This window comes from Acidiferrobacter sp. (assembly GCF_054609335.1).
The window spans coordinates 1-57,671 of record NZ_JBTRWP010000010.1 but is presented as its reverse complement, the minus strand read 5'-3'; the positions used below and the strand labels follow the sequence as shown (position 1 = coordinate 57,671).

Below are 57,671 nucleotides of genomic sequence, written 5' to 3'. Positions count from 1 at the left end.
ATGCATCGCGCGGCCCCGTCCCCATCCTCCGGCGGACTCGTCATGTGATAGGCGTCGCCGCTCATACCGAAACCTAGGAGTTCAGCATAGATGCGCGCGCCACGCGCCTTGGCATGCTCGAGCTCCTCGAGCACCACAATTGCCCCGCCCTCGCTTAAAACGAAGCCGTCACGGTCGCGATCCCAAGGCCGGCTCGCCCGGGCCGGGTCCTCATTGCGCGAACTAAGCGCGCGGGCGTTACCGAACCCCGCCATCGATGTCGGAGTCACCGCAGCCTCGGCGCCTCCCGCGACCATGATGTCGGCGTCCCCATATTCCACTATACGTCCGGCTTCGCCGATCGCATGAGTGGACGTGGTGCAGGCCGTCACAACAGACAGATTGGGACCCTTGAAACCACACAGTATCGATAGATTCCCGGAGATCATGTTAATGATGCTCATGGGAATATAGAACGGTGATATCCGCCGCGCGCCCTTTTCCAGGTATTGCCGCGTCGTCTCCTCGATCGTGTGCACGCCGCCGATCCCGGACCCGATGTAGCATCCTATGCGTTCGGCATTCGCCTCGGTCACGGTTATGCCCGCGTCCTTGATTGCCTCCACCCCGGCTGCCATGCCGAGCTGGATGAAGCGGTCCATCTTGCGAGCCTCTTTCTCCGTCACGACCGAGGTGGGATCGAAGCCCCGAACCTCGCCTGCGATAGTCGAAGGAAAGCCCGTCGCATCGAATTGCGTGATAGAACCGATCCCGCTCTCGCCGGCTTTAATGCGCCGCCAATTTTCAGCGACATTGAGACCAAGAGGCGTGACGGCCCCAAGCCCGGTGATGACGACGCGCCTCTTCTTCAACTGTACCTCCCCGGATATGGCGTGCTACGACGTACGGAGGCCGCCCGGATCAATTCGCGGCGTGCGAGGTGATGTAGTCGACCGCCTGCTTCACGGTCGTAATCTTCTCCGCCTCGTCATCCGAGATCTCGCAATCAAACTCCTCCTCGAGGGCCATGACAAGCTCCACGGTATCGAGCGAATCTGCACCGAGATCGTCCACGAAGGACGCATCGGTCGAGACTTCGCTTTCATTGACACCGAGTTGCTCGACCACGATCTTCTTTACCCGTTCTTCGATGCTGCTCATCTCTCGTTCCTCCAAAAAATCGTTATAAAGCCGTGCGGCCGCATAGTTACCACATCCCCGCCGTCGAAGTCTACCTTAGGCGCCGATCGGCTAATTCATATACATTCCACCGTTTATGTGCAAGGTCGTTCCAGTAATATAGGAGGCCTCCGGGGACGCCAGGAACGCCACAGCATGGGCGATATCTTCCGGTGCGCCCAATCGGCCGAGGGGAATCTGCGCAAGCAGAGCGTCCTTTTGGCCCTGGGTAAGCGCCCGCGTCATGTCCGTATCGATAAATCCCGGCGCGATGGCGTTGACCGTGATGTTGCGACTACCCACCTCGCGCGCCAACGCCCGCCCCAGGCCGATCAGGCCGGCCTTCGCCGCGGCATAATTCGTTTGCCCGGCATTGCCGGTCACGCCGACTACGGAACTGATATTGATGATCCGCCCTTTACGCGCCTTGCTCATGACCCTGAGACAGCCCCGTGTCAACCGAAAAACACCGCTCAAGTTGGTGGCGAGGACCATATCCCAGTCCTCGTCACGCATCCGCATCGCCAGATTGTCGCGCGTGATTGCGCCATTGTTGACGATGATGCTAGGCCATTGCGCGCGCTTATCGAACTCCGCCAGAAGACCATCAATCGATGGCGGACTGGAAAGATCGAGCGCGAACGACCACCCTTGAATGCCGTGGGCGGCAAAATATTCCTCGATACCCGCCAGGCCTTTCTCCGACGCCGCAGTCGCGATGATCCGCGCTCCTTGCGCTGCAAGCCGCAGGGCGCACGCCTTACCTATTCCACGACTCGCCCCCGTCACCAAGGCGATTTCGCCATCGAGTGTCATAATCGCCTGCCCCCCCCTTTTTTTTGCGCGTAGCTAGTTTCCGCCGGTCCCCATGGCCGCGCCGAAATCAGCGGGCTCGCCAATGGCGATGCAGGGGAGATCAACGATGCGCTTGTTCAGACCCGTAAGCACCTTGCCCGGCCCGCACTCGACGACCCGCATGGCCCCCCCCTCCGCCATGCGGCGTATTGTCTCAACCCAGCGCACCGGAGAGAATAGTTGATTCACCAGGGCCTCGCGAATGCGCTCAGGATCCGACCGCAGGGCCGCGTCCACATTGTGGACCACGGGTACGGCAGGGCTCTTGAAAGGAGTGGCCGCGAGCGCCTCGGCGAACTGAGCCGCGGCTTCGCGCATAAGCCCGCAATGCGAGGGAGCGCTAACGGCGAGCACTATGGCTCGCTTGGCTCCCGCGGCTCGCGCCGCCCCGATCGCGCGGTCGACTGCGGCCTTGGTCCCGGCAATGACGATTTGACCCGGAGCATTATAGTTGGCGGCGGCAAGCACCTCCCCCTCCGCGCTGTCGCGGCACAAGCCCTCCACCGCCTCGTCCGCCAGACCCAAAATCGCCGCCATGGCCCCCTCACCTTCTGGCACCGCTGCCTGCATAAGTGCGCCGCGACGTGCCACAAGTCGCACTGCCTCTTTGTAATCCAAGGCCCCGGCGCATACCAAGGCCGCGAATTCTCCCAAACTATGACCCGCCATCCATGCCGGCTGCGCCCCGCCGTTTGCACGCCACGCCTCGTAACAGCCGACATCCGCCGCGAGCAAGGCCGGCTGCGTCACCGCCGTGCGATTCAGCGCCTCCTCAGGTCCTGCTTGACTAAGCGCCCAAAGGTCATAGCCGAGCACTTCCGACGCCTCGCCGAAGGTCTTCTCGATCGACGCGTGATGTGCCGCCAATGCCTTTAACATGCCCACCGACTGCGACCCCTGTCCGGGGAAGACGAAGGCGGTGCCGTTGCTTGCGTCGTTCATGATCTCGTCGATCCTTTCATTAATACCGCAGAAGCACGGAGCCCCATGTAAAGCCGCCGCCGAATGCCTCCATGAGCACTACATCGCCCCGCTGGATACGGCCGTCCCGGACCCCGGTATCGAACGCAAGCGGGATCGATGCCGCAGATGTGTTGCCGTGTCGATCAACGGTCACTATGACTTGATCCATGGACAGCCCTAACCGTTTGGCGGTAGCGGCGATAATACGAATATTGGCTTGGTGAGGAACGAGCCAACGGATATCCGATTGCTTCAGATTGTTGGCGGCCAGGGTCTCGCTGACCAAAGCGTCGAGTGTTGTGACTGCCACGCGGAACACTTCATTGCCGCGCATCGTGATGTGACCGTCCCCGGCGTGCAGTCCCGTCCCGCGGCTCGAGACGCCCCCTGTCGCCGTCAAGAGTTCTTTGTAGGCGCCGTCTGCGTGCAGGTGCGACGAGAGGATGCCCGGTTCGTCGCTTACCCCCACTACGACCGCGCCGGCGCCATCGCCAAAAAGGACGCAGGTCGACCGGTCCTTCCAGTCGACGATGCGCGACATCGTTTCTGCCCCAACCACGAGCGCGCGCTTCGCGCTCCCTGTGTGGATGAACTTTTCCGCGATCCCCAGGGCATACACAAAACCCGTGCAGACGGCCTGGATATCGAAGGCCGCGGGACCATGGATCCCGAGCCGCTCTTGGAGCAAGCACGCCGTTCCCGGAAATATGCGGTCTGGGGTTGTCGTCGCCACGATGACAAGATCGATGTCGGATGCGAGACAACCGGCGGCGTCGAGCGCCTGCCGGGCGGCTTGCTCGGCTAAATCGCAGGTGGTCTCGTGCGCGGCGGCGATACGTCGTTCGCGTATACCTGTGCGCGATACGATCCACTCATCAGACGTATCGACCGTCAGGGCGAGCTCGGCATTGCTCACCACGCGCTCAGGCAGAAAACTGCCGGTACCGAGGATGCGGGCGCTGGTCACGCGAGTCCTCTCTGGGGCGGTGGCTCCATTTCACGGCGGATGCGGTCGGGGATGTTGTGGCGCACCTCGCGCAAGGCCACCTCGAGAGCGTTGCGCAGCGCCACCGCATCAGCGCTTCCGTGACTTTTCACGACAACGCCGTTTAGGCCGACCAGGGTCGCGCCATTGTATCGCTTGGGATCGACACGGCGGGCGAAGGCCTTCAAGACTGGGCGCGCGATAAGCCCCGCCACGCGCGTCAAGGCGTCGCGCCCGAACTCTTCCTTCAGGAAGGCGCGAATCATGCGCGCCAACCCCTCGCTGGTTTTCAAGGCGATATTACCAACAAAACCGTCGCAGACGATGACATCCGCACTCCCGGCATAGATGCCGTCCCCCTCTACATATCCGATATAGTTCAATCCGCTGCGCGCAAGAAGTTGGGCTGCGGCTTTTACCACTTCGTTGCCCTTGATGTCTTCCACGCCGACGTTCAGGAGACCTACGCTCGGTCGCTCCTTGCCATCCACGGCGGTAGCGACGATGGTCCCCATGACCGCGAACTGCCGCAGATGCTCGGCGGTGCACTCGACGTTCGCGCCGAGGTCGAGAAGGTGGACATGTCCTTTCAAGGTCGGGAGCGCGGTTACGATCGCCGGACGGTCGATCCCAGGCAGGGTCTTCAACACGAAGTGCGCAACCGCCATGAGCGCACCGGTATTGCCGGCACTGACACAGGCATCTGCCCGTCCATCGCGCAACAACGTGAGCGCGACCCGCATAGAGGAGTCGCGCTTCGTGCGGAGGGCTTGGGCCGGGGGCTCGTCCATACGCACGACCTCGGTCGCAGGCTCGACATGTAGCCGCTTGTCCGCCACAACCCCCAATCGCCGCAGCTCGTCTTCGATAACGTCGGGCTGCCCCACGAGCGCAATGTGCGCCTCTTCCCGCGCCTTCAGAAAGCTGAGCGCCGCGGAAACCGTCGCGCGCGGGCCATGATCACCCCCCATGGCATCGAGGGCGATAGTGATAGTCACTTATGGCTCCGGGACAGACCTAATCGGGCTTGGTATCGAGGACCTTGCGGCCACGATAATAACCGTCTGCGCTCACATGGTGGCGGCGGTGCGTCTCGCCGCTCGTCGAGTCAACGGACAAGGTGGGGCGGGACAGGGCGTCATGGGAGCGGCGCATGCCGCGCTTGGAGGGGGTTTTGCGACTCTTCTGTACCGCCATTTGTACTTTCCTCAGTTCCTAATTATCGCGCGTTTCGCGCTTCAATAATCCCGCCAGCCCGGCGAAGGGGTGGATTCCGCCTGCAGGCCTCGCGACGGACTCACATCCTTCGGGGTGTCTCGGCGCCATCGGTAGGGCCAATATAAGCTCCTCCTCGATGAGTTCCGCGACATCAAGTGGGCCGCTATGATAGCAGACATCCAGCCCTTTTTCCGCAAGCTCCTGCTCATCAGCCTCTGACCGCGCGAATACGCGCCGCCACTCAGCCCGTGCCTCGAACAAGAACAGGTCTGCGCAGCGCTGGCATATTAAAGGAAGCGACGCCTCGGCGGAACCCACCATCACCGCTCGCCCCTCTTCGTCCCGCCGAAACCCGAAATGGCCGCTGATGGGGCCGGCATGGGCCGCCAAGAACTCCCCCAGGCGCACCAATGGCGCCGGGTCGAGGTCGCCGGCAAACTCCAGACCCTGATCCGCGGACCGCTCCGGGTCCACGGATTTTGGTAAATAAGGCAATTCCATGCGCCATGATATAGAAGGGGGGCTTGGACTGTCAAAATCGCGTGATGAATACTGGCGACCAAAGCTTTACAATACCGCCCCGCCTTAACGCGCACGCTTTCGGGAGTATGGGGTGATCAAGAAGCTATTGGTGGCAAACCGCGGGGAGATCGCGGTACGGATAGTTCGGGCCTGCGCCGAGATGGGCATAGAATCCGTCGCGGTATACACCGATGCCGACCGACACGCCTTACATGTCAAGAAGGCGAGCGAGGCCTATAACCTGGGTCCGGACCCGGTCGGCGGGTATTTGAACGCCCACCGCATCGCAAGCGTCGCTCTGGGGGCGGGTTGCGACGCCGTGCACCCGGGGTACGGATTTTTGTCAGAAAACCCGGAACTGGCCGAGATATGTATACGGCGTGGGCTCATTTTCGTAGGCCCGTCTCCGAATGTCATCCGCCAAATGGGAGACAAGACGCTCGCGCGCGCCGCAGCGATCGCAGCCGGCCTCCCGGTCGTCCCCGGCAGTGATGGCAATGTCGCAAGCCTCGACGAGGCCGTCGAGGCCGCCAAGACCATAGGCTACCCGGTCATGCTCAAGGCGACCTCAGGCGGAGGCGGCCGCGGTATTCGGCGCTGTGACTCCGAAGGCGAACTCCGTCGCCAATACGACCGGGTGGTCTCGGAAACAACCAAGGCCTTCGGCGCAGCGGAGGTCTTCCTGGAGAAGTGCGTCGTCAATCCGCGCCACATCGAGGTCCAAATCCTCGGCGACCGCTTCGGGAATGTCGTGCACCTCTTCGAGCGCGACTGCTCCATACAAAGGCGCCATCAGAAATTGCTTGAGGTCGCGCCCTCGCCACAACTCACCGAGGAAGAGCGCGTCGAGGTCTGCGGTTTGGCCGTGAGGGCTGCCAAGGCGGTCGGCTACGAAAACGCGGGGACGGTCGAATTCCTGTTTGATCAGCAGAAGCGGTTTTATTTCATGGAGATGAACACGCGCCTGCAGGTCGAGCACACAGTGACTGAGCAGATTACGGGCGTGGATATCGTCCAGGAACAGATTCTGATTGCGGCCGGGAACCCGCTATCCTTTGCGCAGAATGAGATCCAAAGACGCGGCTACGCAATGCAGTTCCGCATTAATGCCGAGGATCCAAAAAACGATTTCCTGCCAAATTTCGGCCGCATCACCCGCTACTATTCACCCGGAGGCCCGGGCGTGCGGACCGACGCCGCCATCTACACGGGCTACGAGTTTCCGCCGTACTATGACTCGATGTGCGCGAAGCTGACCATATGGGCGCTGACTTGGGACAAGGCCCTGGCCCGCGCGCGGCGCGCGCTCCTGGACATGGGCGTCTCCGGTGTGAAGACGACCATACCCTATCATCTCGAGATCCTGCAGACCGCGGAATTTCGCAGTGGACGTTTTAATACCGCCTTCGTCGAGGAGCACCCCGAACTTAGTAATTATTCGGTCCGCCGCCCGACATCGCACCTAGCGGCGGCCATCGCCGCCGCGATCGCCGCGCATCATGGTTTATGAGCGCGGGCCTGGCCGCGCCCACAGCGGTCGAGACGCCACAGCAGGCGCCGGGTATAATCCAGCACTCATGAAGACAGGTAGATAATCGTGCCAAAGACACGCGTACAAATCACGGATGTGATCCTGCGGGACGCCCATCAATCCCTGATCGCCACCCGCTTGCGCACGGAGGACATGTTGCCGGCTTGTCCGGACCTCGATGCCATCGGCTATTGGTCGCTCGAGGCCTGGGGGGGCGCCACTTTTGACGCCTGTCTGCGTTACCTGAAAGAAGACCCCTGGGAACGCCTGCGACTGCTGAAGGCCGCCCTGCCCCGCACCCGCATCCAGATGCTGCTGCGCGGTCAGAACCTGCTCGGCTATAGGCATTATTCGGATGACGTGGTCCGTGCGTTCGTGGCCAAAGCGGCGCAAAACGGTGTTGATGTCTTTCGTGTATTCGACGCAATGAATGATGCCCGCAACTTGCGCGTGGCCATCGAAGCGGTACTTGAAGTCGGCAAGCATGCCGAAGGCACTCTTTGCTATACCACGAGCCCGGTCCACAACGTACCGACCTTCGTGGCCATGGCGCGTGAACTGGAGGCCATGGGCTGCCAGACGATCGCCATCAAGGACATGGCCGGACTTTTGACGCCCACCAAGACCACAGCACTCGTCAAGGCCTTGGTGAAGGCCGTCAAGGTTCCTTTGCATTTGCACTCCCATTCGACCTCGGGCCTTGCGGCGATCTGTCAGTGGAAGGCGATTGAAAGCGGTTGTTATCTGATCGATACGGCACTGTCGTCTTTCGGCGACGGGACGAGTCATCCCCCGACCGAAAGTCTGGTCGCCGCGCTGCGCGGTACCCCCTACGACACAGGCCTGGATCTCGAGCGTCTCGAACGGATCAACGCGTATTTCCGCGATGTCCGCAAGCGCTACCACCAATTCGAAAGCGATCATACGGGTGTGGATAGCCGCGTCCATGTCAACCAGGTACCGGGCGGGATGATCTCGAATCTCGCCAACCAATTAAAGGAGCAAGGTGCCCTGGACCGCATGGATGAGGTCCTGCTCGAAATCCCACGCGTGCGTGCCGACCTCGGTTATCCGCCGCTTGTCACACCGACGTCCCAGATCGTGGGCACACAGGCTGTGTTGAACGTCATCACCGGGCAGCGATACAAGAGCATCACAAACGAGGTAAAGCTTTACCTCCAGGGGCGCTATGGCGCACCCCCCGGAACCGTGGACAGTCGGGTTCGGAGAATGGCCATCGGCGGTCAGCCTGTGATCACCCACCGACCTGCCGACGACATCCCGTCCGAGATGGAGAAGTTGCGCGCCGAGATCGGTGGTCTCGCCAAGAGCGAAGAGGATGTCCTGACCTATGCGATGTTCCCAGAGGTCGGCCGCCAGTTCCTCGAGGAACGCGCTGCCGGGACCCTGCAGCCCGAGGAACTTTTGCCGCCGCCTGAGGCGCAGTCGGCCCCCTGCTACCTTGCGCCCACCGATTTCAATGTCACCATGCATGGCGAGACCTACAACATCAAGATCCGTGGCGCGGGCCACAAGAGCGAGGACCGCAGGCCCTTCTACGTCTATGTCGACGGAATGCCGGAGGAGATCATGGTCGAGACCATGGGCATCGTGCCGACCGAGGGGGGGAGTAGCGATTTTCGTGAGCCGATGACGGCGACCGAGACGGCCGCCAGGGTATCGCACGCGCGCCCGAAGGCGCATAAGGCGGGAGATGTCACGAGCGCCATGCCAGGCACCGTCGTCGATGTCTTGGTCACCGTAGGCCAGGTCTTGAAGGCCGGAGACCCCGTGCTCGTCATCGAGGCCATGAAAATGGAAAACGAGGTACCGGCGCCAGTACAGGGCACGGTCAAGGCGATCCATGTCAAGAAAGGTGATAGCGTAAATCCCAACGAAGCGCTCGTCGAGATCGGCTAGACCGTGGCTGTCCCGCAGCGTCTGATCCTGGCCTCCGGTTCGCGCTACCGCTACGAGCTTTTGGCGCGCCTCAAGATCTCTTTCGAGGTGATGGTCTCGGACGCCGACGAGACTGCGCGGCCCAATGAAGGTGCGCGGGAATTGACGGAACGACTTGCGATCGCCAAGGCCTGGGCGGTGCGCCCCAAGGCGCCGGATGCCCTCATTATAGGCTCGGACCAGGTCGCCGAATATGATGGCGAGATCGTGGGCAAGCCGGGCGGCTTCGATGAGGCGGCCCGCCAGCTGCGCCGCATCTCTGGCAAAACCGCGCGCCTGTACACAGGTCTTGCGCTCCTGAACGCGAAGACCGGGCGAATTCAATCGGACGTCGCGCTGTTCGAGGTCACGTTTAGGAAGCTCGGCGAGGAACAAATCAACCGCTACCTTCAAAAGGAGCGCCCCTACGACTGCGCTGGGAGCGTGAAATCCGAAGGGCTCGGCGTTGCTTTACTCGAGCGCTTCCAGGGCGATGACCCAAACACCCTGATTGGATTGCCGCTTATCCGCCTCGTGCGCATGCTCGAAGCCGAGGGGCTCGAGGTCCTCTAGACCGGCGCTCGCGCAAGGCGCCCGGCGCATGAGATGGCCGCCCATCCGGGTTCCAAGAACTTAGCTTTGTGCCGCGTGCACGGATAGGGCTTGGTGCATGCGCCCCAAGGCCTCTTCAAGTAGAGCATGGCGGCATCCGAAATTCAGGCGTACGAAGCCCGGCGCCCCAAAGTCCGCGCCATCCGAGAGTCCGACCCCCGCCCCCTCAAAAAATCGCTGGGGATTTTCCACAGCGAGATTACGGGCATCGATCCAGGCGAGGTAGGTCGCCTCCACCGTCGCGACCCCGAGGGTTGGCATCGCGCGTATCGACGCGATCAGGGTCTCGGCATTGCGCCGCAGGTATTCGATCAATGCGCGGCGCCATGGTTCGCCTTCGCGGTAGGCGGCGAGCGCTGCGGCAAAGCCCAACACGTTGATGTCCGGAACGATGCCCTTCATGTGCCCGCGAAAGCGTGCGCGTAACGCCGGGTCCGGGATGACTGCAAAGGAAAAGCCGAGTCCTGGGATGTTGAAGGTCTTGCTCGGGGCCATGAGCGTTATAGTCCGTTGCGCGAACTCGGCGTCCAAGTCAGCGATGGAGCGATGACGCCGAGACGCATCAAGCACCAGTCCGGCGTGGATCTCGTCGGCACAGAGAATGAGGTCATGGCGTTCGCAGAAACGCGCCAAGCGCTCCAGTTCTTCGACCTCATACACGCGCCCGACAGGGTTGTGCGGATTACACAGTAAAAAAAGGCGGGTGTCCCGGGTGACGGATGCCTCGAGGACGTCCCAATCGATGGTGTAGCGATCGCCGACAAGCCGTAGCGGCGCGACCACAAGCCGTCGCGCGGCGAGACCCGGCGCACCGAGGAACGGTGGGTAAACGGGCGTGAGCGTAAGCACGGCATCGCCCGGTCCACCTGTCGCCCGGCAGGCAAGATTGAGTCCCGCCACAAGACCCGGCAACCACACGATCCAGTCCGGGCGCAACATCCAGCCATTGTGGTCCGCGACATAGCCTAGGATCGCGTCTAGAAGCCCTCGGGGCGCATTGCCATAACCGAATACGCCGTGTGCCACCCGCTCCTGTAAGGCGCGGATGATCGCGGGGGGTGACGCGAAGTCCATATCGGCTACCCACAGCGGCAGGATATCCCGGTCCCGGTAGCGATCCCATTTGACACTATCGGTGTTACGCCGCTCGATCACGGTATCGAATTCAATCACACCTACTCCCTCGTCGGCATCGAGGCCGGCCATTGAAAGCGAAGTCTCGGTGCGATTCTGGCACAACACTTCGCCCCGGTCGCGGCCTGCCTGCGCTCGCGGTAGAGATAGAGGCCCTGCGTCACTCCTGCCGGTCCACCCGCTTGCGCAAATGACGGCACCCGTTCGAATACGCTCAACCATTGCCCCTCATTCCTTGAGCCGGATCATGCGGGCCTCACTTCGGAGTACAGTGCCCTCTTCTTTGAACGCGTGCCCAGGCGGCGTATGCCGAGCCGGACAATAGGACGAAAAAATATGGGCCTCTCCGACGGGCACATCGCTTGCTGGAATCATGGCGTGGGGCTTGCTCTGGCGAACTATGGGCCACCAAGCGCCTTGAACGCAGCCGCAGCCTGCGTGGAGCTCGGCCTCTATTCCCCGAATCGCGATCTCGTCGCCGATCGATCATCCCCAAGCGGCCGCTCTCTGCCTGCTACAGGGGCCCAAGCCATCCTGATCTCACCCATCGGGGATCCACTGTTCGGTCGCCTCTCGCCCTGGCGCGGTCGGCGCCGCGCACCACGCACCGCGATTCCTGACCGTTGCAAACGCACGGATAAGCACCACGGCGCTGGGTGATTATGGCAATCCACTTTTTAGGATGAAAGGAGAACACGTGGCAGACACAGTGCTGACTTCATGCTCGAAAGGCTGCGTGCGTGGGGTATACGGCGCCTCTACGGTTATCCCGGCGACGGAATAAACGGCCTTTTCGGCGCCATGGGTCGCGCAGGAAGCGCCGTGGATCAAGGGGGCTGTAGATGTCTCGGTATTGTGCGCGCCCCCTGAATGAGGAGCGGGAGGAACTCGTGCTTCACGGACACGACGAGCGCAGGGCGTGGTTCAGGCGCCGCCACAGAAACGACCGGCCGGGCCTTTTTGTGGCGGTGGGGCAGGTGGCACCGATGTCGCAAGCCAGATCTCCGATCTGACAGGCCGCCATGCCCTGTGGGGCACTTATGAGCCGCTACCGACAGGGATCTAGCGCCCCATGCCCCGCCATGACCCGCGGGCTACACTGATGGTGGCGACCCTTGTGTGCCTCACCCATGGAGACGGAACCCGATGCCTTCCCATCCGGAGAATCAGCCGAACACCGTCAAGCTCGACCGCGCCGACCTGAAGAAGACGCGCGAACGCGTCACTATATCGGCAGGCGTGGTGCACGAAGTCATTCGCGAAGAGGGCGAGCAGGAGTTGCAGCGCTCAACCGAGGCCTTGGCTTGGTCAGGGCTTGCCGCCGGCCTCTCCATGGGGTTTTCCATGCTCGCGCAAGGCATAATCCTGAACGGCCTTGCACCGAGCCCGTCGCGCAAACTTATCGCGGGTTTCGGCTATACCTTGGGATTCGTCATCGTGGTCCTCGGACGCCAACAGCTTTTCACCGAAAACACCTTGACCCCAATACTTCCGCTTATGCAGGAAATGACGTGGCGCAAGTTTGCGCGCGTCATGAAGCTCTGGGCAACCGTGCTTGCCACCAACCTGATAGGAACCCTGCTGTTCGCCTGGGCCATCGCTGACACCTCGCTTTTTGGCGCTGGCATGCAACACACGCTCACCGATCTCGGACGTCACGCGATCCGGCCGTTCGCGCCCATGGTGCTGGGCGCAGTGTTCGCCGGCTGGCTCGTCGCCCTGATGGTGTGGTTATTGCCGGCCGCCGAGACGGCGCGCGTCATCATTATCATCCTCCTCACCTATGTCATAAGCATCGCCGGCTTCCCGCACCTCATTGCCGGGTCTGTGGAGGCCTTTTACCTTGTCCTGCGGGGAGTGATCTCCTGGCAGGAGTATTTCACGCGCTTCATGATCCCAACCTTTATCGGGAATGTGAGCGGAGGTGTCATCCTGGTCGCGGCCTTGAATCATGCGCAAGCGACCGCGGGCGCGCCGCCCCCGGAGGCCTGAGCTTGGGCACCCTGACCCAAGACGGCTAGGGCTTCCATCCCTAAGCCGGATCAAGGCGGCCACCAGGATCGATACGATAGGCACGGGTCGCCGGACCGGGGCCAGACGCTCGGACGGGCCTGCCGGCGCGGCGCGCGAACACGGGGTTGCGTTAAGCCATCCGGGATCAAGCCGAGCGGTCCCACGCCACCTGCCTCCATTCACGTAGGAGAATTTATGCCAAATACACAGGATGTCGTCGTCATAACAGGTGCGAGCGCCGGACATGGCCGTGCCGTAGCGCGTAGTTTTGCGCGCGAAGGGGCCAAGATCGGCTTACTCGCGCGGGGCCGGGAAGGGCTGGAGGCCGCCGGGCGCGAGGTGGAATCTTTGGGCGGTCAGGCGTTTATCGTGCCGACTGACGTCTCAGACCCGGAACAGGTCGAGGCCGCCGCGCAAGCGGTCGAGGCAGAGTTCGGACCGATCACAGTGTGGGTGAATAACGCCATGGTCTCAGTCTTTTCGCCCGTCAAGAAATTACGCCCCGAGGAGGTGGCGCGGGTCACGGGGGTCACCTACCTCGGGTACGTCTATGGGACCATGGCCGCCCTGCGCCGCATGCTGCCTCGCGACCGTGGCGTCATCATCCAGGTCGGCTCGGCGCTTGCCTACCGGGGCATCCCGCTCCAAGCCGCATATTGCGGCGCCAAACACGCCATTCAGGGGTTTACTGAATCCCTGCGCACAGAGCTCCTCCACGACAAGAGCCGCGTACGTGTCACCCTGGTCCAGATGCCAGCCATGAATACAACACAATTCACTTGGTCCAAGAACAACATGGCCCATAATCCTCAACCCGTTCCACCGATTTACGAACCGGAAGTCGCGGCGCGCGCCGTGGTATGGGCGGCGCGCCACGACCGGCGCGAGATCGATGTTGGCGCCTCCACCGTCGCGGCAATCATCGCCAACAAGCTCGCCCCCGGGATCCTCGACCATTATCTGGCGCGCCAAGGTTACAGTGCCCAGCAGGCGCCGGAGCTCGCCGATCCCGAACGCCCCAACAACCTTTGGGAACCGGTTCCGGGGGATCACGGGGTCCATGGACCGTTTTCCGCGCGCTCCACGCGCCATAGCCCGCAGGTGTGGACGACGCTGCACCGCGGCACGATCGCCGCGATCACGGGGCTTACGCTCGCCGCTCTGGCGGCCGGCCTCTGGGGCGGTCGGCGCGCAGCCCGAGCGCTTCCCGCCCCGAGCCGTCCCCTCGCGAGCGCGGATGGGCTCCGCCTTCGTGAATTGCCGGCCGCGTGATCGGAAGCAGAAAAATGAGCGTCCTTGCGTCTATGTGCTGGCAAAGCGTAAGGATTCGGTTAAAATGGCGCGCGCGATGCCTGTCATAAGGTTGTCATGAATGCCCCTTAGGCTTCATGGCGATCAAACAACCCTAGAGGCAGCTATGTTGAAAAACTCGAGCAGGAACCCCGTAAAAGCCGCGATAGGGGGGACGGTACTCGCCCTGACCCTGGCCGGGGTCATGAGCTCTCCGACGGCGTCGGCGCGCACGCTCAACATAACGGAAACCGGCTCCACCCTTCTTTATCCGCTCTTTAACCTCTGGGTGCCCGCTTACACCCACAGCCATCCAGGCGTGCGCATCAACACGCAAGGGACCGGGAGCGGCACCGGCATCTCGGAGGCCGTGTCCGGCGTCGCCCAGATCGGGGCGTCAGACGCTTACATGAGCAACATGCAGATGAAGCAGAATCCGGCGATTCTGAACATCCCCCTGGCCATCTCCGCGCAGACCGTCAACTACAACATCCCAGGCCTAAACGGCATTCATCTTAAACTGAGCGGGCCCGTGCTGGCCGGGATCTACGACGGCCATATCCGCTACTGGAACGCGCCGGCCATCGCGCAGCTGAACCCCGGCGTGCGTCTGCCGCATCATCTCATCACGCCGATCCATAGAACGGACGGCAGTGGCGACACCTTCATATTCAGCCAGTATCTGTCCTTCTCGACGCCATACTGGAACTCGCACGCGGGTTACGGCACTACGATCAGCTGGCCCGCGGTACCGGGTGGTTTGGGTGCACTTGGTAACCCGGGCATGGTGCAAGCTTCGGCGCAGACGCCCTACTCCATCGCCTACATCGGCGTGAGCTTCACGAAGGAAGTGAAGCGCGCGCATCTTGGTACGGCGATGCTCAAAAACCGCGCCGGACGCTTCCTGCTTCCAACCAAGAAGACCGTAGCGGATGCAGCGGCGCAACTCGTCAAGAAGACGCCGGTCGACGAGCGCATAAGCCTCGTGTTCGCGCCGGGTGCGGGGTCTTACCCGATCATCAACTATGAGTACGCGATCGTGAACGACCACCAGGCGAATGCCGACATGGCCCAGGCCCTGCGCACCTTCCTGTCGTGGGCAGTCGATACCCATGAAGGAAACGCGCGCCGCTTCCTGCGTCAGGTGCGATTCATTGCCTTGCCTGCGCGCATCTCCGCGCTCAGCCGCAAGCAGATCGCGAAGATCCATTAACGAGAGCAAAAGGCCGGGGCCCCAAAAAGGCCCCGGCCCTTTTCTGAGAGCGCTATGAAGCTTCGGCCATTCCGGATCGTCCTCGTACTCGTCACAAGCCTCATACCACTCGCTCTGCTGGCTATTCTCGTGTTCCTGGCCCGCTATTCATGGCCGGCCCTGACATTCAATGGCTGGCATTTTCTCACCGGCCATACCTGGAATCTGGGCAATCTCTATGCTGATCCTGTGGAGCAGCGTGGGGTGCTCGCGCCCGTAGGCGCGAATTACGGGATTCTCGTATTCATCGTAGGCACTCTGTTGACGTCGGCCATCGCGCTTATTATCGCCATCCCCATAAGTCTCGGGGTGGCGGTGTTCCTAGCCGAGGGGCTGCGTAGCCGTCTCAGGACCCCCTTGTCGTTCGTAGTCGAGATGCTCGCCGCGGTACCGAGCGTAGTGTACGGACTCTGGGGCTATGCCGTGCTTACGCCCCTTGTGGCACACACTCTAGGGCCCGGCCTGCGCTCGGTGCTGGGCTTCATTCCTTTCTTCTCTGGAGCGGTCGGGAGCGGCTATGGTCTGCTCGCCGCCTCCATTGTGCTTGCGCTCATGGTGGTGCCTATCATTGCGGCGACCGTGCGCGATGCCTTGGCGCAGGTCCCGTCGGAAACGAAAGAGGCCGCCTATGCCCTGGGCGCCACCCACTTCGAAGTGGTGCGACGCGCCATGTTACCCGCGGTTCGCGGCAACATTATCGGGGCCTGCATCCTGGGTCTCGGCCGTGCATTGGGCGAGACCATGGCGGTCCTTATGGTGAGTGGCGGGGCCTTGAATTACTTTCCCGGGAACATCTATAGCCCGGTCACGACCATGGCCTCGTTCATCGTGTCGCAGCTCGATAGCGCGATGCAGGATCCCACCGGGATGGCGGTGCGGTCGCTCGCCGAGATTGCGCTCATACTATTCATCATCTCGGTCCTCACCAATATCATAGCGCGCCTACTCACTGGAACTTCCCGCAATGCCTCAGCCGTTTAACATCTCGCGCATCACACGCCGTAAATGGTTCTCGGGATTAGGCTGGGGGTTGGCTGCGGCCTCGTTCGTGCTCGTGGCGACCCCGCTGCTCGACATTCTCTTTACGGTCGTTCGTAAGGGTATGTCCGCCTTGTCGTTTGCGCTCTTTACGCAGGTCACGAATGGCATTTCCGGCGGACTGCTCAATGCCATTACGGGCACGCTCGTGCTGGTCTCGGGAGCACTCGTATTCGCAGCCCCGGTGGGAATCCTTGCGGGCATCTATCTCTCGGAGTTCGGCCGGGGCCGGTTCGGGCGCGCGGTCCGCTTCCTGGACGATGTCCTGGCCGGCGTGCCGTCCATCGTTCTGGGTTACTTCAGTTATGTGACGCTTGTCATAGGGTTGGGCTGGCAGTTCTCGGTGCTTGCCGGGTCTTTGACACTTGCGATCATGGTCGTCCCTTACATTGCGCGCTTCACCGAGATCTCTTTCATGCAGGTGCCAGGCGGCCTGCGCGAGGCGGGCTACGCCTTGGGTCTACGTGAGCTTACTGTGATTACGCGCCTTGCCCTGCCGCTTGCCTTGCCCGGCATATTGACGGGTGTTCTATTCGCCATCGCCATAGCCCTCGGCGAGACCGCGCCTTTGATCTACACCGCCGGCTGGTCGAATTTCCTCTGGAACGGGAAACTCATCCACGAGCCGATCGGCTATCTCACCTATGTTATTTGGAGCTTCATCAATCAGCCGTATCGTTCGGCGCACGCCCTGGCCTTCGCCGCCGCCTTTCTCGTGATCCTCATGGTGCTTATCATTAACGTGGGCCTGAATGCAGCCCTGCGCCGCGCGCGCCCTGCTCGAACGGGTCTGCGCTAAGAAACGAGGACGGTAGTCCGCGGGGCGCATCGCGGCTCCTACCCTTGGCCTTATGTTTGCGTATAAAAGGGGGCTGTGACCGTACGAGCCCGCACATAGGTGCCGCCCCGACCCTCAAAAAGCGTGAGATGGGCCTGCCTATACGTAACGCGCCCATCGGTTTAGAAAGCACTCAGGCTTGCGATGTCCCGATGGCGAAAGGCTCTTACGCGATCTTTTCAGAGATATCGGCCGATATGGTCGGCTCAAGCGCGGGGCGCCCGAAATAGAACCCCTGCCCCCAATCGATGCCATGGTCGCGCGCGATGTTGGCGAGTTCTTCATCCTCTATGCCTTCGGCTATGGTGAGGATGTTGAGGTCTTGGGCTATGGCTTTGATGCCTTTCAGGATGGAACGTGCGCGATCGCTCGTGCGGGCCGTCTTCAAGAGCGCCATCTCGACCTTCAGGAAGGACACCGGGAGCGAGGTAAGGTATAGGAACGAGGAATAACCGCTGCCGAAGTCGTCGATAGCCAGTCGCACGCCAATATCGAGCAGCGGTTGCAGGGCCTGCAAGGCCGCCGCCGGATCGCGCAGCAGTTCGCGCTCGGTGATCTCGACTACCAGCGGATTGCGGCTTCCGGTGAGATCCCCCAGGATATCGCATCCGGTAAAAGCGCAGGCGATCTGCTCAAGCAGGTCTCGTTCCTGCAGGAGTGCGGCCGAGACGTTGATGAATCGCAGACGCCTATCCCCCCGACGGGCCTGCTCGCGGCACCGGTCCAGCGTCTGCTCTATGAGGCGCTCGTCGATCCGGCTCGCAAGCCTGAGATCGGTGGCAGCATTCATGAACGCATCGGCGCCCAGGATCTGGCCCCCAGGCAGAACGATGCGCGCCAAACCCTCTTCGGCGACTGGGTGACCTGTGCGCAAATCGATGATCGGTTGGTAAGCGGGGTGAACACGATGCTCGCCCAAGGCCGATTCCACCTCGGCGCCAAGGCGGCAGAGCCCGTTCTTATTGTGTTGGGCGGCGACCACCGCCCCCCGCCCGCCGCTCTTGGCCTCCTGGAGGGCCGAGGTCGCCTGACTGATGGCGTCCCGCAGGTTATGTGCGCTCTCCGGAAAGGCCGCAAGCCCCGCGGTCATAGTCGTGCGCAGCGTCCCGGTACCGACATCGAAGCGGCGTCCAGCAACGGATGCCACGACTGTGTGCGCCAAGGAGACGGCCTCGTCACAGGTCATCCCGGGTACGAACGCCAGGAATTCATCGCTTCCGAATCGTGCCAGACGGGCGTTTTCCGGTAAGGCTGTCGCGATCTGTCGTTTGACGCAGATCAGGAGGTCGTCGCAGGCCTCGGTTCCATGCCGGTCATTCAGTATCCGAAAGCCATCAATGTCAAAGAGGATGAGGTTGTAGGGGAGTTCGTTGTCGGCGGCCACGATGCGTTCCAGCGTTCGCAGGAAGGTGGCGCGTGGGGCCTGGAGTGTCCGCGGGGGCTCGGCGCTTGCCGTCGACTTGCGGCGTCGCGTCGCGCGCCACTGCCCTATGGCGATCGCCGCGCCCATGAGGACCACCCCCCCCTGAATTGCGGCTACGCGCCAGAACGCGACTTTAGCGCCGAACCATCCGGTGAGAAGAGGGCTTAAGAGTGTGCTGGGGCCCGGGATCCCCGACAGGCCCATCCCTAAGCGCGCAAGCAGCGCAAACCCAATCCCCGCGAGCACACACGCCGTCCCGAAACGCGCCGGAGTCATGGCGTGAAGGGCCTTGGCCGGCAACTGCGCATGCCGCGCCACGTCGGCGCCGCCCCGCTCTACCCGTTTTCCACTCTGTGTCATGCCGTTGCCTCCCGGACCCGCGGTGCCCGGTTTCTTCACCGGGTCACAAATAGGCCGTGAAAATATCTTCTAAGGCTGCAAAAAATGCGCCAAAGCCTCGCGAAGCTGCCGTGCGCCGAACACGGCGATATCCCCCTCGGAGCGCCGTTTGGGAACGTTCGCGGCGGGCACGATGGCGCGCTTGAAGCCAAGTTTTGCGGCCTCGCGCAGCCGCTCCTGGCCGCGCGGCACCGGCCGCATCTCACCGGCCAGCCCCACCTCCCCGAACACCACGAGATCGCGCGGCACGGGACAATCCAAGAGGCTCGAGGTGCAAGCCAGCAAGACCGCGAGATCGGATGCGGTCTCTGTCACCCGCACACCCCCCGCTACGTTGACGAAGACATCGTGACGCGATGTGGCATGCCCGCCGTGGCGATGCAAAAGCGCGAGCAGCATGCCCAAGCGCTGGCTGTCCAAGCCGAGCGCGACCCGCCGCGGATTCGCGCCGGGGCTTTCATCGATCAAGGCCTGGACCTCGACGAGCAGAGGCCGGGTGCCCTCCTGCGTCACTAATATGACGCTCCCGGGGGCATTGCGGGCATCCTGTCGCAGAAACAGGGCCGAAGGATTGGTCACCTCGCGCAGCCCCCCTTCCGTCATGACGAACACGCCGATCTCGTTCACCGCCCCGAAGCGGTTCTTGATAGCGCGGATCAGGCGGTAGCGGCTTCCGCTGTCGCCCTCGAAGTAGAGGACGGCATCGACCATATGCTCGAGCACACGGGGGCCGGCGAGCTGCCCTTCCTTGGTCACATGCCCAACCAGGAAAAGCGCGGTATCGGTCTCTTTGGCGAAGCGCACCAGGGTGGCGGCGGCCTCTCGGACTTGGGCCACGCTGCCGGGCGCTTGGGAGAGCTGCGGAAGAAACACCGTCTGGATCGAATCGATAACAAGCGCCCGCGGGTTCTCGAGGCGGGCCTGGGCTATTATCGCATCCACATTAGTCTCGGCCAAGAGCTTCATGCGCTGGGTCTTCAGGCCCAGCCGTCGCGCGCGGAGCGCTACTTGCGCGGCCGACTCCTCGCCGGTCACATAAAGGGCGCTCAGGTCTGTGCTCATGGACGCCAGGGTCTGGATCAGGATGGTGGATTTGCCGATACCGGGATCCCCGCCCAAGAGCACCACCGACCCGGGCACAACCCCTCCCCCGAGGACGCGATCGAGCTCGCTCAAGCCCGTCGACCACCGCTCCACGGTCTCGCATCGCACCTCCGAGAGTGGCACGGCGCGCTTGGTGATCGCACCCGGAGGCGGGGGTGCGGCACCCCCCACTTCGACCAGCGTGTTCCAGGCCGCGCAGGAATCGCAACGCCCGGCCCATTGGGCGGCGCGGGCGCCGCATTCGCGGCATTGGTAATAATTGCGCGCCTTCACGGGCACTCGCGGCGCGGAAGCCGTTGCGTCAGTCCACAGAGCAGCCTGTAGGGGATCGTGCCTGCGGCCTGCGCGACTTCTTCGACCGGCAGCCCCTCGCCCCACAAAATCACCTCGTCACCGACCTGCGCATCCGCCACACCGCGCAAGTCCACCGTCAACATGTCCATGGAGACTCGACCGATGACAGGCGCCCGCAGGCCGTGTACGAGGACTGATACTGCGCCCCGGAATTCGCGGGGATAACCATCGCCGTAACCGACCCCCACGACCCCCACCGGCATGTCCTCACGGCAACGATAATCCCCGCCGTAGCCGATCGCGTCGCCTTCCTTGCGGCGGCGCACACTGATCAGGCGACTGCGCAGCGTCATGACAGGCTTCAAGGCCACAGGCTGAGGTCCGGTCTGGCCCAGGGGCGACGCCCCATAAAGCATGAGCCCGGGCCGCACCCAATCGGCATGTGCTGCAGGCCAGCTCATGATGCCGGCTGAATTCGCGAGGCTGCGCCGAAGGCCCGGAAGCGATAGGCGCCCCAGGGCCTCGATCTGGAGCACGGTGACGGGTGAGGCGAAGTCCTCCGCGCAGGCCAGATGCGACAAGAGCCCCAGACGACCCACGAAAGGCAGAGCCGCGAGGTCTGCGGCCACGGCGGGGACCTCATTAGGCTCGAAACCCAGACGATGCATGCCGGTGTCGACCTTGATCCAGGCATCGCAGCGGTTTTCGCTTCGCACGTGCCTCAAGGCCTCGAGCTGATGATGATCGTGAATGACGGGCGTGAACCCTTCGCGCAGAATGATGGGGATCTCGGCGGCATCGAAGAAGCCTTCCAGGAGGCAGATCTCCTGCTGGATCCCGGCTGCACGTAACTCCAGGCCCTCCTCCAGGCTCGCTACGCCGAAGGCGTCCGCGCCCGTCAGACTCTTAGCCACCCACACCAAGCCGTGGCCATAACCGTTGGCCTTGACGATGGCCATGACGCGCGCGCCGGTGAGTTCCCGGACCTGAGCGAGGTTATGACGCAGCGCCGGCGCGTCGAGCGAGACGTACGCAGGCCTCATGCATAGGGCCCTTCGTAGCCGTGCACGTCCGCGTGGTTTTCGAAGCGCGTGTATTCCCCAAGATACGTAAGCCGGGCCTTCCCGATCGGCCCGTTACGCTGTTTGCCGATGATGATCTCAGCCGTGCCCTTGTCCTCGCTTTCCTCGTTATAGACCTCGTCGCGATAGATGAAGAAGATCACATCCGCGTCCTGCTCGATGGCCCCGGATTCGCGCAGGTCAGACATCACCGGACGCTTGTTGGGTCGCTGCTCAAGTGACCGGTTCAGCTGCGAGAGAGCTATAAGTGGAACATTAAGTTCCTTAGCTAAGCTCTTGAGGGCACGTGTAATACCGGATATTTCCGTGGCCCGGTTCTCGGTACTTTCCGGGCCTTGCATGAGCTGTAGATAGTCGACGACGATGAGACCCAGGCCATGTTCGCGCATGAGCCGCCGACTGCGCGCACGCAGCTCCAGGGGGGTAAGCGCGGGGGTATCGTCGATATAGACCGGGGCCTCTGCCAACATGCCGACTGCCGAAGTGAGCCGCGGCCAGTCCTCATCCTCGAGCTTGCCGGTGCGAAGCCTGTGGGCGTTGATGCGCCCGAGGGACGACATGAGACGCATGGCGAGTTGCTCGCCTGGCATCTCGAGACTGAAGATCGCAACCGGCAGCTTCAGCCCTACGGCGGCGTTCTCGGCGATATTCAGGGCAAATGCGGTCTTGCCCATGGACGGCCGGCCCGCCACGATCACGAGATCCCCGGGTTGTAGACCCGATGTCATATTGTCGAGGTCGGCGAAACCTGTGGCCACACCCGTGATGGTGGTATTGGAGCGAAATAGGGTGTCGATACGATCGACTGCGGCTGTCAAAAGCGACTTCAAGGGCCTAAAGCCCCCGCGCCGGGTACCGCTCTCCGTGATGGCGAATACGCCGCGCTCCGCGTAGTCCAGGAGTTCGACCGCGCTGCGTCCTTCCGGCTGATAGGCCTTCTCGCCGATGTCGTTTACGACTTCGATCAGGCGCCGGACCAGGGCCCGCTCGCGGACGATGTCGGCGTAGGCTTGGATGTTGTTGGCGCTCGGGGTGTTTTCTGCGAGCGACCCGAGGTAGCCGAGTCCACCGACGGCCTCCAAGGCCTCGGCCCCGAGACGTTCGCTCACCGTGACGATATCAACCGGCCGCCCCTCCGCGTTCAATGCTGCTACCACCGCGAAGATCACCTGATGCTCGCGGCGGTAGAAGTCGATTTCGGAGAGGCGGTCGGCGATACGGTCCCAGGCGCGCGCATCCAAGAGCAGGCCGCCCAGTACTGCCTGTTCGGCTTCCACGGATTGCGGCGCGACGCGCATATGCGCGCCCAAGCCCCCGCGGGCGCGCGCTACGCCTGAGGCGGCCTTATCGGTCATGGAGCGACCCTTGCGCGCGCGTAGGAGGCGCCCTTAGGATTCAGCGACGATCGAAACGATGATGGTTGCCGTAACCTCAGCGTGCAGGCTCACGTGAAGCTCATGATCGCCCACGGACTTCAAGGGGCCATCGGGCAACTCGATCTCGGCCTTGGCCACTTCGAAGCCGGAAGCCACCAGGGCGTCAGCAATGTCGGTGGTCCCGACCGAACCGAAAATCCGACCCTCTTCCCCTGCCTTGCGCACCAGCTGCACGGTCGCACCGTTCAGGCGCTCTCCGCGTGCGCGGGCGGCCGCGAGGTGTTCCTGCTGGCGCCGCTCGCGCTCGGCGCGTTCGGCCTCGAAGCGCGCCTTGTTTTCGGGGGTTGCACGGACCGCCTTGCCCGTGGGGATCAAGAAGTTGCGGCCAAAGCCCGGTTTTACCGTCACTTGGTCGCCCAGGTCGCCCAGATTACGGACTTTCTCAAGGAGAATGATCTGCATGGGGCGATCCCTTAGTTATGTGCGTCGCTGTAGGGCAAGAGCGCTAGGTGCCGGGCAAGCTTAACGGCGCGCGCCAGCTGACGCTGGTAGCGGGCCTTGGTGCCGGTGTTGCGGCTCGGTATGATCTTGCCGGTCTCGGTGATGTAGGCCTTCAGCGTGGCGAGATCTTTGTAATCGATCTCGACCGTGCCTTCAGCGGTAAACCGGCAGAACTTCTTACGTCGAAAAAAGCGCGACATGATTCCCTCTCCTTATGCCGAGGCCTCGGCGGCATCCCGCTCGAGTCCGTCTTCGTCGGTGCGCACGCGCGCGGGCTTGGCCGCGGCGTCCTGGTTTTCCTTGGCCAGCGGCGACGGCGCGGTCACCGCCTCATCGCGCGCCAGCGTCAACGTGCGGATCACGGCATCGTTGAACTTGAACGAGGTCTCGAGCTCCTGGAGCACGGCGGGCGCACACTCGATGTTCATGAGCACATAGTGGGCCTTGTGGACCTTGTTGATGGGGTAGGCGAGCTGCCGGCGGCCCCAGTCCTCAAGTCGATGGATGCGGCCGTCCCCGCCTTCTATGAGCGAGCGGTAGCGCTCGATCATGGCGGGCACCTGCTCGCTCTGGTCCGGATGGACCAGGAATACTATTTCGTAATGACGCATGAAAAGCCCCTTATGGCTGTAAAGCCTGTGACCCGTTGCCACAGGCAAGGTGCCGGCGCCATTCTAGAGATTTATGGGGGTCAACGCAATTTCCGGTGAGCTTGGCGCCTTGATCGAGCGTGCGCGCACGCTCTCGAAGAGGCAAAGGCCGGTCGCCACCGACACGTTCAGGCTTTCGGCCTGCCCGCACATGGGGATACGGACGAGGAGATCGCAGGCCTCGCGCGTGAGCCGCCGCAAACCCGACCCTTCCCCACCCAAGACCCAGGCTGTCGGGGTCGGCAGCACGCATGTGTGCAGCGACTGATCTGCATCGGCGGTGGCACCGATCAACCAGAGCCCCGCATCCTTCAGGACACGCAGTGCGCGTGCCAGGTTTGCCACCTCGTAAAGCGGTATGCGCTCCGCCGCGCCGCAGGCGGCGCGCGACGCCACCGCCGACAAGGGCGCGCGCGCATGCCGGGGAACGATGACGAGATCGACCCCGGCCGCCTCGGCGCTACGCAGACAAGCGCCGAGGTTGTGCGGATCCTGAACGCCGTCCAAGACCAGCACCAGAGGCCGCTCCAAGCCCTGGAGGTGAGCCGCCAGGTCTTCTTCCCGCGGGCGCTCCACGGGGCGCCGCCGGGCGAGTACACCTTGATGTGCAAGGCCTGGCGCCAGTCGGTCGAGGGCCGCCCGCGGGGTGCGGCGCACCACCACATGGGCGCTACGCGCAAGGGTAAGGATGCCGTGCACGCGATCGTCCGCGCGCTCTTTCGCGACCCATACGCAGTCTATGGTTTCGGGATGGGCCTTCAGGGCCGCCGATACGGCATGCGGCCCGGCGATCAGATCCTCGGGGATGGCGTCATCCACGACGCGACCTGCGGCGCCGTTTGCTGCGCGTAGGCCCCTTGGGCTGCGGCTTCTCGCTTGTGGCCGCAGCGGTCGCTACGAGTTCGAAATCGATCTTGCCCTCATCCACGTCGACGCGCAGAAGGCGGACGCGCACCGGGTCCCCGAGCCGATAATGCTGCCCGGTCCGTTCGCCAACCATGCGGTGATGGGCCGGATCGAAGTGGTAGTAATCGTGGCCGAGCGACGAGACGTGCACGAGACCATCGACATAAATATCGGCCAGTTCGACGAACAAGCCGAAGGCCATGACGCCGCTTACGATCGCATCGAACTCCTGTCCGACCTTGTCGGCCATATACTCGGTCTTTAGGGAGCGGATCACATCGCGTGTGGCATCGTCCGCCCGCCGTTCCGTGAACGAGCAATGCTCGCCTGCGGCCTTCATGGATCCTTCGGGACGCGACACAGGGCCTTTCCCAAGCGCCCCCTTGATAGCCCTATGGACGATCAGATCCGGGTAGCGCCGTATGGGTGACGTGAAGTGCGTGTAGTGTTCGTAGCCCAAGGCGAAGTGGCCGATGTCATCGGGGCCGTACACGGCCTGGCTCAGGCTTCGCAAAAGGAGCGTCTGTAGGAGCCGACCTTCGGGTCCCGGCGGCGCCTTCGCAAGCAAGGCGGCGTAATCCTTGGCGCTCGGCTTGTCTCCGCCCTTCAACTCGAGTCCCATCTCGAACAGCATGACCCGCAGGTCCTTCAATTTCTGGGCCGAGGGTCCCGCATGCACCCGAAAGAGTGCTGGCGCTTCGCGATCAATCAAAAATTGCGCCGCGCAGACATTGGCGGCGAGCATGCATTCCTCGATGAGCTTATGGGCGTCATTGCGAACGAGCGGTTCTATGCGCTCGATCTTGCGATTGGCATCGAAGACGATGCGTGTCTCGGGGAGCTCGAAGTCGACCGATCCGCGTTTCGCGCGCGCGGCATGCAATACTTCATAAAGCCGGTGCAGGGCCTTGATGGCCGGCACGAGCGGTGCCCGCCGCGTGGTGGCCTCTTCCTCCCCGGCGATAATCGCGGCCACTTCCGTGTAGGTGAGACGGGCGCGAGAGCGCATGACCGCCTCGAAGAAGCGGTAGCCCTTGAAGGCTCCGCCCTTGTCCATCTCGATCTCGCAGGCCATGCACAGCCGGTCGACATCGGGGTTCAAGGAACAAAGACCGTTGGACAGTACCTCCGGAAGCATGGGGATCACGGCCTTCGGGAAATAGACGGAATTCCCGCGCGCCTGGGCTTCCTCATCAAGCTTGGTGCCCTGCTGCACGTAATAGGAGACATCCGCGATCGCCACCACCAGCCGCCACCCGCCACGGGTCTTTTCGCAGTACACGGCGTCATCGAAATCGCGCGCATCCTCGCCATCTATGGTGACGAGCGGCATATCCCGCAAATCCTCGCGGCGCGCCGCCTCCTGGGCATCTATCGTCGGTGCAAGCCCCGCCACTTCGTTTTGGACCGCCTGCGAAAACTCATGCGGGAGGTCGTATTTACGTAAGGCGATCGCGATCTCCATACCGGGGGCCGCCCGGTCGCCGAGCACCTCGACGACGCGCCCCATGGGCGGGGTCTTGGCAGTCGGCTGCTCGAGGATCTCGCAGACTACGATTTGACCCGGTTCGGCGGCCACCGAGTCCGCATCTTCGGCGATCATGATATCCCGCCCGATCCGCCGGTCGTCGGCGTTCACGAACGCCACGCCCCGCTCCTTGCAGTAGCGACCGACGACCTGACGTTGGCCGCGCTCGAGGACCTCCACGATGAGGCATTCCCCACGGCCACGGGCATCGAGGCTCGCGACATGTACCACCACGTGGTCGCCATGCAGGACTTTGCGCATCTCGCGGGCCGGAATGAAAAGGTCGTCATTACCGTCCTCGCGGGCGAGAAAGCCGAATCCGTCGGGATGGCCGATGACGCGCCCCTTGATCAAGTCCATGCGCTGCACGAGTCCGTAGCGCCCGCGACGATTCTTGAGAAGTTGGCCGTCGCGCTCCATGGCGCGCAGCCGCCGGCCGAATGATTCTACGTCGCGCTCGCCGCTCACGCCCATGTCTTCGAGCAGCTGACGCAGCGGCACGGGCTCGTCCTGCGAGGCAAGATAGGCCATAACCGCTTCGCGGCTTGGCACCGGAAACTCGTAAGTTTGGGCCTCGCGCTGGGCCATGGGATCGCTGAAAGATGGGGGGTCGTTTTGCGTTGACATCGTGTCCTGTTCTCGGTAGAGTCGCCGGCCTTAAAGGCATGCCGGGCCGGGGTGGCGGAATTGGTAGACGCGCTAGCTTCAGGTGCTAGTGGGGGTAACCCCGTGGAGGTTCAAGTCCTCTCCTCGGTACCAAGTCCGGTGTGCTTTTAGATCAGTTATTCCTGAAACGGATCGCGGACGATGATCGTCTCCTCGCGGTCCGCGCCGGTCGATATGATCTCGATGGGCGTTCCCGTAAGTTCACAGAGCCTCTCCAGATAACGCCGGGCGCCCGTTGGCAGCTGTTCCAGATGCCGTGCCCCGACTGTTGATTCCTTCCAGCCGGGCATTTCTTCATAGACCGGCCGACACCGCGCCAACGCCTCGGCCGTCGCCGGGGGCGTTGCCCGCCGCTCGCCATCGAGATCGTAGGCCACACAGATCTTCACAGTGTCAAAGCCGTCCAGGACGTCGAGCTTGGTGATGCAAAGTCCGGAAAATCCATTAATTTGACGCGCCCGGCGCACTGCCACTGCGTCGAACCACCCGCAGCGGCGCTTGCGCCCCGTGGTCGCCCCGAACTCCTGGCCGCGCTCGCCCAGGCGTTCGCCTGTGGCATCGAAGAGCTCGGTCGGGAAAGGCCCCGCTCCCACGCGGGTCGCATAGGCCTTGGTGATGCCGAGCACGTAATGGAGCGCCCGGGGACCGACACCGGTTCCGGTGGCTGCCGCCCCGGCGCTGGTGTTCGAAGACGTCACGAACGGGTAGGTCCCGTGGTCGATGTCAAGAAAGGTGCCCTGCGCACCCTCGAAAAGCAGCGACTCGCCACGTGCCTGATGGCGGTCGAGCGCCTCCGGAACGTCGCAGCAGACCTTTGCGAGCCTGTCGCGATAGGCCATGACCTCGGCGAGCGTATCCTCGTAGCTGACCGTAGGGGCCCGGAAGAAGTGCTCGAGCATGAAGTTATGGTACTCCATGACGTCTTTCAGCTTGGCCTTGAACGACGCCTCATCGAAGATGTCGCCGAGCCTTAGGCCCCGCCGCGAAACCTTGTCTTCGTAGGCCGGCCCTATGCCGCGTCCCGTCGTTCCGATCGCAGCTGCGCCGCGGGCGCGCTCACGGGCGACGTCGAGCGCGATGTGGTGCGGCAGAATGAGCGGACAGGCATCGCTGATCTTCAGCCGGTCGACCACCGGCACGCCGGCCTTCTCCAGGGCCTCGATCTCCTCGAACAGAGGGGCTATGGCCAGGACCACGCCATTGCCGATATAGCACGTGACATCGGGTCTTAGGATTCCAGACGGGATTAGATGCAAGATCGTCTTGCGTCCTGATATGACCAGGGTGTGGCCAGCATTGTGGCCTCCCTGGAAGCGCACAACCGCGGCAGCGCGGTCGGTCAGGAGGTCGACGATCTTGCCCTTTCCCTCATCTCCCCACTGGGTCCCGATGACTACGATATTCTTTGCCATAATCCTCTCAACGCCTCACGACGACCGTCCACCGGCCATCTTGTAGTACGAGCTCGCGATCGCAGCCCATGTCCCGTCCGTGTTCCGCCCCATCACTTAAAGCCTCGACCACCCGCGCCCCGCTCGCGCGCAACCCGCGCACCGCATCGCGCAACCCCTCATCGTCGCGGCACGGCGCGAGGATGGCGCCCGGGAGGCGCGCCGGCTCGTCTCTGAGCTTCAAAAGGAGCCGCAGATCCGCACTGAATCCGACCGCCGGACGGGAGCGGCCGAAGGCTCGTCCGATCTCGTCGTAGCGTCCGCCCTGCGCGATCGCCTGCCCGTAACCTGCCACGAAGGCAGAGAACACGACGCCCGTATGATAGCCGTAGCCGCTCAGCTCGGCGAGATCGAAGTGCCACTCGAGACCTAGGTGTGCCCGGTCGACCGCGTGCCAAACGGCCTTGAGGTCGGCAAGCGCAGCGTTCACATCGGGGTTCGCATCCGCCAGGGCGGCCTCCGCCGCCTCAAACTCCGCGGCCCCGCCATGCAGATCGATCAAGGCCTTCAAGTGGCACTCAAGTCGTGCCGGCAGATTCAGGCCCGCGAGGATGGTATCCACCTCTGCGCGGGCGCGCCGGCCTAGCGCATCGCGTAATTTCTGCTCGGCGCTCGCGTCGATCCGCGCCTCACGCGCCAAGGCACGATACACACCTACGTGCCCAATATCCACATGGAGCTTGGAAAAGCCTGCCGTTTCAAGAAGCGCCAACATAAGCCGAAGGACTTCCGTATCGGCCTGCGACCCTGATTGTCCGAAGAGTTCTGCGCCAATCTGCCAGGGCTCGCGGGCTCCCCCGAACTCATCGGGCCGCGTATGCACGACAGGCCCGACATAGCAAAGCCGGACCGGTGTCTCGCGGCGCAGGTAATGGGCGTCGATCCGCGCGGCTTGCGGCGTTATATCGGCGCGCAGCCCCATAAGCCGCCCCGTCAATTGATCGGTCAGCTTGAACGTCTTCAGGTCGAGCTCACGCCCCACACCAGTGAGCAGCGACTCCAGATACTCCACGAGCGGTGGCATCACGAGGTCATAGCCCCAGGTGTCCAGAAGATCCAGGAGACGGCGCCGTACCTGCTCGGCATGGCGCGCGGCCGGCGGCAGAATTTCATCGAACCCAACGGGCAGAAGCCAGTGGTCGCGCCTCACGCCCGCGTTCCCCTAGGGATTCCAAAGGATGTCATTTGCGGTATGGTCCTTGGTTTTTCAAAAAACGCAGAAATCCGCTATTCGGCCCGATAACGAGCGTCGTCTGGGGATCGGCGAAGCTTCGCACATAGGCGCGCAGACTCTTGTAAAACACGAAGAAGCGCGGATCACGCCCATAGGCCCCAGCATATAGGGTGCCGGCACGGGCCTGCGCCTGCCCGCGAATGATGCCTGCCTTTTCGTAGGCTGCCGCGAGGATCTTGGCACGTTTGCGGTCGGCCTTCCCCCGTAGCTTGGCGGCCTGCGCCATGCCACGCGCCTCTAGCTGTGCCGCTTGCGCGAGCTGATCAGCGGCCATCCGTTTCTCGATCGCATCGACGACTCGGTCGCCTAGCCCCAGGCGCTGAATTCGCACATCGGCGATCGCAACCCCGTAACGCGCCACTTGCGCCGACAGGCCTTCTTGCAACGATTTGATATCCTGACCCGTGAGGATCTGGGCCAGCGTGCGCGCGCCGAAGAATCGCCTAAACTCCGTAACGGCCGCCTCGTGTATACGCTCCTGGGCCTTGTGCGTCGAGCCGCCGGTGGTGGCGAGGTAGCGCCGAAAGCTTGTGATCCGGTACTCCACGAACGCGTCGAGGAGCACCCGTTTGTGTCCCTTCGTGAGCAAGGCCTGGGGTTCTACACGCAGATTGACGAGGCGCGCATCAAAGATGTGGGCGTCCTGGACAAACGGGATCTTCGCGTGCATCCCCGATCCCACCCGGCTTTGCACGATGCGACCAAAGGACGTTACCACCGCGCTTTGTCCCGCATCGACTTGGTAGAGCGTTGCGTCAAGAAGCGCCACCAAGAAGGCCAGCCCCAGGGCAAAGGGCCACAACGCACGCATCTTCACGGGCGCCCCCCGGCCTTAGGCTCCGCTACCTTGGGGGCGACGGCCACGGGCGTGGGCGGTGCCATCGGTATATGGATGACCGCGTGGCTGCCGCCTGACAACACGACCTTATGGGCTTTGCGATAGACCTGCGTCATAGCGTCGATCAAAAGCCGTTCGCGCGTCACAAACGGCGCGCGCGCATAGATCCTAGCCAGGGCCAAGAAGCGGGCGGAATCTGCCTCGGCCTTCGCGACCACGCGCACGCGATAGGCGTAGGCGCGGTCGATCTGAGTCGCCCCATCGCTGCGCGCCTTCGGGATTATGGAGTCGCTGTAGGCCTGGGCCTCGCTCATGTATCTCTTCACATCCTCCCGCGCCCGTACGACCTTCTCGATGGCCGCAAGGACGGTCTTCGGGGGCGTTGCCTTTTGAATCTTGATGGCAACGATATGGACTCCCGCGCGGTAGCGATCCAATAGGTGCTGCAGACCGGCCTTGGTGGACGCCTCCAACGGGCGCTGTTCGCTTCCGCCAAGCTCGCTCGAGGGACTGTCGGCCACCGCCTGGCGCATCACGGCCTCGGCGGCGCGGGTGATAGTCTTGCGGGGATGATCGACACTGAAGAGGTAGCGACGCGGATCGACGATCCGGTACTGGACCGCAAATTGTAGACGCACCACGCCCTGGTCGCCGGTCAACATGGCCGCTTCGGCGGGCGCGGGCTCCCCTTCATAGAGCTTCGACATCGGCCGGTAGCCCACCGCCACCACATGAACCTGCCGAATACTCACGACCCGGTCGCTCGCAAGCGGCATCGGCCAACGCCAGTGGGCGCCAGGGCGGACCACCCGGGTGGCGCGCCCCATCTCCAACAAGACCGCCCGGTCTCCTTGTGGCACGCTATAGAAGCCCGTGACCAGCCACCCAGCTATGGCAGCAAAGCCCGTGACGCCAAAAACCCAACGGGGCGGTGCGCCCCTGTGTCGGCGCAGCCTGCGCCATAGGCGCTGGATGATGGCATCAAGGTCAAAAGGCCCGGCGCCGCTCTTACGTCCCCACGGATCCTGGCCTCTCCCCGGATCGTTCCATCCCACGTATAGGTTTCCCCGCTCGACCGTATCGGCAAACGCGCTATTCTAGGCGCCCCGCGACGGCGCGGCAACAACGCCCCTCAATCCGGGCTGCCGGAGGCGCCTGCGAAACGAGTCGGCTAGCCTCAAAAACTGGTCCGGGTCGAGCCCCGATCAGGCGACCCTCCGCCGCCATCGGTACCCACAATCGGGCCGATCTGGCGGCGCACAATTCGGAACGCAGCCTAGCACGGCGGGAAGATGTAGGCTCACGGGTTACCCGCATGTCCGCGTTTCCTAAAGGGCCTCGGTCGACACTCGATCGCACCCGAGGCAACCGTTTTTTTTGGCTGGGCTTGCCGTCTTCTGAAAAGGCTTTATACTTCGCGGGGCATACGGGCCGTTAGCTCAGTTGGTAGAGCAGCTGACTCTTAATCAGGTGGTCCCAGGTTCGAGCCCTGGACGGCCCACCACTACTCCCCTCGATGCTTGAAATCGGCGCCCCCATCCGTGCGGCGCAGTACGCCTCCGGCATCGGCACAGATTTGATGTTCCCATGAGCGCCCGCTCACGTCGTACGCATAGATTTCGCACTGCGGAGCTGGCTCGCCAGCACCTGCGGATGAGGCCGCGTTGTCCGCAAGCGCTCCTAATATCCCGCATTCCTGTGAGACGACTCGGAGATTAAAGGCCGGGGCCGGAATCGAATCGAAACCCACGACCTTGCAGAATACCGGGAACTCAATAATTGCCGCTAGCAACCCGCGCGTTTTTGTGCCTATAAACGGGTTTATCCGTGCGCGGTTGATAGGCGGACTCACCTGCAGGGGGTGCCCTTGACGGTCGCTTGTGCCGCAGGAGCGTGCCAGAAGACTCCATCGGCCTTCCCTGTCGGGAGTGAACCGAGCGATTTCGGCATCTTCGTATCTTCTCCGATCGGCGCTAGCAACAGACGCGCGGATCCATCGAGCAAGCCTATCGCCGACTCGGAATTAACAGCACAGGATGAGTTGCAGCGCGAGCCACTTGCTCGGCCACGCTGCCTAAAACGAAATGCTGTATACCACGTCGACCATGAGTACCTATCACGATGAGATCCGCTCCCCAGCGGTTCGCCTCATCCACGATAACCGTGCCAATACGATGATTGAGGTTCTGAGGTAATACCGTCTCGACCTCGAGACCGGCCTTCTGGGCCTCACTCACCGCCTCATCCATGATGGTCTGCCCTGCTTTGAATAGGACCTCTTCCAGTTTGGCATCGTCTATGAGGCCAGTATCTGCCGTGGTAAACGGGGACATATCGATCACATGAACGAGCCGCAATCGCGCTGACTGTTCCTTGGCCACGTTAATGGCCTCCCGAAGCGCCAATGTGGAGGTATTACTGCCGTCGATCGCCACCAAGATATTTTTATACACGTTCGATTCCTCTTTTGCATAAAGCGACGCATTTCGTCAGGATATGCGCCCGCCCCAGTCTTCGCGAACCATATTTAGAATATCTGTTGCGGCCATACGCGTCCGCGAGAGTGTCACGCCCGCACATTCTGCCTCGCACGTAGAAATACTAGCCCCCAATCCCTCTTTGTCACCCATCCTACACAATAGCGCATTACCCCCATACGGCCCCACCTGAGCCCATTCCCTGTTGCCCGTCGCCGAACGCCACTCTGCCCGTTGGCGTGTCCTCCCACAAGTTAGTGCTCGGCCCACACATATCGAACACCGCGACCGCCCCATGCGACAACATGATACGAGCCTGTATGTGGCCACGCTTGATCGATGTCTATTCTCTATCCTTTCCCCAAGCCACACGAAACTCCGCCGCGCCACCCATAGATATACCCACGAATTCACCACGTATCACCAACTTATCTTACCCCCCCCAAACCATGTTGCGGGGCGACGGCTACCATAGCGCATCTCTCGTTCCAGTCTGTGCCGACCGCTGTCCGCCGTCACTACGTCTATTCCTGAACCTGCCTTCAAGGCATCACGCACCCAAACTCCCCTCACCTGCCTCGTGGTGAACCAACGTACCTACGCCGCGAAGGCCACCGTGATCGTTAGGTCTCGGCATTTGAAAGTCGCCGCAACAGAGGTACCTTCATCTGATCCAATATTAAAGTATATAGGATCGTTGCAAAGAGTAATCCAGCGGTTACGGTCAGCGGGATTCGTGCCATCAAGAGGCGGTTTTGTGCCAGAAGGCTGACTATAACGATATCCCCCATAATCGCCCAGAGTAGCAATGCTCCTGGACGGGAGCTCCATATATGGCCGCGTTCGCGCACGAGCAGGACATTCGCGAGGCCCGAGAATACAAGACCCAGGAAATCCAGGGTCTGCACGGCATGTAGTGACAAGCCCATTGTGCGCCCGACCAAGTAAACACCAAAAATATAAGCGATCCACGCCATTGCCACCACAAGCGAAGAAAATATGAGCGCACGGACATCCCACCGATCCGGCGCGCGCGAAGGCCGTACATGATCACGAGCCAGAGACATCGTGACAAAATCGTTGGCAAAGAGAAGTAAGAGGACAAGAATCGGGGTGATAACGAAGCGCCGAAAGACCAATAGCCCGAAACTCAAGAACAACGCCACTTGGAAGGTTTTTATGATCTTATTAAGGGTATATGTCAGCAGCCTCTGGTAGACTCGCCGACCAGTCTCTACGGCGTCTGCGACCCCGGCGAGGCCGGGATTCGTCAAAACCAGGCTCGCCGCCGCTTTAGCGACATCGGTGGCGCTCTCCACCGCAATCCCCACCTCCGCTTGTTTTAAGGCGGGCGCATCATTTACGCCATCCCCGGTCATACCGACGACTTTGTGTTGCTGCTGGAGGCGCTGTACCAAATGAAATTTATCTTCCGGGAACACTCCCGCGTAGACCGAGCAGTCTCTGCCAACATCGGATCGGTCACAGATAGCACCTGCCAATCCTAGCGTTGTGGCGACAGTCTTTGCGGTGGCTACATTATCCCCAGTCACCATCCGCACGCGCACACCAAACCCATGGAGCGCCTGCAAGGTCTGTGGTGCATCAGGGCGGATAGGGTCCGCCAACGCCAAGAGACCAAGAAAACGCGGCGCTCCCACAGGCCCGGCCGCTACCGCCAGGACTCGCGCGCCCTGGGACGCTAGGTCTTCAGCCACTCGCCCCCAATTCCCTGTGTTGGTCAGCGCGGCGATGACCTGAGGCGCGCCTTTCATGGCCACCCACGGCGCCCCCTCTACCCGTAACGAGGCCTCGGAGCGTTTTGTGGCTGGATCAAACGGTGTAAAAACGAGCCGTTGCGGTATCGTTACGTTTTGGTCCTGCGCCGCGCCCAGTATGGTCAGATCAATAGGGTCCTGCGTTGCATCATCGCTGGCAACCGCTGCCATGGACAAAAGCTCAACCGCGGTCGCGCCGCCCATCGGACTACTCGCCACCAAGCTGAGCCTATTCTGGGTCAGGGTCCCCGTTTTATCGGTGCAAAGATCGCTCATGGCCGCAGCTTCCTCTATAGCAGCGAGACGCGTTACCAGAACACCTCGCTGCGCGAGGCCTAGGGAGGCCATAGCGGTCGCCAAGGTAAACGTCGCGGGAAGGGCAACTGGTACTGAGGCCACAAAAAGAATAAGCGCAAAAGGGAGAATTTCTGCTAGAGGTATGTGCTCGATCGTCGCGTAGATCAAAATGGCGGCTACCAGAAACCCATCCATGATCACGAGATAGCGCACGATGCCTAACACAAGTTCTTCGAGGTGGCTTTTCGACCCCGCGTTCCGAACCAGTTCTGCGGTCTTGCCAAAATAGCTTAGTGCGCCCGTTGCAGTTATTGTCCCGCTGGCTTCGCCCCGACGAATGATCGAAGCGGAATACACCGCAGAGGTCACAGTCCGGTCGACCGGCATGGATTCCCCAGTCAGCGCGGATTGATCCACAAGCACGTGACCGTCCGTCAGAACCATGTCCGCCGGCACAATGTCCCCGACACGGACATGAGCCAGATCGCCGGGCACAATGTCATGAGCCGCAATGCTGCGCCACTGCCCATCGCGATATACGCGCGCTTTAACATGGAGGCGCCTCTTTAGCGCGTGCAATGCGTTCTGGGCCTTATGTTCCTGGCGGAATGCGAGGGCGGCGTTGAAAAGCAGCAGCGAACCGATGATCAAGGCCTCCACCCACTTGCCGAGAGCCATCTCGAGAATCAACGTGATTTCCAGCATCCATGGCACGGGATCCCAGAGCTTGCGCAGAAATAGCCACCACATTTTCTGTGGTACTTCTACAATGGCGTTGGGCCCGTATTTGTCCAGACGCCGCTGCGCCTCGACGCTACTTAAGCCTTTCTCTACAACCATACGCCCCCTGCTTGCACGACCGTGCTTAATGTACGGCGGCACGAGGAACAGCGGTGCGTTTCTTGTGCGCTCGGTCAAAGATATCTTACTCGTTTTTTGATCGGCCTGGCGCTAGATCATGGGACACTTTTCGGCTCTTCAGTGAGATTTGTACGGGTGCTTCAGGTCTCGGTGCCTGCCAGAAACTGAACCGCTCTGGTTTTTGAAGAGGCTTCAATGTTTGAGAGGCGGCAATGCCTTCCCGTGGCGCGCTGCGCGGGCACTTCCTACGTAATGCGCTGGACTATCCCCCGCAAGGCCGATGACGACTGCCGGCAGGGACTGCGCTGGCTGTAGACCTTCGCGATCTGACAGAGGCTGAGCGCGATCTCGCCGCGTGGCTTACACAATGTCAGTACCCAAATCTTAACCAATGGGTCGATGGCAACAGCGGCGAGACTCCGACCTTCTGCCGGCTGCCCCGGACCCACCACAAGCACATGATGTCGACAGGTAGGTTCGAGCGCGAAAACGAGGACATCAAACGCCGTACTTGGCTCGCGCGAATCTTCCCGAACACCGAATCCTGTCTCTACTTGATACGGGCCCTCTGCGCAGAAACCCATCAGACTTAGGCTTTGGGACACCCGCTACCTCAACAGGAAGCTCCTTGAGGAGCAGCGCCGGCAACGGCGGGGGCGGCAGCGTCATGAAGTCCTCCCTCACACCAAAAAGGAATGTGCATAACGTGACGGACACAACCACCCCCAAGGGACGAGGGTTGCCGCGCACCCGATCAATTTTGGACGGCCGATTACCCACTATCCCGATCTCTCAGCTGACAGACACGGATGATGGGTAACGCGAGACTTAACGGCCCCCTCGCGATGCCATCCCGCCGACGCCTGCGCCAACATGGCTGCGCAGTGCGCTCTTGCGCGCACATCAGACGCGGCGCTCACATGGCGGCACTGCACTTCCTTGCGCATCACCCGCCGTCTTTTGCGTCACGTGCGGACGCTATTTGCGCGAATTGTACGACTTGTCGACTCAATTCCTCCGTTACCGCATGGGCCTTAGCCAATTGCGCCTGAAGCTCTTGTCGCTCCTTGATAAGAGCCTCGAGTTGTTGGCTCGCATCTTGAAGCTGACTTTGAAAATCCGCGACGTCCCGCAAGGCCGCTTCACGGATCTTATCGATATTTTGGTTGGCCTCATGAGACGCGAACGTCCAAAGTGTCGCCAACAATTCGTTCATCTTGGCTTCAACTCTCGGCGGTATGGTCGTGGATTGCCCATCCGCCTGCCACTTCAAGGCCTTCCATTCGCTGAGATGCTGGTTGATTGTAGTAAAACTCCCCTTGCCAAGATCACCTCGAACCGTGACCACCGTAGGAGGTAAGCCACTTTGAGCCAAACGATCAGCAACCTCGAACACCTGACTTCTCGTAACCCCAGTACGTGGCATAACGTGACACTCGTGAATAGGAAGATTATGATATATTACATTATATAGCGTAATATCCTAGAACTCGTTAAAACAGGCGGGCGTTGGCTTTGAGGCGGATGCGTTGATGAGTGGATCGCTCGGGCTACCGCTGGAAATTGTCCTAGGGACCCTGGTGCTGTGGCTCACGCTCGCTTTGGCAAGCGTCGCGGTTTCTCGCTATCCAGAACTTATTCGCTCACTCTTTTTTGTCGGTTCCTTGGGGAGTCTGGCCCTGTGTGTGGCCGGTTTTCTGGCGATAACGAGGGCACCGCAAGTTTGTGTGCTCCCCCTTGGCCTCCCTGGGCTTCCTTTTCATTTACGGCTGGACGCGCTTTCTGCGATCTTCATTATACTTTTTGGTGCCACCACTTTTTCCATCTCCCTCTATACGACCGGCTATCTCAAACACGCCCGCTATCCCGCGGCGGCGCGCATGGCCCTTCAGTACCACATTCTATTGGCCAGTATCGCCCTCCTTTTTTTGGCGGATGACGCCTATGTTTTTATGGTGGCATGGGAAACGATGGCACTTTCCTCCTACTTCTTGGTGGTAACCGACCATCAGGAAGTGGCGGTGCGGAAGGCCGGCTTCCTATACCTCCTGATCGAACACGTGGGGGCGCTCGCCGTCTTATTGGCCTTTGCTATCATGCAAACCTCGGTGCATCACGGCATCGGGGCCGGGTATACCTTTCACGCCATGCGAGACAGTACTCTGCCTATTGGCCTTGCCAGCGCGGTGTTCTTCTTGGCCTTATTCGGGTTCGGCGCAAAAATCGGGCTTATACCGTTACATGTCTGGTTGCCTGAGGCCCATCCGGTAGCCCCCTCCCCCATATCCGCGCTTCTCAGCGGTGTCTTACTCAAGCTCGGCGTCTATGGGATATTGCGGGTGGTTTTTGATCTGCTCCATGTCCAAGTCTGGTGGTGGGGGGTAACGACCCTCCTGATTGGTCTTATGACGGCCTTATTTGGCGCCATCTACTCAGCCGTCCAAAGCGATATGAAGCGCCTTTTGGCCTACTCCTCCATAGAAAACATGGGGCTTATCCTGGCCGGTGTTGGGCTCACGATCCTCTTTCTGTCCTACCATATGACAGTGCTCGCAGCCTTAGCGCTGACCGCCACGCTTTATCATTGCCTCAATCACGCCTTCTTTAAGAGTCTGCTATTTTTGGGCAGCGGATCCGTCCTTCACGCAACCGGTGAACGCCACCTCGGAAAACTGGGCGGCCTTATTCATCGTATGCCCTGGGTTGCCTTTACGATGCTCTTAGGGACGCTCGCGATCGCCGGCGTCCCGCCCCTGAATGGTTTTGTCTCTGAATGGCTGTTGCTGCAAGCCTTCTTGGGTGCGACCGCGTTTCCTCACCCCTACCTCAGTATGGCAGTGCCCCTGGGAGCTGCGGTCGTGGCTCTCGTTGTCGGGCTAGCCGCTTACGTCATGGTGAAATTCTATGGCATCGTTTTTCTGGGACGCGCGCGTGAGCCCCAGAAAAGCCCCGCTACCCGCATCGATGGCGATCCCTGGGAACGGGCCGCGCTGACCTACTTGGCCTTGGGCTGTCTGCTCTTGGGCCTTTTCCCGGCGGTCGTCATTCGGATATTCAAGCCGACTTTAGCGTTACTCATAGCGGGTCTCCCGGCAAGCGCTCACGGTCACTCACTGCGCCACTGGTTTTTGCTCGCACCCATTGGCGTCGCGCACGCAAGCTACGTCCCTTGGGTTTTTCTCGGGGCCATTGGCCTGACTGTCCTTATGACCTTTACGGCCGTACGTATCCTTTTTCGTAAACCCATTCGCCGCAGCGCGATCTGGAACTGCGGTTACCCATCCCTGACCGCCAGAATGCAAGACACGGCGGAAGGTTTTGGTCAGCCCATCAGTCACATCTTTGTTTCGTTTCTACGCATACGCCGTACCTTACCCACAGCAGACGATCAGACGCCAGTTTATCGAAGCGAGATCGAAGATCGCACGTGGCACGGACTCTACCTACCCCTGGCGCGGGCCGTGACCTGGATGACGGGACTTGTGGCGCTTCTGCGTCGACGCCGCATTGCCATCTATCTTTCGTACTCCTTTGTGACCCTCCTGATTCTGCTGGTGCTCGCGCCATGAACGCCCGCGAAATACCGCTGCAACTCACACAATTTGTCCTTGTCATAGGCGCAGCACCGCTGCTTGCCGGATGGATCGGCCAATGCCGCGCTTGGCTTGCCAACAGATCCGGTGCCGGACTCCTCCAGCCTTATCGTGTCCTGCGCAAACTTTTTCACAAGAGCCCGGTCATGGCACACGAAGCCTCGCTATTGTTTCGAATCGCGCCCTATATCCTATTTAGCGGTATGGCGCTTGCGGGGGCGATTGTGCCCATGTTCTCTACAGGGCTTCCGTTCGCGCCGGTCGCAGACGCCATCGCGTTGGTCGGCATCTTTGCCTTTACTCGCATTTTTGCAGCCCTTGCCGCCATGGACGTGGGCACAGCGTTTGGCAGCATGGGTGCTAGGCGTGAGATGCTGGTGGGTTTTTTGGCAGAACCGGCCCTACTCATAGTGCTCTTTACACCCGCCCTCATCAGTCATTCCACGTCGCTTACGGTTATCGTGATGAGCCTTACCGCAGCACGCCTTGTCCTCTATCCAAGCATGGCCTTCGCGGCCGTGGCCTTTACCATGGTGTTATTAGCCGAAAATGCGCGCATTCCCGTCGACAATCCGGACACGCACCTCGAATTAACCATGATTCATGGGGCCCTCGATCTCGAATACTCAGGCCGCTACTTGGCATTAATCGAATGGGCCAGCGCCATTAAACTTCTCACCTACATCGCGATCGGTATAGCCTTGTTTGTTCCTTGGGGCATTGCAAGAAGCGGGCATTGGGCACACTTTCCTCTGGCACTGACCATTTTTGTCATCAAAGTCGTAGCGGCGGGCGCCGGATTGGCGCTCCTTGAGACGCTCCTTGCCAAAATGCGCCTTTTTCGCATTCCAGAATTCCTTGGTACAGCCTTTATGCTGGCCGTGCTCGGCCTTCTTGTGCATTTCCTTTTGGGGGCATGAGCCATGCCTCTCTTTGCTCAAGTCATCAATATGCTGGCCGCCCTGTTTCTGCTCGTGGCCTTTGCCATGCTTTCCCAAAGGCGTCTCGCCAATCTTATCAATCTCTACGCCCTCCAAGGCCTCATCCTTGGCCTTAGCATAGGCGTCGTCGCTTATGGAACCGACCAACCCAAGCTCTATTTTTCGGCGGCCCTGAACCTCATCCTTAAGGTAATCGCAGTTCCCTGGCTCTTGCGCCGCTTGGTTCGCAAGCTCCAAGTCCAGTGGGATCGCGAGACCATCCTCTACATCCCCACCATAATGCTCCTAGGCCTTGGGCTTGTGATCTTCGCATTTAACGCCTCCCTCCCCCTGTCGGAGCTTGCCGGCACTATTAACCACAACACCTTGGGCATCGCTTTAGCGAGCGTTCTTCTGTCTTCTCTCATGATGATCCTGCGCGCAACAGCCATTTCCCAAGTGATCGGCTTTTTGGCGCTCGAAAATGGCCTGATATTCGCTGCAACGAGCGTCACCTACGGGATGCCCATGGTCATAGAACTCGGAATCGCACTAGACGTCATCGTCGGCGTATTTATTCTCGGCGTATTTTTCTTTCACATACGCGAGCAGTTCGACAGCCTCGAGCTGAACTACCTAGACAGACACGAGGATTAGTGATGTCTCTACTCTGGGTCTTGGCTATCCCACTCATAGGCGCCGCTTATTTGGGACTCTTTGGGCATCGCGAGCACGCTTTTTTTGCGAACGCGGCCTTTAGCCTGGCGACATTAGCGGCGGCCATAGTCCTTACGCAACGCATTATCGTCCACGGCCCTTGGCTTACCCACGACGCACAATTCTTTGTCGACCCATTCAATATTTTTCTGGTAGATCTCACCGCCTTCGTCGCTATGACCACTGCGATATTCAGCAGGGCCTATATGCGGATCGAACGCCATTCGGGCCGGGTTACAGCCGCGCGCCTTCGTCTTTACCACAGCATGTACCAACTTTTTTCATTCACCATGCTCCTTGCGCTCCTGACCAACAACATCGGCATCCTCTGGGTGGCGATGGAAGGTGCGACACTTAGCACGGCTTTGCTTGTTAGCCTATACAGAACGCCGGCGAGCCTCGAGGCAGCATGGAAATACTTTATTCTCTGCGGAGTGGGGATCGCCTTCGCACTATTTGGCACCATCTTGCTGTACTTCTCGGCCCACAGCCTTATCGGCCCCCATAACGGTCTTTTGTGGACGCGACTCAACCAGGTCAAAGGACATCTCGATCCGACGATCGTCGGTGTGGCCTTCGTGTTTCTGATAGTCGGCTACGGAACCAAGGTCGGTCTCGTCCCCATGCACAACTGGCTCCCTGATGCGCACGCGGAAGGTCCGACACCCATATCCGCCATTCTTTCGGGACTGCTTTTGAACGTGGCGCTCTACGCGATTGTCCGCTTCAAGGTCCTCGCTGACGGCTCATTGCACGACAATTGGCCAGGAGCACTCATGATGGGCTTTGGTTTGATTTCGGTGCTCGTAGCCGCCTTCTCGCTTTCGCGGCAGCGAGACATAAAACGGCTCTTTTCCTACTCCTCCATTGAACATATGGGGCTTGCCACGTTTGCCTTTGGAATGGGCGGACCGCTTGCGAGCTTTGCCGCCCTCCTCCACATGACGGTTCATTCGCTGACCAAATCTTCGCTATTCTTTAGCAGCGGCCACGTAGCGCAAAAGGCCGGCACCCAGCAAATCGACCAAATTCACGGGCTCTTAGAACGCAATCCAGGGATGGGTTGGAGTTTGATGCTAGGCAGTCTTGCAATTCTTGGCATTCCGCCGTTTGGCGTATTTACCAGTGAGTTTCTTATTCTAACGGCTGCTATTCACCAGGAACCTTGGTCCTTACCATTCCTCATCTTGGGACTGGGCGTCGCCTTCGCCGCCATTTTTGGCAAGACCCAATCGATGGTGTTCGGTACCAGTAACGTGCCCAAGGCACCAAGCCCCCCGTCACTCATCCCCTCATTCATTCATTTAGGTTTAGTGCTGATGTTGGGGCTCTATATCCCACCGATCCTTGCGTCTTGGTATACGCATGTGGCGGGAATGATACACCGCTAGGGACTTAAAGATTCGATGAAAACACCGCTTTGGCAGGACGTTCCATGGGAATCCGTAAACGGGGTAGCGCCGACCTATTGTGCACGGGTGGACAAAAGCCAATGGCGGGACCTCTTTTTACAATGCCGCGAGGCCAATGGGCGCCTGATCGCACTTTGGGCGACTGACGCACGGCCCGAACAGGCGGAGTTTTTGGTGCACGCCGTACTGCTGTTTGCCGATCACTGGCTCTGGATTAGCTACGGCATGGATGAGACGAACCCGAATTACCCTGACGTAAGCGATACTTTTCCCGCGGCTATCCGTCGACAGCGGGCAATTTATGACCTCTTGGGAGCATCGTCTGGTGCGCCCGATACGCGCCCCTGGCTCCGCCATGGGGCGTGGCTCGCCCACGAATTTCCTTTACGGCGCGATTTCACGGTATCGGCCGCAACGCCAGGTGGCCACGAGGAGAATTACGCGTTTGTCAGGGTCAAAGGCGACGGCATCCATGAAATGGGCGTCGGTCCCGTACACGCTGGCACGATTGAGCCAGGGCATTTTCGGCTAGCTATCGTCGGCGATGAGATCATACGCCTGGAGGAGCGTTTAGCTTATACCCACAAAGGCATTGAAAAGCGCTTTGAATCCCTTGGGCTTCTTGAAGGTGCGCGGTTGGCGGGTCGTGTGTGTGCCGACAGCACGGTCGCCTATACCTGGGCCTATGCGATGGCCATCGAGGGTATGAGTTCTTGCGTGGTACCCGCACGAGCACAGTGGTTGCGAGGTCTGCTTTTGGAGCGTGAGCGCATCGCCAATCATTTGGGGAATATCGGCGCTTTGAGCAATGATGGTGGCCTAGCCTTTGGCCAGACCCAATTTTCGCTTTTGAAGGAGCGCTGGATACAGACGCACCAGCGCTTTTGGGGTCACAGATACTTAATGGATGCCATTGTTCCCGGCGGGGTAGCGCACAACCTCACTCACCAGGATCGGGCGCAGATGCAACAAGAATGCAACGACCTGGAACAGGCTGTCCGTGTTCTTCAGGACATATTGGCCGACCATGCGGGTCTGCAGGAACGCTTTATCGGTATAGGGTGCCTTACGGCCGCGCGAATCGAAGCTTTGGGCGGGGTAGGACTCGCGGCGCGCGCAAGCGGCCTTGCTCGCGATATGCGCACGGAATTCCCAAGTCCTCCTTATGACACGCTAGCCCCTCGGATCGCTACCCATAGGCAAGGCGATGTGGCCGCTCGCGTTGCGCTGCGCTTCGATGAAATCTTTGAGTCGCTACGTCTGATGCGGCACATCCTGGCGGACTTACCAGCTGGCCCGCTGATAAGTGCGCCGCCGACGGCTACAGGGAAGCAGGGACTCGGCTGTGTCGAAGGTTGGCGTGGAGAAGTATTCGTTGCTATCGAAAGAGCGGCCCCGGACTGTTTACATCACGTCCACATCCACGACCCTTCTTGGCAGAATTGGCCACTAGTTGAGCAGGCTGTGATCGGAAACCTAGTACCCGATTTCCCCTTGATCAATACATCATTCAATCTCGCCTATAGCGGTCACGATCTCTGAGGCTCATATGCACAAACTGATCAGGCGCCTTATCGCCACAGGTATCGTCTCTATCCCCAGACCTGCTCCCGAACATTTCACTCAAGACGCTCACGAATCAAGCCGCGCGCTCCTCCGTCAACTCGGTCGAGCCCTTGCGGTACGCCATGTCGATTCCGGGTCATGCAACGGCTGCGAACTCGAGATTCATGCCGTCAACAATCCCTACTATAACCTGGAGGGTCTCGGCATACATTTTGTTGCTAGTCCCCGGCATGCTGATATTCTCATGGTCACAGGACCCGTTTCGCGTCATATGGCCCCCGCTTTACTGAGCACCTATGAGGCCTTAGCTGAACCCAAGCGCGTGCTGGCTCTCGGCGACTGCGCAATGGGCCACGGTATTTTTCATGCGAATTACGCCACCGTGGGTCGGGTGGCCGCCGTGATCCCCGTCGATATCACCATCGCCGGCTGCCCACCGACGCCGGCCGCGATAATAGACGCTTTTGTGGCACTTATCGGTACCAGCGTCTCGCCATAAATACGTCAAGACTGCGGATTGTGTCTGCCTGGAACTCGCCTGTCTTTCGCTATTCGCGGGGGCGCGTCGGGCTAAGTTGTTGTATTTACAGGGATGTATTCTACAAGGTCTTCACTGCAGCGTGGCCACGGCGACCTCTACATATATCGATGGAGTTGGCGGGACAATCCAGGGACACTCCGCTAGAAAAAATGCCGCAATCGCGCCGTAGGCGCTTTTTTCTAACTCGTTTCTTTATTGTGGAATTAGTGGAGGCTGGGGCCGGAATCGAACCGGCATTGACGGCTTTGCAGGCCGCTGCATCACCACTCTGCCACCCAGCCTTAAGCTTAGCGTTACGACGAAGGGACCCGATTCCGGGCGAGAAGAATTGGAGCGGGAAACGAGATTCGAACTCGCGACCCCAACCTTGGCAAGGTTGTGCTCTACCACTGAGCTATTCCCGCAGACCCGTGCATTGTAAACGCGCCTGCGTCCCTGTCAAGCTGAAGCCGGGCCGGCTGCTCGACACTCATCCTCTGGGCCGCCCCAACCTCAAAAACTGCCGACCTTGATCGACGCGGGCTTGGGTGCCCGCCTCGCGAGCATTGGGGGTCCTGGCCCGTATGCCCCGTTCGGATAAGCTGACCTCGGGCCTACCTACCGGCCGCAGCACGGCCTCCACCCGACCTTTACTGGATCGCGCGCGTATAATCGAAACGGTGTCGTGCGATTTTGAGCCGCGCCTCACTTCAATATCCGACGGATTGGCCGCCTCGATCAAGCTCCCGTCCGGGTACGGAAACAGATCGAAAGGATCGGGTCCGGCCCAGGACCGGTCCCTCGATCACCACCGTCCCGACCGCGGCCACGTGCGCCATGAGGTCAGGCAGCGGGCGGGCCTAAGTAGGCATAAGTCGGCGCTGCCAGGGCGCCGTTGCCCCCCGCGCCTCCGATCATGACCCTTTCGCCGCCGTCCCACACTAACTGCGCGCGCCCGCGGTCACGCCGCCGACAGTGAGGCCCCGTCCTACATAGCGTGGAGCTTGGGTATTTGGCCGCTCACTATGGCCACCGTCATCATGATCGCGGCTAACGCAAGCGGCGGCCACAAGACAGACCATACGAACAATTCAGGCTGACGCAGGCGATAGAAGAGGCCCATGGCACGCAATCCGAGAAAGGTTGCCGTGAGCCCCAGGGCCGCCGCTACCGCGCCCACTGTCGTGGGAGCAAGCCCCGCGAGGGACAAGACAAGGGTCACAAGGCGTGCGGCGGCCGCCAAAAAATTCAGCGATGCAAGCCCCGCCCATATCCCGGGCTGGAGCGTGTACAGAGGGGCCTCCGAGACTGATAAGGGTTGCCGACGGCTTATGCGGTAAAGCGCCCAGCGACTGAGCCATCCGTCCACAAACAGAGCCAGCACCAGTCCAAGAAAAAACATTAACATCTCGGCCACGAGCGAGCCGCCCATCTTCTCCCGCCCATACACCATGGGCTGAACCCGCCCTTGCACCACCGCGATACAGGCGCTTAGTAGCGCCCATAGGACCGCCGCCTTCACGAAGACCTGCGGCGACCTCGCGGCAAGCTCGCGACTTTCTTTTACGAGCCTGCCGTCCCTCGGACCCAGGGGTCCGAGCCATGGAGTTGCCTCAAATGCCATGCTTAAATCCTCCCCTGCGCCCTGCAGCTCGTCAGCCAAGGGGCCGTCAATGTCCTTTACCCAGGCCAACCAACCACTGAACCGCTCTTTTTGATGTGGGCGCGACGCACCCTACCGTCATCGCGTGACATTGTATTACGCCCCGCACACCCAAGGGCGAGGTCCGTGCCCAAATACCGTCGAAGCGCAGTCGATATTCGTAGACCTCCGATAATAGTAGCCCCCAAAAAGAACATGCGAAACCGGGACGTCAAAACTCAACCCGCGCGAACCAGTCGCGCCCGTGGCACCCTCCTTCGCGAACATAACCCTTGAAAGAAATCGCCGCGCCCACGGTCTCCCGGCTACCTGCCGAGTCTTCGGCGCCCGCCACGAACCGTGCCCTCGTGCCTGTATGGGCCCATAAGGGGGCATGCGACTACCCCGTTAAGGGGTCCACCGCAAGGGCCAGATACGGGGAGCCGACATCGTGCCCGTTAAAGATGCGGCCGCGCGATGGTGACCCTGGTGTTGCGTGTCTGCCGCAAGGGGCTTGGCATCCAATCGGTGCACGCGCTCGGCAATGCGCTTACCCCCACTCGGAAATAGCCCATCCGCCGTGGCGAGGCTGCACGCCTCCTCTTGTCCAAGCAGGCCTCAACCCAGCGGCATAGGGGCGCGCGATGATCCGCGATCGCCCGCGCCCCCCAAATCACGGACGTCCTCAGTGGCAGGTGGGCCCTAATTCCTGGGGTGTCACCCCAGCCCCTCCCGTACATGTCCACATGATCGGCCCGCCATTACCCGGCCGTCTGGGTGTAAAAATGAGCGCGCCGGATGGCGCACGCACGGTCAGCACCATGCCGTGTGGGTTGAGCGCAAGCTCTACCCCGTTCGGCAGATGCCGGGCGATCCCTGCAACTTTCAAGGTCTGGGGAACCGCTCCTTCAGAAAGATAGTATTGGGCCAGCTGTTGCCGGGCCGGCTGCGACTCAGCCGCGGCCTGCGCGAGCATTGCGCGGGTCACGTACATGTGGTATTGGGGGATCGCAATCGCCGCCAATATGCCGACCACGTAAATGTACATGATCAACCCCACTGCAGCGCCTATACCTTGCCCAGCGTAAGGCACGAACGCGGCCATAAGATACGCGAAGGGATTCCGACGCGGCATGTCGGGTGCCTCGTCCAGGACTCTCAGGATACGCTTAGCGGTCCACGGATAACTGGATAGCAGCTCGTGAAAGGAATCCCAGAAACCCTTCGCTGCGATCATTTGTCGCCGATACCCGTCAAGCGAGACGTCGCTCCAGTGCATCGCACCGGCTGACAGCGCCGCAAGAGACCGAGCGGCCATTTCCGGTGATTCGCTACAGGCGAGGCCATGACGATCGCAGGTAGTCTCGCGCGCGCGAGAATGCGGCGCCCAAGAGCGGCAACCGCAGGGCTGGCCAGCGCACGAGCATTACCAGGGGATTGTCGTGCCGCAACACATGCCCCAGCTCGTGCCCGATATAAAACCGGACACCGTTTGGGCTCCCGCCCATCGCGTCGACGATGCTGGACAAGAGAATCACGTACTTATGCCCAAGGAACCGAGTTGCGAAGGCGTTCAATACGCCGTTTCCGTTCCGTATATACATGGTGGGCCGGTGCGGCACGCTCAGCACATCACAGCATGTTGCGAGTTGTTTATAGAGATTCGGGAGCTGGCCTTCAGTCACCTCGGTCGCGTTACCTCTCAGGTAAGCGATAGCCGCGGACTGTACGAAGAGGTACAGGATCGACCCAACTCCGAGCGCGACTACGACAATGCCGACCATCATGGCCCATGCCACGGTTCCGTTGCGCGATACTGCCCAAACGACCCCGAGCCAAAAAAGAATCCCAATCGTCAGCGACAGGGCGGTCAGGGTTTTGTCACGCGGAAATATCGTTTCGCTCACAATTCACACTCCCCTCTATTATTATCTCGTCTTGTAATATTTGGAGCGTTTTTATCCCATAATCATGGCTTAGCCTATAAGCATGTCAAGGCAAGGCGCGCTGTAGTGCCCCGTAACGGCCTGTAAGCCCGCAACGGCCTGCAAGATTGGCTATGAGTCGGATGGCGGACGGGAATGAGACTGCGGCGTCCAATGCATCGGGACGCACGCCCCCCAATGGCAGTGGCGGGCCGGCGGAAGCTTGCCCGCTCGCTCGCGCGTTCCGCTCCATCGCAAAAGCGTGTGTGTCCATCGTAGGGGTCGCGCTTCGCCCGCTTCTTGATCGATATCAGCAAGACGACCTCGCGCTTCAAGGGGCTTCTGCCGTGGGGCGTTGGACCTCACTGCTGTCAGCGCCCACACGGCCAGGGTCGCGCCTCGAAGTCCGTCCGGCGTAAGGGCTTAGACAAACGCTACCGCCTTCACGTTTCCGAAGGGCGATCGGAACACTTCGGCGATCCCGAAACCCGCGGCATGCAAGAGGTTAATGAGATCCATGGCCTCATAGAGGCACACGGGCTGTCGGATGTCGTGCCGATCGGCCATCGCGGGGGCAAGTCTTGCCCAACGCTCTGCGACGGGTCGTCCCCAATGGGGGTAACCGCGCCCCAATTCTGATGCAAGTCCCGAAGCCGACAGGAATATCCGTCCCCCAGGCTTCAAGTGACGCAGCCAGCTCTGCAAGGCAGTCAGGGCCTCGTCATAGCTCACATAGTGGATGGCCCGCTGACAAATGATTGCGTCATAGGGTGCGCCTGGCAAGGCATTGGGTAAGGCCCGGAAATCGGCCTGCACAAAGACTGGCGGCTGCCAGAGAGCTCGGTCGGAGGCCGCACGTTGCAATGTGGTACCTTGATCCAATCGGTCGATGGCGGTGACTTGCGCCCCACCCGCGGCCATGCGTAGCGCCTGCCCGCCCTGCCCGCAGGCCAGATCCAAGGCCGAGGGGCGCACGGCGGGGTTGCGTGCGAACCGCGCATCAAGGAAGGCCAGGCAACGCTCATCCAGATCGTCCGCGCGCTGGCTCGCCACATCAATGCCCTGGCCAGCACCCACCGGACGTCGGCGCGTCCGCTCATCCAGCCAAGGTTCGTTGTAGGTACGACGATTATCCAAAATCATGAGCATGTCCTTTTGCCGTTGATGATCTTCAGATAAGGTGATCCTCAATCTGCCCGTGGGGTCCGTAAGCTACGGTTTACGGCCAACCCCACTTCAAGGATAGGCTATTGAGATTGCAGAGCGGCGACAGAGGTCCCTTTCAATACGGTTCGCGCCGCCTCGGATGGCGCGTACAGTCAAAGGCATCCCGAGCAGTGGTCAGGATTCTGTGCAAGCGGAGTCTACCGACCGTAGCCCGCCTCAGTCCGGAACGCGTTAACCGCGCGCGATTTTCAGAGGCTACCTAACCCGATTTATACGATATCTTGCTATCCGGCGCGCTATCCTTCCTTCTTGGATCGCAGGGCTTGGCGTGCATCGTGCCGGAACATGGGGCCGAACGCCTTTGAGCGTCTAACGGGCCAGGCCATGGGAACACGCTCGCGGAGGAAGCATATAAGGTCATAATATTCTTTCGGGAAACACCTTAGGCCCTCCCGCTACCTCTACCCCGCCTCGAACCGACCTCTGGGCCACTTTCATTTGCCGTCTACCGCGGGCCTCCCACGCCGAAAAAGCAACACGAGCGGCAGGCAGGCGAAAAACAGAATTCCCATGAGCTCGAAGTCATCAATGTAAGCAAGCATCTCGGACTGGCGCACCACTACCATATAAAGATGGGCAAGCGCGGCCATGGGAGCGGGGTGGCCGATGGCATTCTGGACTGCTGCGAGGTAAGTGTGCACGTCTGAGTTATAGGGCGTGACGCGCTGCACGAGCTGGCTTTGATGGTACTGGGCACGCCGCGCAAGGATCGTTGCGGCGATCGACATGCCTACGCTACCCCCGATATTCCGCGACATATTGATGATGGCTGAGGCATTGCTCGACTTGGTCGCGGGCAGGGACGAGAACGCCAGTGTGTTGATGGGAATAAACAAAAATGCGAGCCCCGCCGCCTGAATAGCGCGTGTCCACACAAGCGTCGCAAATCCCGTATGGGTGTCGAAATGCGTCATGAGCAGCGTTGCAAAGCCGCTGACGCAGAGGCCGCTCGCTATCAGAACGCGGGCGTCGAGACGCGAAATAAGCTGCCCCACGACAGGCATCAACGCCATGATGACCAAACCCCCCGGGGAGAGAACAAGACCGGCGTCGACGGCCGTGTAGCCCAAGAGCGACTGCATAAAGAGTGGTAGCAGAGCTGTGCTACCAAGAAGCAGGGCGCCAAGCATAAACATAAGAACATTGCCAGCAGCGAAGCCTGGATCACGAAGAAGCCGCAGATCGACGATCGGGTCTGCCCTGCGCCACTCCCGAACGACAAAAACCGCAAGCGCCAGGATCCACGTGATAGTCATGGTCACTATGGGAGGGGACGCAAACCAGCCGTCTTGTTGGCCTCGGTCAAGCACCACCTGCATGAGGCCAAGGCCCAGGGTGATGAGTGCGAAGCCAGCGAAATCCGCGCGGCGTGAAGACGCAAGCTGCGCGCTGCGTGCCTGGGCGAACGATTCCGGGTCGTAGACCAGCGCTTGCACTAAGGGCAGAAGCAACAGCCCGATCGGGACGTTGATGAGAAAAATCCAGCGCCAACCGATGTGATCAGTGATCCAGCCCCCGACCGTGGGGCCGATGGCTGGGGCGAAGACCACAGCCATGCCATAGACCGCAAACGCCATTCCACGTTTCGCGGCAGGTGCCGCATCCGTCAGAATGGCTTGGGCATTCGGTTGCAGCCCGCCGCCGGCAATGCCTTGCAAGGCTCGGAATATAACCAGCGTTGAAAAATTTGGGCTCAAGCCGCATAAGAGCGAGGTCACCGAGAACGCGGCTATGCAACCCATGAAGTAGCGCTTGCGTCCGAGCCTCGTGGCAAGCCAGCCGCTCAAGGGCAAAATGATCGCATTGGTCATGGTGTAGGCCGTGAGTACCCAGATCGCCTTGTCCTGAGAGACAGCCATACTGCCCATGATATGCAGTAAAGAGACATTGACGATCGTGAGATCGAGGACCTCCATGAACGCCGCGAAGGCCACCACCAAGGCGACCGCCCAGAAATTCTGCGCTGCTGGTCCTCCAGAGTCCTTCACGCGCGTGAGCGCACCCATCTTGCGCGGGCGCGGCGCCGACGCCGCCACCAGTTACGCGCATCGATGGGCTCTAGGAAATACTCCCTTGTGTCTGAGAGACGCACCGTATTTTCCAGTCTCCGAATGAGTCTGAATAGGGCGGCAAAAGGCCGCTTGACGGGTGGCTGCGCATTCGCCCAAAGGTGGTCGCCTGAACCCGCCGCGGCTCGTACGGGCAACCCGCCGCTTGGCGTGCGCCGAGCGCCAAGAATATTGCGCTTAATTATGCAGAACTTCTCATGCGAGCTCAAACCGAGTTAGGCGCTGGACCTCACGACTTCCGGCTTTGGGTCGGCCCGCCTCCGCACGGCCCACCATCGCCCCACGCCCTTATACCGACATGCGGTTTGGGCGTAGACGGCTAGGGGCCAATTCATGCCTACCATCTGCCGGACCCAACCCGGACACGAGCCTATAGAGTGTTGCCGAGGGTCCCTAAAGCCACGAGACAGACGTGGGCATTCACGCCTGGCTGCACACGTCCCGTGTCTGCACGGACCTATAGGGATATTGCACCCGACCGAATTCCCCGCCTTGGTCGTCATTGTCGACGCAGTGAATCGGACACGTCTTGGAAGCCGACAGCGCGGACTATGGGGATGGCGGACCGTGACCGGTCGCTGTCCACGGACGTGCATTTCAACTCCATCGCAGCTCCGCCAACGCGACCCAAACCCGGCGGCACCTCCGCCACATCTTGACGCAAGAGACAGAAGTCAAAGACCCACCAGTTTCCAATTCTGACGTGACTATCTTCCGGTACGTTGCAGTCGGAGCCCCCACTACCCAAACAAAATGCCTACTCAACGAAAGCGACCCCGCGCGCGACACCCACCCAACCCCAGCCCTAATAGGAACTTATGCCTCATCGAAAGGACTAAATCGACGAAACGCGGCGCTAGCGCTTCGATAGGTCACCCGGCCCCTGCTTCGTCAAACAGTTCACAACCACGGGCCGATAGCTTGAGCAGACTACATCATTTCTTCAGCACATTCGCAACGGCGTGGGTCTCCAGACCAGCGCGCGTCATCACGGCTGCCTACCGGCTTCTCGAGCAATCCAGCGGGTCCGTGGTAGACGTCTTGATCCGACTGTGGCTCGCGAAGGTATTTTTCGTGTCCGGAATATTGCGGATGTTCCACCTCAGTGTTGGGCCTTACCTGTCGCGCGCGACCTATCCCGTTCCATGGGTGGAGGCGCTCAGCACCACATATCTTAGCGGCGCGATTCAGATAGTCGTCCCGGCATTGTTGGCTCTCGGGTTGGCCACGCGCTGGGCCGCCTTGTATATGCTTATTCTCGTGCTGGTGGTCCAGATCCATTACGTCCCTTTGGATATCAACCTGTACTCGGCGGTACTGTTCGGCTGGCTTGTGGTATGCGGCGCGGGGCCGCTATCCATCGATCGTCTTCTCGCCCGCGGATTGGCGGATAGCGCCCTACCGTTCGCCGCCACCCTCACCAAGCTTGCGCGAGCCATCACGCGATACCTGAAGCCGTACTACCAATTGCTGGTCCGACTATGGCTCGCTTTAGCGCTGCTCGCGGTCAGCGCCGAGACACCCATCTCTGGCGCGCTGAAATCCTTGATCCCCGAGCACTCGCTATCTCATTTTGCCCCCGCACCTACACTGGCGCTTGTCGGCGCACTCCTCATCGCTTTTGGCCTACTTACACGTGCCGCTGCGCTCACGCTGATCGCGATCGTGGCCGGGATACATATCGTCGGTGCGGCTGATCCGACCGACGTTTATTTCTCGATGACGCTCGCGCTGCTTGCGCTCTACGGGCCTGGCCATCTATCGGTCGACCAAGGGATTTCCGCCGTCGTCTCGAAGATCGAGAACAAGAAGACATCACCACTTGAAGGGGCGCCGCATGTGGTCATCGTCGGCGCAGGCTTTGGTGGTCTAGCCTGCGCTGCCAGGCTAGCACGCGCACCTGTGCGCGTGACCTTGATCGACCGTCATAACTACCATCTATTCCAGCCTTTACTGTATCAAGTGGCCATGGCTTCGTTATCGCCGGCTGATATCGCGTCGACGGTGCGCAGCTTGTTCAGTGATAACTGCAATATCAATGTTATGCTAGGCCAGGTGACTGCGGTTGATACCATGCAGCAGGCTGTATTTATCGACAAGCGGCCCCTGTCTTACGATTTTCTGGTTCTTGCGACAGGCGCATCCCACAGCTATTTCGGGCGTGACGATTGGGCCCCGTACGCACCGGGATTAAAGACCCTCGATGATGCCGTGGAAATACGGCGTCGCATTCTCTCCGCCTTCGAGCGGGCAGAAACGACGGAAGATCGCGCGGATCACCTGGGGCTCCTGACATTCGTTATCGTAGGCGGCGGCCCCACAGGGGTCGAATTGGCGGGTGATATCGCTGAACTGGTCCGTTATGGTATGGAGAATGAGTTTCGCCATTTCGACCCCAGGTGCGCCCGCGTGGTCCTAGTCCAATCCGCGGCCCGCATACTGCCTACTTTCCCCGCCGTCTTGTCGGAAAAAGCGCAGCGCTCTCTTGAAGGGTTGGGGGTGGAGGTCATGCTCGCGAGCAGGGTCGAACATATCGACCAGAATGGGGTCCTCATAAACGGGACCCGACTTGCTGCTTGCACTGTATTGTGGGCGGCCGGTGTCGTGGCGTCACCCGCAGCGCTGTGGCTCAATGTCGATTCTGACCGTAGCGGGCGCGTGATGGTCGGACCGGACCTGTCAGTGGCCGATCTCCCGAACGTTTTTGTCATCGGCGATACCGCGCTGGCCCACGCGTGGAAAGGCAAACCGGTCCCCGGTCTCGCGCCGGCTGCCAAACAGGGTGGCGCTTACGTGGCCACCGTTCTTTCCAGGAGACTCACGGGACGGCCCGCGCCACCGCCATTTCAGTACCGTCACATGGGGAGCCTCGCCACTATCGGGCGGAAAGCCGCGGTGGCAAACTTCAACCGGATCAATGTCAGCGGAGCCCTGGCTTGGTGGCTCTGGGGCCTGATTCATGTGGCGCTTCTGGTCGGTTTGCGAAACCGAATATCGGTGATGTTCAGCTGGTTTTGGGCGTACCTTACATTTAAGCGCAGCACTCGCCTGATAACCGGAGACACGGCCCCATCAAGAAGGGATGGCGCCGTAGAGGGGCCAGGCGGCCCATGAAACTTCCGCTTCGCTGGCCGGACTGCGGGCGTAGCGCTGAGAAACCACGTGCCATTCCCGCTCGCGTCCTTTTGTAGGTTAGCCGGCCATGAGGGGCAACGTAGCATGAAGTGGCCCCGGTTATTTGGACGACTTTCCCCGCATTATAAGTGGAATCCGGCTGGGCTCGTACGGTGCAGAGCGGTCCACGGCGGTGGGCAATTTGGGGTGCACTAGGAATTCATTCTACGCAGCCATAATTGGTTGGGAAAAGTTCATGGAGGCCTCGAGCGGCGTGGGACCATGGAGGCTGGAATACCCCCGGTGCGCATTGAACCCCCCAAGTTAGCAGCCGATGTCGGCCCGGGCGGCGCTGATAGCATCATGGGCCTTGAGGTAGATGCGTTCGTTCTTCACGCTACGCTACAGGCGCTCTACAAACACGTTGTTGCCCCACGCCCCGCGTCCATCCATTGACTGCTTGCCCTCAAATGCCACGCGTCCACGACGCTAAGAGAAGTCGAAAAACAGCGACACAATAACTACTCGGTTAAGAAAGACCAGATTGCACGATCGATTCTTCAATCCAGGCCTCCAGTCGACTAACTTCGCCCTGGAGTAAAGCTGCATCCCCGTAAACGTGGGCAATGACCGCAATACCCTGCGCCCGACCGAGTAGATGCAGGGCCAGAGATTCCGCCTCCGCCGCATATCCGAGCGCTATGAACTGCGCAGTGAGCCAGTCACGAAATAGGTCAAATAAGGCTTTCGATGATTGCTGCAAATCGTGTTGGTCTTTCGCCAGTTCGGTATTAAGACTGCCAATAGGGCACCCATACCGCGTCAGATCTTTTCGTTTGCTCGCTATCATCTGGACGAACGCCATAAGACGGGCCCTTGGCGTCGAATGCCGAACATCCCACTGCTTCAACACAATACGGAATTCAGCCAGACGCTGGTCAATAACAGCTTCAAGAATCTCTTCCTTGCTCTTAAAATAGTGGTAAATATTGCCACGATAGACCCCTGTTGCATTCACGATGTCCGTGAAAGATGTCCTCTCGTAACCTTGCGTATAAAACAGATCTTTGGCGCAGTCGACAATATCGGTCCGCGTTTTGTCGCCCTTCTTAGCCATAACGTGCATCGCCTATTTTAACGCCAAGTCTTGAGTGTTCCCGTGTATTCAATTCACTCCGAATATAAGACACCCGCTTCCTTCACAACGTAATCTGTAGGAGCATCCGGAGCCTAAGCTTCTTCTCTGAACCACAGCCACTCGTAGAACGAGAAAAAAGGGAAACATATCATCAGGTGACAGGTCTTGCCATCCTCATAGGGCGTGTCTCGCGTACACGCATCTCCGCCAACTGGGTGCGCACCGTATCTCGCCAATCATATACGGGGGAGTAGCCTAGTACGCGCGCCGCCTTGTTATTGTCAACATGGACCTCCTCTAATAAATGAATAATGCTCCGCGTCACCAGAGGTTCCCATGGGACAATCGGGTCCAGTCTTTCCATAAGCCATCCGAAGGGATAGGCCAATCCAAATGGGACACTGAAATGAGGGCACGGTAAGCCGTGTTCTTCATGAAGGAGCGTAATAACCTCACGTACGGTTGGGGCTATTGGGCCCATGATATTAACGCTCTCGTAAGGCGGCAAATCTATCGCAGCGACAGCACACGCAAACGCCTGCCCTATATCGCGACCATCAACGATTGGCAAGTGGGTCCGACCGCCTACTACCCAAGGAACGAGATGGGTTCTCAGGCGCGGAACAAGGATAGGAAGGAGACCCAAGCCATAACCCGATCCGGCGAAGATGCCAAGACGCAGATTGACCACCTGAAATGTTGGGGTCGCGGCTAACCGCAAGGCATCCTCAATGGCAATCACGTTGCATAGGTGTGGCCAGAACGGCCGCGGAATGCCGCAACTCATGGGATCTGCCGACCGCCCCGGCGCCGCGGCGCTCGTAGTACTGATATTTATGAAACGAGCTACACCCGCCGCCTTGGCCGTTTCGATCAGCTTTAAGGTGGGCTCGAGATAGAGGAGACGCGACTGCTCTTTGTGGCCCCACAGGGAAGTCCAGGCGGCTGCGTGACAAAGCACGTCAACGCCCTCCACCACCGCTTTCCGGTAATCGGCATCCCGCAGATCCCCCTGACGTATCACGCCATCAAAGCCTGACGGCAAGCGGTTGCGATCGCGACAAGCCACGATGACGCGAGTATCACGAACGTCCCGTAAGGCTGCCAGGATATGGCTACCGACAAAACCATTCGCCCCGGTAATTAACACAGTCCGAGTCATAGCCAGCCCCTATTTGGACAGTCATCCAATACATAATAGGATGGGTGTCCTATTATGTAAAGACATGGCTACGGTAAACCGTATGCCCTCTTGGCGTTATCCGAGACAAGGATCTGGCTGACCCCTGGAAGAAGTTCAGCATCCGCGCATGGGAGCGCACCCAGTCGCGTAGGCCTTGCGTCCAGGTGGCCTCGCAGTAGGTGTAGTTGGAGGCACCCAGCACCCCGACGAAGATCTGGGCCTTGCGGATCTCGCCTGTGCGGGTGCAGACGACGCCTATGGTGGGCCCGGCATAGTCGGTGAAGCACTTCCCGCCGGCGACTCATGTATAGTCATGGGTCATGGTGCCTGCGCGGCCCTTCTTGATAGGCAGTCCCGGCTGGGTCCGATCCAGCGCCTGTACTTGGTTCTTTTCGTCGCAGCACAGCACCAACGCGTGCTCTGGGGGATTCAG

49 protein-coding genes, 4 tRNA genes and 4 pseudogenes (1 of these 57 running past the window's edge) are annotated in these 57,671 nt (G+C 60.7%); 20 read left to right on the top strand and 37 right to left on the bottom strand.

Translation table 11 applies throughout. The features are described 5' to 3' along the window. From fabF to ACYCTF_RS04135, 8 genes are all read right to left on the bottom strand, one after another. Positions 1-851, bottom strand: partial view of a beta-ketoacyl-ACP synthase II gene (fabF, locus tag ACYCTF_RS04170; protein WP_461282747.1) — the 5' portion only. The gene continues 391 nt to the left of window position 1, outside the view; 851 of the gene's 1,242 nt are visible here — the first part of the coding sequence; it begins with the start codon at positions 849-851; its stop codon lies off the left edge, out of view. A 49-nt stretch (positions 852-900) separates the two neighbouring features. Beyond that, positions 901-1,140, bottom strand: a complete 240-nt coding sequence (gene acpP / locus ACYCTF_RS04165) for an acyl carrier protein (protein ID WP_461282746.1) — start codon at positions 1,138-1,140, stop codon at positions 901-903. A gap of 90 nt (positions 1,141-1,230) precedes the next feature. Beyond that, positions 1,231-1,974 (bottom strand): 3-oxoacyl-ACP reductase FabG, encoded by a 744-nt coding sequence (fabG, locus tag ACYCTF_RS04160; protein WP_461282745.1) that lies wholly within the window; start codon positions 1,972-1,974, stop codon positions 1,231-1,233. Positions 1,975-2,007: 33 nt separating this feature from the next. Next, complete coding sequence (fabD, locus tag ACYCTF_RS04155; RefSeq protein ID WP_461282744.1) at positions 2,008-2,955, bottom strand: ACP S-malonyltransferase; 948 nt, start codon at positions 2,953-2,955, stop codon at positions 2,008-2,010. 19 nt (positions 2,956-2,974) lie between these two features. Continuing rightward, on the bottom strand, positions 2,975-3,943 hold the full coding sequence (locus tag ACYCTF_RS04150) for a beta-ketoacyl-ACP synthase III (RefSeq protein ID WP_461282743.1): 969 nt from the start codon (positions 3,941-3,943) through the stop codon (positions 2,975-2,977). After that, positions 3,940-4,959, bottom strand: a complete 1,020-nt coding sequence (plsX, locus tag ACYCTF_RS04145; RefSeq protein WP_461282742.1) for a phosphate acyltransferase PlsX — start codon at positions 4,957-4,959, stop codon at positions 3,940-3,942. Before plsX ends, ACYCTF_RS04150 begins: the two co-directional genes overlap by 4 nt. 19 nt (positions 4,960-4,978) lie before the next feature. Continuing rightward, positions 4,979-5,158, bottom strand: coding sequence for a 50S ribosomal protein L32 (rpmF, locus tag ACYCTF_RS04140; protein ID WP_461282741.1), 180 nt, complete (start codon positions 5,156-5,158; stop codon positions 4,979-4,981). 18 nt (positions 5,159-5,176) lie between these two features. Beyond that, positions 5,177-5,680 (bottom strand): YceD family protein, encoded by a 504-nt coding sequence (locus ACYCTF_RS04135; RefSeq protein ID WP_461282740.1) that lies wholly within the window; start codon positions 5,678-5,680, stop codon positions 5,177-5,179. A 112-nt stretch (positions 5,681-5,792) separates the two neighbouring features. On the opposite strand from ACYCTF_RS04135, the gene ACYCTF_RS04130 reads away from it, so the two are divergent. The 3 genes from ACYCTF_RS04130 to ACYCTF_RS04120 all read left to right on the top strand — a co-directional run bounded on the left by ACYCTF_RS04130 (position 5,793) and on the right by ACYCTF_RS04120 (position 9,743). Beyond that, a complete protein-coding gene (locus ACYCTF_RS04130) occupies positions 5,793-7,211 on the top strand; it encodes an acetyl-CoA carboxylase biotin carboxylase subunit (protein WP_461282739.1) in 1,419 nt (472 codons plus the stop codon). 87 nt (positions 7,212-7,298) lie between these two features. Continuing rightward, positions 7,299-9,152 (top strand): sodium-extruding oxaloacetate decarboxylase subunit alpha, encoded by a 1,854-nt coding sequence (gene oadA / locus ACYCTF_RS04125; RefSeq protein ID WP_461282738.1) that lies wholly within the window; start codon positions 7,299-7,301, stop codon positions 9,150-9,152. A 3-nt stretch (positions 9,153-9,155) separates the two neighbouring features. Further along, positions 9,156-9,743, top strand: a complete 588-nt coding sequence (locus ACYCTF_RS04120) for a Maf family protein (protein WP_461282737.1) — start codon at positions 9,156-9,158, stop codon at positions 9,741-9,743. A gap of 60 nt (positions 9,744-9,803) precedes the next feature. Here the strand turns inward: ACYCTF_RS04120 and ACYCTF_RS04115 are convergent, their stop codons facing one another. Continuing rightward, positions 9,804-10,955, bottom strand: a complete 1,152-nt coding sequence (locus ACYCTF_RS04115; protein ID WP_461282736.1) for a MalY/PatB family protein — start codon at positions 10,953-10,955, stop codon at positions 9,804-9,806. 297 nt (positions 10,956-11,252) lie between these two features. Between ACYCTF_RS04115 and ACYCTF_RS04110 the strand changes: the two genes are divergently transcribed. From ACYCTF_RS04110 to pstA, 7 genes are all read left to right on the top strand, one after another. Then, a complete protein-coding gene (locus tag ACYCTF_RS04110; RefSeq protein WP_461282735.1) occupies positions 11,253-11,576 on the top strand; it encodes a hypothetical protein in 324 nt (107 codons plus the stop codon). 182 nt (positions 11,577-11,758) lie between these two features. Next, complete coding sequence (locus ACYCTF_RS04105; RefSeq protein ID WP_461284569.1) at positions 11,759-11,929, top strand: hypothetical protein; 171 nt, start codon at positions 11,759-11,761, stop codon at positions 11,927-11,929. Between the two features lie 133 nt (positions 11,930-12,062). Then, positions 12,063-12,908, top strand: a complete 846-nt coding sequence (locus ACYCTF_RS04100; RefSeq protein ID WP_461282734.1) for a formate/nitrite transporter family protein — start codon at positions 12,063-12,065, stop codon at positions 12,906-12,908. Positions 12,909-13,124: 216 nt separating this feature from the next. Next, entirely contained in the window at positions 13,125-14,201 is a 1,077-nt protein-coding gene (locus ACYCTF_RS04095; RefSeq protein WP_461282733.1) for an SDR family oxidoreductase, read from the top strand. 100 nt (positions 14,202-14,301) lie between these two features. Beyond that, positions 14,302-15,432, top strand: a complete 1,131-nt coding sequence (gene pstS, locus ACYCTF_RS04090) for a phosphate ABC transporter substrate-binding protein PstS (protein ID WP_461282732.1) — start codon at positions 14,302-14,304, stop codon at positions 15,430-15,432. 54 nt (positions 15,433-15,486) lie between these two features. Continuing rightward, positions 15,487-16,452: a phosphate ABC transporter permease subunit PstC gene (gene pstC, locus ACYCTF_RS04085; protein WP_461282731.1), complete on the top strand. Its 966-nt coding sequence runs from the start codon at positions 15,487-15,489 to the stop codon at positions 16,450-16,452. Beyond that, positions 16,436-17,308, top strand: coding sequence for a phosphate ABC transporter permease PstA (gene pstA, locus ACYCTF_RS04080; RefSeq protein WP_461282730.1), 873 nt, complete (start codon positions 16,436-16,438; stop codon positions 17,306-17,308). The genes pstC and pstA overlap by 17 nt, the downstream gene beginning before the upstream one ends. A gap of 205 nt (positions 17,309-17,513) precedes the next feature. Here pstA and ACYCTF_RS04075 read toward each other — a convergent pair whose 3' ends face one another. From ACYCTF_RS04075 to rnr, 9 genes are all read right to left on the bottom strand, one after another. Beyond that, complete coding sequence (locus ACYCTF_RS04075) at positions 17,514-19,130, bottom strand: EAL domain-containing protein (RefSeq protein ID WP_461282729.1); 1,617 nt, start codon at positions 19,128-19,130, stop codon at positions 17,514-17,516. 69 nt (positions 19,131-19,199) lie between these two features. Continuing rightward, complete coding sequence (radA, locus tag ACYCTF_RS04070; RefSeq protein WP_461282728.1) at positions 19,200-20,546, bottom strand: DNA repair protein RadA; 1,347 nt, start codon at positions 20,544-20,546, stop codon at positions 19,200-19,202. Next, positions 20,543-21,610: an alanine racemase gene (alr, locus tag ACYCTF_RS04065; RefSeq protein ID WP_461282727.1), complete on the bottom strand. Its 1,068-nt coding sequence runs from the start codon at positions 21,608-21,610 to the stop codon at positions 20,543-20,545. Before alr ends, radA begins: the two co-directional genes overlap by 4 nt. Next, a complete protein-coding gene (dnaB, locus tag ACYCTF_RS04060) occupies positions 21,607-23,004 on the bottom strand; it encodes a replicative DNA helicase (RefSeq protein ID WP_461282726.1) in 1,398 nt (465 codons plus the stop codon). Before dnaB ends, alr begins: the two co-directional genes overlap by 4 nt. A 33-nt stretch (positions 23,005-23,037) precedes the next feature. Then, positions 23,038-23,487 (bottom strand): 50S ribosomal protein L9, encoded by a 450-nt coding sequence (gene rplI, locus ACYCTF_RS04055; protein WP_461282725.1) that lies wholly within the window; start codon positions 23,485-23,487, stop codon positions 23,038-23,040. Between the two features lie 11 nt (positions 23,488-23,498). Beyond that, positions 23,499-23,726, bottom strand: coding sequence for a 30S ribosomal protein S18 (gene rpsR / locus ACYCTF_RS04050; protein ID WP_461282724.1), 228 nt, complete (start codon positions 23,724-23,726; stop codon positions 23,499-23,501). Positions 23,727-23,738: 12 nt separating this feature from the next. Next, on the bottom strand, positions 23,739-24,137 hold the full coding sequence (gene rpsF, locus ACYCTF_RS04045) for a 30S ribosomal protein S6 (protein ID WP_461282723.1): 399 nt from the start codon (positions 24,135-24,137) through the stop codon (positions 23,739-23,741). Positions 24,138-24,200: 63 nt separating this feature from the next. Continuing rightward, positions 24,201-24,995, bottom strand: coding sequence for a 23S rRNA (guanosine(2251)-2'-O)-methyltransferase RlmB (gene rlmB / locus ACYCTF_RS04040; protein ID WP_461282722.1), 795 nt, complete (start codon positions 24,993-24,995; stop codon positions 24,201-24,203). Beyond that, the gene (rnr, locus tag ACYCTF_RS04035; RefSeq protein WP_461282721.1) at positions 24,988-27,237 is read right to left on the bottom strand and encodes a ribonuclease R; all 2,250 of its coding nucleotides are present in this window, start codon (positions 27,235-27,237) and stop codon (positions 24,988-24,990) included. The genes rlmB and rnr overlap by 8 nt, the downstream gene beginning before the upstream one ends. Before the next feature lie 45 nt (positions 27,238-27,282). Here rnr and ACYCTF_RS04030 point away from each other — a divergent pair. After that, positions 27,283-27,369: transfer RNA gene (locus ACYCTF_RS04030), tRNA-Leu, on the top strand. Positions 27,370-27,392: 23 nt separating this feature from the next. On the opposite strand, the gene ACYCTF_RS04025 is transcribed toward ACYCTF_RS04030, so the two are convergent. The 4 genes from ACYCTF_RS04025 to hflK are packed head-to-tail and all read right to left on the bottom strand — an operon-like array spanning position 27,393 to position 31,854. Then, positions 27,393-28,688: an adenylosuccinate synthase gene (locus ACYCTF_RS04025; RefSeq protein ID WP_461282720.1), complete on the bottom strand. Its 1,296-nt coding sequence runs from the start codon at positions 28,686-28,688 to the stop codon at positions 27,393-27,395. A 7-nt stretch (positions 28,689-28,695) separates the two neighbouring features. Next, positions 28,696-29,877 carry an ATP phosphoribosyltransferase regulatory subunit gene (locus ACYCTF_RS04020; protein ID WP_461284568.1) on the bottom strand — a complete coding sequence of 394 codons (1,182 nt, stop codon included), beginning with the start codon at positions 29,875-29,877 and terminating at the stop codon, positions 28,696-28,698. Positions 29,878-29,908: 31 nt separating this feature from the next. Then, a complete protein-coding gene (gene hflC / locus ACYCTF_RS04015) occupies positions 29,909-30,772 on the bottom strand; it encodes a protease modulator HflC (protein ID WP_461282771.1) in 864 nt (287 codons plus the stop codon). Between the two features lie 2 nt (positions 30,773-30,774). Further along, a complete protein-coding gene (gene hflK / locus ACYCTF_RS04010; RefSeq protein ID WP_461282718.1) occupies positions 30,775-31,854 on the bottom strand; it encodes an FtsH protease activity modulator HflK in 1,080 nt (359 codons plus the stop codon). Positions 31,855-32,227: 373 nt separating this feature from the next. On the opposite strand from hflK, the gene ACYCTF_RS04005 reads away from it, so the two are divergent. Beyond that, positions 32,228-32,303 (top strand) — tRNA-Lys (locus tag ACYCTF_RS04005). Between the two features lie 502 nt (positions 32,304-32,805). Here the strand turns inward: ACYCTF_RS04005 and ACYCTF_RS04000 are convergent. Beyond that, entirely contained in the window at positions 32,806-33,252 is a 447-nt protein-coding gene (locus ACYCTF_RS04000) for a universal stress protein (RefSeq protein ID WP_461282717.1), read from the bottom strand. 647 nt (positions 33,253-33,899) lie between these two features. After that, a complete protein-coding gene (locus ACYCTF_RS03995; RefSeq protein WP_461284567.1) occupies positions 33,900-36,269 on the bottom strand; it encodes a plasma-membrane proton-efflux P-type ATPase in 2,370 nt (789 codons plus the stop codon). A 182-nt stretch (positions 36,270-36,451) separates the two neighbouring features. On the opposite strand from ACYCTF_RS03995, the pseudogene ACYCTF_RS03990 reads away from it, so the two are divergent. Beyond that, positions 36,452-36,917, top strand: a pseudogene (locus ACYCTF_RS03990) (transposase); the annotation flags it as partial. Positions 36,918-37,158: 241 nt separating this feature from the next. Here the strand turns inward: ACYCTF_RS03990 and ACYCTF_RS03985 are convergent. After that, the gene (locus ACYCTF_RS03985) at positions 37,159-37,608 is read right to left on the bottom strand and encodes a DNA-binding protein (RefSeq protein ID WP_461282715.1); all 450 of its coding nucleotides are present in this window, start codon (positions 37,606-37,608) and stop codon (positions 37,159-37,161) included. Positions 37,609-37,744: 136 nt separating this feature from the next. On the opposite strand from ACYCTF_RS03985, the gene hyfB reads away from it, so the two are divergent. From hyfB to ACYCTF_RS03955, 6 genes are read left to right on the top strand one after another with little or no spacing between them, the layout of a single operon-like run. Further along, positions 37,745-39,781 carry a hydrogenase 4 subunit B gene (hyfB, locus tag ACYCTF_RS03980; RefSeq protein ID WP_461282714.1) on the top strand — a complete coding sequence of 679 codons (2,037 nt, stop codon included), beginning with the start codon at positions 37,745-37,747 and terminating at the stop codon, positions 39,779-39,781. Then, complete coding sequence (locus ACYCTF_RS03975; protein ID WP_461282713.1) at positions 39,778-40,725, top strand: respiratory chain complex I subunit 1 family protein; 948 nt, start codon at positions 39,778-39,780, stop codon at positions 40,723-40,725. Before hyfB ends, ACYCTF_RS03975 begins: the two co-directional genes overlap by 4 nt. Before the next feature lie 3 nt (positions 40,726-40,728). Next, complete coding sequence (locus ACYCTF_RS03970) at positions 40,729-41,382, top strand: formate hydrogenlyase (protein ID WP_461282712.1); 654 nt, start codon at positions 40,729-40,731, stop codon at positions 41,380-41,382. Between the two features lie 2 nt (positions 41,383-41,384). Then, the gene (locus tag ACYCTF_RS03965; RefSeq protein WP_461282711.1) at positions 41,385-42,833 is read left to right on the top strand and encodes a hydrogenase 4 subunit F; all 1,449 of its coding nucleotides are present in this window, start codon (positions 41,385-41,387) and stop codon (positions 42,831-42,833) included. Positions 42,834-42,848: 15 nt separating this feature from the next. Next, positions 42,849-44,396 (top strand): hydrogenase large subunit, encoded by a 1,548-nt coding sequence (locus tag ACYCTF_RS03960; protein WP_461282710.1) that lies wholly within the window; start codon positions 42,849-42,851, stop codon positions 44,394-44,396. 7 nt (positions 44,397-44,403) lie between these two features. Further along, complete coding sequence (locus ACYCTF_RS03955) at positions 44,404-44,919, top strand: NADH-quinone oxidoreductase subunit B family protein (RefSeq protein WP_461282709.1); 516 nt, start codon at positions 44,404-44,406, stop codon at positions 44,917-44,919. 249 nt (positions 44,920-45,168) lie between these two features. Here ACYCTF_RS03955 and ACYCTF_RS03950 read toward each other — a convergent pair. The 7 genes from ACYCTF_RS03950 to ACYCTF_RS03920 form a co-directional block, all read right to left on the bottom strand. Then, a tRNA-Cys gene (locus tag ACYCTF_RS03950) sits at positions 45,169-45,242 on the bottom strand. A 48-nt stretch (positions 45,243-45,290) separates the two neighbouring features. After that, positions 45,291-45,365, bottom strand: a tRNA-Gly gene (locus ACYCTF_RS03945). Between the two features lie 563 nt (positions 45,366-45,928). Further along, positions 45,929-46,564 (bottom strand): hypothetical protein, encoded by a 636-nt coding sequence (locus tag ACYCTF_RS03940; RefSeq protein WP_461282708.1) that lies wholly within the window; start codon positions 46,562-46,564, stop codon positions 45,929-45,931. Between the two features lie 703 nt (positions 46,565-47,267). Next, positions 47,268-47,819 (bottom strand): pilin, encoded by a 552-nt coding sequence (locus tag ACYCTF_RS03935; RefSeq protein ID WP_461284566.1) that lies wholly within the window; start codon positions 47,817-47,819, stop codon positions 47,268-47,270. 94 nt (positions 47,820-47,913) lie between these two features. Then, positions 47,914-48,489, bottom strand: a complete 576-nt coding sequence (locus ACYCTF_RS03930) for a M48 family metalloprotease (protein WP_461284565.1) — start codon at positions 48,487-48,489, stop codon at positions 47,914-47,916. 441 nt (positions 48,490-48,930) lie between these two features. Continuing rightward, positions 48,931-49,650, bottom strand: a complete 720-nt coding sequence (locus ACYCTF_RS03925; RefSeq protein ID WP_461282706.1) for a class I SAM-dependent methyltransferase — start codon at positions 49,648-49,650, stop codon at positions 48,931-48,933. A gap of 518 nt (positions 49,651-50,168) precedes the next feature. Continuing rightward, positions 50,169-51,770: a DHA2 family efflux MFS transporter permease subunit gene (locus ACYCTF_RS03920; protein ID WP_461282705.1), complete on the bottom strand. Its 1,602-nt coding sequence runs from the start codon at positions 51,768-51,770 to the stop codon at positions 50,169-50,171. 954 nt (positions 51,771-52,724) lie between these two features. Between ACYCTF_RS03920 and ACYCTF_RS03915 the strand changes: the two genes are divergently transcribed. Continuing rightward, positions 52,725-54,917, top strand: a complete 2,193-nt coding sequence (locus tag ACYCTF_RS03915) for an FAD-dependent oxidoreductase (protein WP_461284564.1) — start codon at positions 52,725-52,727, stop codon at positions 54,915-54,917. A 225-nt stretch (positions 54,918-55,142) separates the two neighbouring features. Here ACYCTF_RS03915 and ACYCTF_RS03910 read toward each other — a convergent pair. The 5 genes and pseudogenes from ACYCTF_RS03910 to ACYCTF_RS03890 all read right to left on the bottom strand — a co-directional run. Beyond that, a pseudogene (locus ACYCTF_RS03910) lies at positions 55,143-55,373 on the bottom strand (IS3 family transposase); the annotation flags it as partial. 73 nt (positions 55,374-55,446) lie between these two features. Then, on the bottom strand, positions 55,447-56,034 hold the full coding sequence (locus ACYCTF_RS03905; protein WP_461284367.1) for a TetR/AcrR family transcriptional regulator: 588 nt from the start codon (positions 56,032-56,034) through the stop codon (positions 55,447-55,449). A gap of 172 nt (positions 56,035-56,206) precedes the next feature. Then, the gene (locus ACYCTF_RS03900; RefSeq protein WP_461284563.1) at positions 56,207-57,217 is read right to left on the bottom strand and encodes an NAD-dependent epimerase/dehydratase family protein; all 1,011 of its coding nucleotides are present in this window, start codon (positions 57,215-57,217) and stop codon (positions 56,207-56,209) included. 89 nt (positions 57,218-57,306) lie between these two features. Continuing rightward, positions 57,307-57,536, bottom strand: a pseudogene (locus ACYCTF_RS03895) (IS21 family transposase); the annotation flags it as partial. 9 nt (positions 57,537-57,545) lie between these two features. Further along, positions 57,546-57,671: pseudogene (locus ACYCTF_RS03890) on the bottom strand (IS630 family transposase); the annotation flags it as partial.

Excerpts from the sequence above, each read along its gene's own strand:
- acpP (WP_461282746.1), bottom strand. The coding sequence starts at position 1,140 with ATGAGCAGCATCGAAGAACGGGTAAAGAAGATCGTGGTCGAGCAACTC.
- fabG (WP_461282745.1), bottom strand. The coding sequence starts at position 1,974 with ATGACACTCGATGGCGAAATCGCCTTGGTGACGGGGGCGAGTCGTGGA.
- fabD (WP_461282744.1), bottom strand. The coding sequence starts at position 2,955 with ATGAACGACGCAAGCAACGGCACCGCCTTCGTCTTCCCCGGACAGGGG.
- rpmF (WP_461282741.1), bottom strand. The coding sequence starts at position 5,158 with ATGGCGGTACAGAAGAGTCGCAAAACCCCCTCCAAGCGCGGCATGCGC.
- ACYCTF_RS04135 (WP_461282740.1), bottom strand. The coding sequence starts at position 5,680 with ATGGAATTGCCTTATTTACCAAAATCCGTGGACCCGGAGCGGTCCGCG.
- ACYCTF_RS04110 (WP_461282735.1), top strand. The coding sequence starts at position 11,253 with ATGGGCCTCTCCGACGGGCACATCGCTTGCTGGAATCATGGCGTGGGG.
- ACYCTF_RS04105 (WP_461284569.1), top strand. The coding sequence starts at position 11,759 with ATGTCTCGGTATTGTGCGCGCCCCCTGAATGAGGAGCGGGAGGAACTC.
- ACYCTF_RS04100 (WP_461282734.1), top strand. The coding sequence starts at position 12,063 with ATGCCTTCCCATCCGGAGAATCAGCCGAACACCGTCAAGCTCGACCGC.
- ACYCTF_RS04095 (WP_461282733.1), top strand. The coding sequence starts at position 13,125 with ATGCCAAATACACAGGATGTCGTCGTCATAACAGGTGCGAGCGCCGGA.
- pstS (WP_461282732.1), top strand. The coding sequence starts at position 14,302 with ATGCCCCTTAGGCTTCATGGCGATCAAACAACCCTAGAGGCAGCTATG.
- pstC (WP_461282731.1), top strand. The coding sequence starts at position 15,487 with ATGAAGCTTCGGCCATTCCGGATCGTCCTCGTACTCGTCACAAGCCTC.
- pstA (WP_461282730.1), top strand. The coding sequence starts at position 16,436 with ATGCCTCAGCCGTTTAACATCTCGCGCATCACACGCCGTAAATGGTTC.
- ACYCTF_RS04075 (WP_461282729.1), bottom strand. The coding sequence starts at position 19,130 with ATGACACAGAGTGGAAAACGGGTAGAGCGGGGCGGCGCCGACGTGGCG.
- alr (WP_461282727.1), bottom strand. The coding sequence starts at position 21,610 with ATGAGGCCTGCGTACGTCTCGCTCGACGCGCCGGCGCTGCGTCATAAC.
- dnaB (WP_461282726.1), bottom strand. The coding sequence starts at position 23,004 with ATGACCGATAAGGCCGCCTCAGGCGTAGCGCGCGCCCGCGGGGGCTTG.
- rplI (WP_461282725.1), bottom strand. The coding sequence starts at position 23,487 with ATGCAGATCATTCTCCTTGAGAAAGTCCGTAATCTGGGCGACCTGGGC.
- rpsR (WP_461282724.1), bottom strand. The coding sequence starts at position 23,726 with ATGTCGCGCTTTTTTCGACGTAAGAAGTTCTGCCGGTTTACCGCTGAA.
- rpsF (WP_461282723.1), bottom strand. The coding sequence starts at position 24,137 with ATGCGTCATTACGAAATAGTATTCCTGGTCCATCCGGACCAGAGCGAG.
- rnr (WP_461282721.1), bottom strand. The coding sequence starts at position 27,237 with ATGTCAACGCAAAACGACCCCCCATCTTTCAGCGATCCCATGGCCCAG.
- ACYCTF_RS04025 (WP_461282720.1), bottom strand. The coding sequence starts at position 28,688 with ATGGCAAAGAATATCGTAGTCATCGGGACCCAGTGGGGAGATGAGGGA.
- hflC (WP_461282771.1), bottom strand. The coding sequence starts at position 30,772 with ATGCGTGCGTTGTGGCCCTTTGCCCTGGGGCTGGCCTTCTTGGTGGCG.
- hyfB (WP_461282714.1), top strand. The coding sequence starts at position 37,745 with ATGAGTGGATCGCTCGGGCTACCGCTGGAAATTGTCCTAGGGACCCTG.
- ACYCTF_RS03975 (WP_461282713.1), top strand. The coding sequence starts at position 39,778 with ATGAACGCCCGCGAAATACCGCTGCAACTCACACAATTTGTCCTTGTC.
- ACYCTF_RS03970 (WP_461282712.1), top strand. The coding sequence starts at position 40,729 with ATGCCTCTCTTTGCTCAAGTCATCAATATGCTGGCCGCCCTGTTTCTG.
- ACYCTF_RS03965 (WP_461282711.1), top strand. The coding sequence starts at position 41,385 with ATGTCTCTACTCTGGGTCTTGGCTATCCCACTCATAGGCGCCGCTTAT.
- ACYCTF_RS03960 (WP_461282710.1), top strand. The coding sequence starts at position 42,849 with ATGAAAACACCGCTTTGGCAGGACGTTCCATGGGAATCCGTAAACGGG.
- ACYCTF_RS03955 (WP_461282709.1), top strand. The coding sequence starts at position 44,404 with ATGCACAAACTGATCAGGCGCCTTATCGCCACAGGTATCGTCTCTATC.
- ACYCTF_RS03940 (WP_461282708.1), bottom strand. The coding sequence starts at position 46,564 with ATGGCATTTGAGGCAACTCCATGGCTCGGACCCCTGGGTCCGAGGGAC.
- ACYCTF_RS03935 (WP_461284566.1), bottom strand. The coding sequence starts at position 47,819 with ATGATCGCAGCGAAGGGTTTCTGGGATTCCTTTCACGAGCTGCTATCC.
- ACYCTF_RS03925 (WP_461282706.1), bottom strand. The coding sequence starts at position 49,650 with ATGATTTTGGATAATCGTCGTACCTACAACGAACCTTGGCTGGATGAG.
- ACYCTF_RS03905 (WP_461284367.1), bottom strand. The coding sequence starts at position 56,034 with ATGGCTAAGAAGGGCGACAAAACGCGGACCGATATTGTCGACTGCGCC.
- ACYCTF_RS03900 (WP_461284563.1), bottom strand. The coding sequence starts at position 57,217 with ATGACTCGGACTGTGTTAATTACCGGGGCGAATGGTTTTGTCGGTAGC.